At 70.6% G+C, this 56,579-nt stretch carries 53 protein-coding genes (1 of these 53 only partly in view); 27 read left to right on the plus strand and 26 right to left on the minus strand.

Annotated features, from left to right (window positions below):
• Positions 1-92 precede the first annotated feature (92 nt).
• Positions 93-254: a hypothetical protein gene (locus tag OHA88_RS37020; RefSeq protein ID WP_328628704.1), complete on the minus strand. Its 162-nt coding sequence runs from the start codon at positions 252-254 to the stop codon at positions 93-95.
• A 118-nt stretch (positions 255-372) separates the two neighbouring features.
• Here OHA88_RS37020 and OHA88_RS37025 point away from each other — a divergent pair, with 118 nt between their 5' ends.
• Together OHA88_RS37025 and OHA88_RS37030 are read left to right on the plus strand one after the other, a co-directional pair.
• Positions 373-951 carry an IS607 family transposase gene (locus OHA88_RS37025; protein WP_328628705.1) on the plus strand — a complete coding sequence of 193 codons (579 nt, stop codon included), beginning with the start codon at positions 373-375 and terminating at the stop codon, positions 949-951.
• On the plus strand, positions 944-2,587 hold the full coding sequence (locus tag OHA88_RS37030; protein ID WP_328628706.1) for a transposase: 1,644 nt from the start codon (positions 944-946) through the stop codon (positions 2,585-2,587). The genes OHA88_RS37025 and OHA88_RS37030 overlap by 8 nt, the downstream gene beginning before the upstream one ends.
• Here OHA88_RS37030 and OHA88_RS37035 read toward each other — a convergent pair.
• Positions 2,584-4,200, minus strand: a complete 1,617-nt coding sequence (locus OHA88_RS37035) for a pectate lyase (protein WP_328628707.1) — start codon at positions 4,198-4,200, stop codon at positions 2,584-2,586. The two genes, OHA88_RS37030 and OHA88_RS37035, sit on opposite strands and share 4 nt — an antisense overlap.
• A gap of 434 nt (positions 4,201-4,634) precedes the next feature.
• On the opposite strand from OHA88_RS37035, the gene OHA88_RS37040 reads away from it, so the two are divergent.
• The 3 genes from OHA88_RS37040 to OHA88_RS37050 all read left to right on the plus strand — a co-directional run bounded on the left by OHA88_RS37040 (position 4,635) and on the right by OHA88_RS37050 (position 6,820).
• The gene (locus OHA88_RS37040) at positions 4,635-5,459 is read left to right on the plus strand and encodes a hypothetical protein (protein WP_328628708.1); all 825 of its coding nucleotides are present in this window, start codon (positions 4,635-4,637) and stop codon (positions 5,457-5,459) included.
• Positions 5,460-5,616: 157 nt separating this feature from the next.
• Positions 5,617-6,189, plus strand: coding sequence for an RNA ligase 1 family protein (locus tag OHA88_RS37045; RefSeq protein WP_328628709.1), 573 nt, complete (start codon positions 5,617-5,619; stop codon positions 6,187-6,189).
• A gap of 484 nt (positions 6,190-6,673) precedes the next feature.
• On the plus strand, positions 6,674-6,820 hold the full coding sequence (locus OHA88_RS37050) for a hypothetical protein (RefSeq protein WP_328628710.1): 147 nt from the start codon (positions 6,674-6,676) through the stop codon (positions 6,818-6,820).
• 302 nt (positions 6,821-7,122) lie between these two features.
• On the opposite strand, the gene OHA88_RS37055 is transcribed toward OHA88_RS37050, so the two are convergent.
• Complete coding sequence (locus OHA88_RS37055; protein ID WP_328628711.1) at positions 7,123-7,995, minus strand: undecaprenyl-diphosphate phosphatase; 873 nt, start codon at positions 7,993-7,995, stop codon at positions 7,123-7,125.
• 329 nt (positions 7,996-8,324) lie between these two features.
• The gene (locus OHA88_RS37060; RefSeq protein ID WP_328628712.1) at positions 8,325-9,038 is read right to left on the minus strand and encodes a TVP38/TMEM64 family protein; all 714 of its coding nucleotides are present in this window, start codon (positions 9,036-9,038) and stop codon (positions 8,325-8,327) included.
• A gap of 240 nt (positions 9,039-9,278) precedes the next feature.
• Here OHA88_RS37060 and OHA88_RS37065 point away from each other — a divergent pair, with 240 nt between their 5' ends.
• The 4 genes from OHA88_RS37065 (at position 9,279) to OHA88_RS37080 (ending at position 12,516) form a co-directional block, all read left to right on the plus strand.
• Positions 9,279-9,446 carry a hypothetical protein gene (locus OHA88_RS37065; RefSeq protein ID WP_326602380.1) on the plus strand — a complete coding sequence of 56 codons (168 nt, stop codon included), beginning with the start codon at positions 9,279-9,281 and terminating at the stop codon, positions 9,444-9,446.
• A gap of 94 nt (positions 9,447-9,540) precedes the next feature.
• Positions 9,541-10,716 carry an elongation factor Tu gene (gene tuf, locus OHA88_RS37070; protein ID WP_328628713.1) on the plus strand — a complete coding sequence of 392 codons (1,176 nt, stop codon included), beginning with the start codon at positions 9,541-9,543 and terminating at the stop codon, positions 10,714-10,716.
• Between the two features lie 86 nt (positions 10,717-10,802).
• Positions 10,803-11,648, plus strand: a complete 846-nt coding sequence (locus OHA88_RS37075; RefSeq protein WP_328628714.1) for a patatin-like phospholipase family protein — start codon at positions 10,803-10,805, stop codon at positions 11,646-11,648.
• Between the two features lie 22 nt (positions 11,649-11,670).
• The gene (locus tag OHA88_RS37080; RefSeq protein WP_328628715.1) at positions 11,671-12,516 is read left to right on the plus strand and encodes a spermidine synthase; all 846 of its coding nucleotides are present in this window, start codon (positions 11,671-11,673) and stop codon (positions 12,514-12,516) included.
• Here OHA88_RS37080 and OHA88_RS37085 read toward each other — a convergent pair.
• A complete protein-coding gene (locus OHA88_RS37085; protein WP_425899338.1) occupies positions 12,478-13,803 on the minus strand; it encodes an MFS transporter in 1,326 nt (441 codons plus the stop codon). The two genes, OHA88_RS37080 and OHA88_RS37085, sit on opposite strands and share 39 nt — an antisense overlap.
• 94 nt (positions 13,804-13,897) lie before the next feature.
• Positions 13,898-14,971: a hypothetical protein gene (locus OHA88_RS37090; protein WP_328628717.1), complete on the minus strand. Its 1,074-nt coding sequence runs from the start codon at positions 14,969-14,971 to the stop codon at positions 13,898-13,900.
• A 153-nt stretch (positions 14,972-15,124) separates the two neighbouring features.
• On the opposite strand from OHA88_RS37090, the gene OHA88_RS37095 reads away from it, so the two are divergent.
• Together OHA88_RS37095 and OHA88_RS37100 are read left to right on the plus strand one after the other, a co-directional pair.
• Entirely contained in the window at positions 15,125-15,562 is a 438-nt protein-coding gene (locus OHA88_RS37095) for a DUF4442 domain-containing protein (protein WP_030976335.1), read from the plus strand.
• Positions 15,563-15,718: 156 nt separating this feature from the next.
• Entirely contained in the window at positions 15,719-16,378 is a 660-nt protein-coding gene (locus OHA88_RS37100; protein WP_328628718.1) for a DedA family protein, read from the plus strand.
• Between the two features lie 42 nt (positions 16,379-16,420).
• Here the strand turns inward: OHA88_RS37100 and OHA88_RS37105 are convergent, their stop codons facing one another.
• Positions 16,421-16,951, minus strand: a complete 531-nt coding sequence (locus OHA88_RS37105; protein ID WP_328628719.1) for a gamma carbonic anhydrase family protein — start codon at positions 16,949-16,951, stop codon at positions 16,421-16,423.
• Positions 16,952-17,129: 178 nt separating this feature from the next.
• On the opposite strand from OHA88_RS37105, the gene OHA88_RS37110 reads away from it, so the two are divergent.
• Entirely contained in the window at positions 17,130-17,870 is a 741-nt protein-coding gene (locus OHA88_RS37110) for an acyltransferase (RefSeq protein ID WP_328628720.1), read from the plus strand.
• 60 nt (positions 17,871-17,930) lie between these two features.
• Here OHA88_RS37110 and OHA88_RS37115 read toward each other — a convergent pair whose 3' ends face one another.
• Complete coding sequence (locus OHA88_RS37115) at positions 17,931-18,797, minus strand: DMT family transporter (RefSeq protein WP_328629881.1); 867 nt, start codon at positions 18,795-18,797, stop codon at positions 17,931-17,933.
• 94 nt (positions 18,798-18,891) lie between these two features.
• On the opposite strand from OHA88_RS37115, the gene OHA88_RS37120 reads away from it, so the two are divergent.
• Together OHA88_RS37120 and OHA88_RS37125 are read left to right on the plus strand one after the other, a co-directional pair.
• Positions 18,892-19,464 (plus strand): helix-turn-helix domain-containing protein, encoded by a 573-nt coding sequence (locus tag OHA88_RS37120; protein ID WP_328628721.1) that lies wholly within the window; start codon positions 18,892-18,894, stop codon positions 19,462-19,464.
• Positions 19,465-19,508: 44 nt separating this feature from the next.
• Entirely contained in the window at positions 19,509-20,069 is a 561-nt protein-coding gene (locus tag OHA88_RS37125; RefSeq protein WP_328628722.1) for a YbaK/EbsC family protein, read from the plus strand.
• Positions 20,070-20,169: 100 nt separating this feature from the next.
• Here the strand turns inward: OHA88_RS37125 and OHA88_RS37130 are convergent, their stop codons facing one another.
• Together OHA88_RS37130 and OHA88_RS37135 are read right to left on the minus strand one after the other, a co-directional pair.
• Positions 20,170-21,003 (minus strand): aminoglycoside N(3)-acetyltransferase, encoded by an 834-nt coding sequence (locus OHA88_RS37130; protein ID WP_443044321.1) that lies wholly within the window; start codon positions 21,001-21,003, stop codon positions 20,170-20,172.
• Positions 21,004-21,073: 70 nt separating this feature from the next.
• Positions 21,074-21,499 (minus strand): CoA-binding protein, encoded by a 426-nt coding sequence (locus tag OHA88_RS37135; protein WP_328628723.1) that lies wholly within the window; start codon positions 21,497-21,499, stop codon positions 21,074-21,076.
• A 58-nt stretch (positions 21,500-21,557) separates the two neighbouring features.
• Here OHA88_RS37135 and OHA88_RS37140 point away from each other — a divergent pair, with 58 nt between their 5' ends.
• From OHA88_RS37140 to OHA88_RS37150, 3 genes are all read left to right on the plus strand, one after another.
• Positions 21,558-22,184 (plus strand): YigZ family protein, encoded by a 627-nt coding sequence (locus tag OHA88_RS37140; protein WP_328628724.1) that lies wholly within the window; start codon positions 21,558-21,560, stop codon positions 22,182-22,184.
• Positions 22,185-22,472: 288 nt separating this feature from the next.
• The gene (locus OHA88_RS37145) at positions 22,473-23,639 is read left to right on the plus strand and encodes an exonuclease SbcCD subunit D (RefSeq protein WP_328628725.1); all 1,167 of its coding nucleotides are present in this window, start codon (positions 22,473-22,475) and stop codon (positions 23,637-23,639) included.
• Entirely contained in the window at positions 23,636-26,770 is a 3,135-nt protein-coding gene (locus tag OHA88_RS37150; protein ID WP_328628726.1) for an SMC family ATPase, read from the plus strand. The genes OHA88_RS37145 and OHA88_RS37150 overlap by 4 nt, the downstream gene beginning before the upstream one ends.
• On the opposite strand, the gene OHA88_RS37155 is transcribed toward OHA88_RS37150, so the two are convergent.
• Positions 26,760-27,206 (minus strand): Lrp/AsnC family transcriptional regulator, encoded by a 447-nt coding sequence (locus OHA88_RS37155; protein ID WP_326602363.1) that lies wholly within the window; start codon positions 27,204-27,206, stop codon positions 26,760-26,762. The genes OHA88_RS37150 and OHA88_RS37155 overlap by 11 nt on opposite strands.
• A 94-nt stretch (positions 27,207-27,300) precedes the next feature.
• On the opposite strand from OHA88_RS37155, the gene OHA88_RS37160 reads away from it, so the two are divergent.
• The gene (locus tag OHA88_RS37160; RefSeq protein ID WP_328628727.1) at positions 27,301-27,789 is read left to right on the plus strand and encodes a rhodanese-like domain-containing protein; all 489 of its coding nucleotides are present in this window, start codon (positions 27,301-27,303) and stop codon (positions 27,787-27,789) included.
• 172 nt (positions 27,790-27,961) lie between these two features.
• Here the strand turns inward: OHA88_RS37160 and OHA88_RS37165 are convergent, their stop codons facing one another.
• Both OHA88_RS37165 and OHA88_RS37170 read right to left on the minus strand, forming a co-directional pair.
• The gene (locus tag OHA88_RS37165; protein ID WP_328628728.1) at positions 27,962-29,647 is read right to left on the minus strand and encodes a DUF885 domain-containing protein; all 1,686 of its coding nucleotides are present in this window, start codon (positions 29,645-29,647) and stop codon (positions 27,962-27,964) included.
• Between the two features lie 173 nt (positions 29,648-29,820).
• Complete coding sequence (locus OHA88_RS37170) at positions 29,821-30,327, minus strand: Lrp/AsnC family transcriptional regulator (protein ID WP_328628729.1); 507 nt, start codon at positions 30,325-30,327, stop codon at positions 29,821-29,823.
• Positions 30,328-30,386: 59 nt separating this feature from the next.
• Between OHA88_RS37170 and OHA88_RS37175 the strand changes: the two genes are divergently transcribed.
• Positions 30,387-31,598, plus strand: a complete 1,212-nt coding sequence (locus OHA88_RS37175; RefSeq protein WP_328628730.1) for a trans-sulfuration enzyme family protein — start codon at positions 30,387-30,389, stop codon at positions 31,596-31,598.
• On the opposite strand, the gene OHA88_RS37180 is transcribed toward OHA88_RS37175, so the two are convergent.
• The 3 genes from OHA88_RS37180 to OHA88_RS37190 all read right to left on the minus strand — a co-directional run bounded on the left by OHA88_RS37180 (position 31,534) and on the right by OHA88_RS37190 (position 36,057).
• On the minus strand, positions 31,534-32,985 hold the full coding sequence (locus OHA88_RS37180) for a GNAT family N-acetyltransferase (RefSeq protein ID WP_443044389.1): 1,452 nt from the start codon (positions 32,983-32,985) through the stop codon (positions 31,534-31,536). The genes OHA88_RS37175 and OHA88_RS37180 overlap by 65 nt on opposite strands.
• 456 nt (positions 32,986-33,441) lie before the next feature.
• The gene (locus OHA88_RS37185; RefSeq protein ID WP_328628732.1) at positions 33,442-35,022 is read right to left on the minus strand and encodes an alkaline phosphatase D family protein; all 1,581 of its coding nucleotides are present in this window, start codon (positions 35,020-35,022) and stop codon (positions 33,442-33,444) included.
• Positions 35,023-35,226: 204 nt separating this feature from the next.
• Complete coding sequence (locus OHA88_RS37190; RefSeq protein WP_328628733.1) at positions 35,227-36,057, minus strand: alpha/beta fold hydrolase; 831 nt, start codon at positions 36,055-36,057, stop codon at positions 35,227-35,229.
• 190 nt (positions 36,058-36,247) lie between these two features.
• Between OHA88_RS37190 and OHA88_RS37195 the strand changes: the two genes are divergently transcribed.
• Both OHA88_RS37195 and OHA88_RS37200 read left to right on the plus strand, forming a co-directional pair.
• On the plus strand, positions 36,248-37,132 hold the full coding sequence (locus tag OHA88_RS37195; RefSeq protein ID WP_328628734.1) for an RNA polymerase sigma-70 factor: 885 nt from the start codon (positions 36,248-36,250) through the stop codon (positions 37,130-37,132).
• Between the two features lie 264 nt (positions 37,133-37,396).
• Entirely contained in the window at positions 37,397-38,164 is a 768-nt protein-coding gene (locus OHA88_RS37200; protein ID WP_328628735.1) for a GntR family transcriptional regulator, read from the plus strand.
• A gap of 48 nt (positions 38,165-38,212) precedes the next feature.
• Here OHA88_RS37200 and OHA88_RS37205 read toward each other — a convergent pair whose 3' ends face one another.
• The 3 genes from OHA88_RS37205 to OHA88_RS37215 all read right to left on the minus strand — a co-directional run bounded on the left by OHA88_RS37205 (position 38,213) and on the right by OHA88_RS37215 (position 41,297).
• Positions 38,213-39,370 (minus strand): ROK family transcriptional regulator, encoded by a 1,158-nt coding sequence (locus tag OHA88_RS37205; protein ID WP_328628736.1) that lies wholly within the window; start codon positions 39,368-39,370, stop codon positions 38,213-38,215.
• Positions 39,371-39,469: 99 nt separating this feature from the next.
• A complete protein-coding gene (locus OHA88_RS37210) occupies positions 39,470-40,120 on the minus strand; it encodes a response regulator (protein WP_267006357.1) in 651 nt (216 codons plus the stop codon).
• 4 nt (positions 40,121-40,124) lie between these two features.
• On the minus strand, positions 40,125-41,297 hold the full coding sequence (locus tag OHA88_RS37215) for a sensor histidine kinase (protein WP_328628737.1): 1,173 nt from the start codon (positions 41,295-41,297) through the stop codon (positions 40,125-40,127).
• A 107-nt stretch (positions 41,298-41,404) separates the two neighbouring features.
• Here OHA88_RS37215 and OHA88_RS37220 point away from each other — a divergent pair, with 107 nt between their 5' ends.
• The 3 genes from OHA88_RS37220 to OHA88_RS37230 all read left to right on the plus strand — a co-directional run bounded on the left by OHA88_RS37220 (position 41,405) and on the right by OHA88_RS37230 (position 43,643).
• A complete protein-coding gene (locus tag OHA88_RS37220) occupies positions 41,405-42,343 on the plus strand; it encodes an ATP-binding cassette domain-containing protein (protein ID WP_328628738.1) in 939 nt (312 codons plus the stop codon).
• Entirely contained in the window at positions 42,340-43,083 is a 744-nt protein-coding gene (locus OHA88_RS37225; RefSeq protein WP_328629883.1) for an ABC transporter permease, read from the plus strand. Before OHA88_RS37220 ends, OHA88_RS37225 begins: the two co-directional genes overlap by 4 nt.
• 122 nt (positions 43,084-43,205) lie before the next feature.
• The gene (locus tag OHA88_RS37230; protein ID WP_328628739.1) at positions 43,206-43,643 is read left to right on the plus strand and encodes a hypothetical protein; all 438 of its coding nucleotides are present in this window, start codon (positions 43,206-43,208) and stop codon (positions 43,641-43,643) included.
• Positions 43,644-43,709: 66 nt separating this feature from the next.
• Here OHA88_RS37230 and mug read toward each other — a convergent pair whose 3' ends face one another.
• The 4 genes from mug to OHA88_RS37250 all read right to left on the minus strand — a co-directional run bounded on the left by mug (position 43,710) and on the right by OHA88_RS37250 (position 50,070).
• Entirely contained in the window at positions 43,710-44,267 is a 558-nt protein-coding gene (gene mug / locus OHA88_RS37235) for a G/U mismatch-specific DNA glycosylase (RefSeq protein WP_328628740.1), read from the minus strand.
• A 19-nt stretch (positions 44,268-44,286) separates the two neighbouring features.
• Positions 44,287-45,729, minus strand: a complete 1,443-nt coding sequence (purB, locus tag OHA88_RS37240) for an adenylosuccinate lyase (RefSeq protein WP_326602338.1) — start codon at positions 45,727-45,729, stop codon at positions 44,287-44,289.
• A gap of 174 nt (positions 45,730-45,903) precedes the next feature.
• Positions 45,904-47,187: an APC family permease gene (locus OHA88_RS37245; protein WP_328629884.1), complete on the minus strand. Its 1,284-nt coding sequence runs from the start codon at positions 47,185-47,187 to the stop codon at positions 45,904-45,906.
• A 165-nt stretch (positions 47,188-47,352) separates the two neighbouring features.
• Positions 47,353-50,070 (minus strand): FG-GAP-like repeat-containing protein, encoded by a 2,718-nt coding sequence (locus OHA88_RS37250; RefSeq protein ID WP_328628741.1) that lies wholly within the window; start codon positions 50,068-50,070, stop codon positions 47,353-47,355.
• 375 nt (positions 50,071-50,445) lie between these two features.
• On the opposite strand from OHA88_RS37250, the gene OHA88_RS37255 reads away from it, so the two are divergent.
• The 3 genes from OHA88_RS37255 to OHA88_RS37265 all read left to right on the plus strand — a co-directional run bounded on the left by OHA88_RS37255 (position 50,446) and on the right by OHA88_RS37265 (position 53,176).
• On the plus strand, positions 50,446-51,072 hold the full coding sequence (locus OHA88_RS37255) for an RNA polymerase sigma factor (protein ID WP_326602336.1): 627 nt from the start codon (positions 50,446-50,448) through the stop codon (positions 51,070-51,072).
• Positions 51,069-51,818: a hypothetical protein gene (locus OHA88_RS37260; protein ID WP_328628742.1), complete on the plus strand. Its 750-nt coding sequence runs from the start codon at positions 51,069-51,071 to the stop codon at positions 51,816-51,818. Before OHA88_RS37255 ends, OHA88_RS37260 begins: the two co-directional genes overlap by 4 nt.
• A gap of 209 nt (positions 51,819-52,027) precedes the next feature.
• A complete protein-coding gene (locus OHA88_RS37265) occupies positions 52,028-53,176 on the plus strand; it encodes a tetratricopeptide repeat-containing glycosyltransferase (RefSeq protein ID WP_328628743.1) in 1,149 nt (382 codons plus the stop codon).
• A 96-nt stretch (positions 53,177-53,272) separates the two neighbouring features.
• Here the strand turns inward: OHA88_RS37265 and OHA88_RS37270 are convergent, their stop codons facing one another.
• The 3 genes from OHA88_RS37270 to OHA88_RS37280 all read right to left on the minus strand — a co-directional run.
• Positions 53,273-54,115: an SGNH/GDSL hydrolase family protein gene (locus OHA88_RS37270; RefSeq protein WP_267006367.1), complete on the minus strand. Its 843-nt coding sequence runs from the start codon at positions 54,113-54,115 to the stop codon at positions 53,273-53,275.
• Between the two features lie 126 nt (positions 54,116-54,241).
• Entirely contained in the window at positions 54,242-55,261 is a 1,020-nt protein-coding gene (locus OHA88_RS37275; RefSeq protein ID WP_326602332.1) for a hemolysin family protein, read from the minus strand.
• A protein-coding gene (locus tag OHA88_RS37280; RefSeq protein ID WP_328628744.1) for a hemolysin family protein crosses the window boundary here: on the minus strand, positions 55,258-56,579 show its 3' portion. 16 nt of this gene lie beyond the right edge of the window; the window shows 1,322 of its 1,338 coding nt (coding positions 17-1,338); its start codon lies off the right edge, out of view — the gene reads right to left on this strand; its stop codon occupies positions 55,258-55,260. Before OHA88_RS37280 ends, OHA88_RS37275 begins: the two co-directional genes overlap by 4 nt.

Below are 56,579 nucleotides of genomic sequence, written 5' to 3' on the forward strand. Positions count from 1 at the left end.
CTCCGGACTGTCGACTTCGGGGGCTTCTGCGACGCGCTTCAGGATGAGGGCGATCCGGCAACGGTCGCCGTCAGGGCGGAGCGGCGTGCGTATCAGCTGCCGGCGATGTACGCCGTGAGGGTGCCCAGATTCTTGATGAAGTCCGACGTGGTGATTCCCAGCGGACTGGCCTGCGGCGTATAGGGGGATTCCACGGGTGGCTTGAGCGGGTCGTAGGGCGAGGTGTCGTAGAGGTCGCCCACATTGCGGCTCATATAGGCCTTGCCGTCGTACGGTGTCGCGGGTGCCGAACCCCGGTAGGGGCAGGAACTGTTCTCGACTAAGTGTCTATAAGTGTCCTTTAGGTGTCGTGAGTGTCGTATGATCTGGTGTGTGAACCTGACGGAATGGGCACGCGCACAGGGGGTCGCCCCGCGTACTGCGTACCGCTGGTTCCGTGAGGGCACGCTGCCGGTCCCTGCGGAGCGAGTGGGGCCGCGCACGATCCTGGTGAACATCGACGCGAACACCTCACCGTCCGTGACCGGTGGCGTGGGACTGTACGCGCGCGTCTCCTCCCACGATCAGAAGGCCGACCTGGAGCGGCAGACCGCACGCTTGTCGGCATGGGCCGCGAAGGCCGGGCATAAGGTCGTGCGCGTCGAATCCGAGATCGCTTCGGGCATGAACGGCGCCCGTGCCAAGGCCCGTCGCCTGCTGGCCGACCCGGCGGTGACGACCGTAGTGGTGGAGCACAAAGACCGGTTGGGCCGCATGAACGTCGAACTCGTTGAGGCCGCTCTGGCTGCAACCGGCCGTCGACTCGTTGTGCTGGATGACGGCGAGGCCGAAGACGACCTGGTGCGCGACATGGTGGAGGTTCTGACCTCGTTCTGTGCCCGCCTGTACGGCCGCCGCAGTGCGAAGAACCGTGCCAAGAAGGCACTGGAAGCGGCGGCTGCCGATGGCTGACAAGAAGAAGCAGCTCCGCACCATCGCCCCGCCGTTCGTTGCTGTCGGCCCGTCCGGTGTGGCGTTACGCGACCGCCTCAAGCACCTCACACCAAAGGACGAGAAGGTGTTGCGTCTGGTCGGCGAGCACCAGGGCCGCCTGGCCTCTGGCGACCTCAAGGCCCGTTGCGAAGCCGGGCACAAGCACGACAACGACGCGTGGGCATCGCGGAAGCGTGACCTGACCGAGCAGTCGTCGTCGCGTATCGCGGGTGCGATCACGAAGGCCACGCACGACCAGTACGGCCTGGCCCGACGCTGTCTGCTCGCCCATGTCCAGAACCTTGAGGCCGGTATCCGCACGCTGCGGCACCGCCTGTCCCTCCCGATCGGGGAGAAAGGCAGCAAGCGGGTGCCGGGCGGGTACCGGTCCACGGGCGAGTGGTTCCGCAAGTCCCGCCGCCTGGCCACCCTGGAACACCGCCTCTACGTGGCCCGCGGCGACTGGAAGACCGGACATGTCCGTGTCGTTCGCGGCGGCCGGCGGCTGCTCAAGAACCGGCACAACCTTCAGGCCGCGCAGCTCACCGAGCGCGAGTGGCGTCAGCGTTGGGAGGCTGAGCGCTGGTTCCTCGCCGCAGACGGCGAGTCCGGAAAACGCTTCGGGAACGAGACGATCCGCGTCACCCCTGACGGCGAAGTGTCGATCAAGCTGCCCGCCCCGCTCGCCCACCTGGCCAACAGTAAGCATGGCCGGTACGTCCTTACCTCCAAGGTCGCGTTCGCGCACCGTGGGGACGAGTGGCACGACCGCACCGAGGCCAACCGTGCCGTCGCCTACCGCATCCACCTCGACGTGGAGCGAGGCCGCTGGTACCTCACCGCTTCGTGGGCCAGGCCCGCCGTGCAGACCATCCCGTTGGAGACCGCCCGGGCCCGGGGCATGGTCGGCGTCGACACGAATGCCGACCACTTCGCCGCATACCGGCTCGACCGGCACGGCAACCCGGTCGGCGACCCGCGCCGCTTCCCCTACGACCTGTCCGGCACCGCCGAGCACCGCGACGCCCAGATCCGGCACGCCCTGACTCGCCTCCTGCACTGGACCAAGCAGACCGGCGCGCAGGCGATCGGCATCGAAAACCTGGACTTCGCCGCCGAGAAGACCCGCGAGAAGCACGGCCGCAACAAGCGGTTCCGGCAACTCATCTCCGGTATGCCCACCGGCAAGCTCAAGGCCCGCATTGTCTCCATGGCCGCCGAACACGGCATCGCCATCGTCGCCGTCGACCCGGCATACACCTCGATGTGGGGCGACCAGCACTGGCGCAAGCCCCTGATCAGCAGGACTCGCAGCATGACTCGCCATGACGCCGCCTCGGTGGCCATTGGCAGGCGCGCCCTCGGGCACCCGATCCGGCGACGGACGGCACCGCCCCAGCATCACCAGAGAGATGATGCTGGGCATCGGACCGTCCAGGCCGATCCTGGTGACCGAGGGCGTGAGGAAACCCGCCGCCCCGTCGCGGAGCGTGCACACGATGCGCGTTGCCGGACAGGGACAACGAGAACGCGGGGGATCAGCGCATCCAAAACCGTTCGGGATGCGCGCAGTACTGGGACGTGGGCACAAGGCTCCCTCCTGGACACTGTTTAGGAACGGTTGGTGATCGAACCGATGGGCGCCAGCCAGTGATCGCGGCCGCCGAGACCCTCGACGACGGCGTCGGCCTGCGCCTGGGTCACGGTCGGCAGCGACAGATCGGCGTGCCGGAACAGGTCGTCGAGACTGAGGTCGCTCATCGAGAAGTAGTCCGGCAGTCCACGCCTGCCGTGGGCCGAGAGGGGCGAGCGGGCCTTGAGGTCGGCGACCTCGGACCGGCTCATCCCCATGAGTTCCTCGTACGTCGCGCGCAGCGCGGCAGTGTCGACCTTGCGGCCGCCGCCGTAGTGGCTCGGGGTGTCCCGGTGGTCGTGGTCGTTGTAATAGGCGCCGTTGCGGATGTTGGAGCCGAAGCGGTGTACGAAGCGGGCGCGGTTGGTGCCCAGTTCGACGAAGGTCGGGTGCGTGCTGGAGGCCAGCAGCGGGTTCTCCGCCTTCTGCCGGTCCGTGAGCCGGCAGCTCTCCAGCCAGGCTATGGCGTCCGGGACCCGGCGCAGGAACTCGTGGTCACCGGTGAGCCGGAAGTAGGCGAAGAGCTGCGACACGTTGGTCTGAGTGGTGTGGGTGACCAGTGCCCGCGGCTCGTAGGACCGGGCGCCGGCGGGAGCGCCGGCCGGTCGTCCGCCTGCTGCGCGGGCGAGGTGCTGGAGCCCCCAGCCGGCCTGCGGCCCCGGCTGCTGCATGCGATGGAGACAGGCCATGGCCCGCCGGACGTTGGGGATCAGGTCCCGGCGTCCAAGGGCGGTGATGCACATGAGCAGGAACTTGATGTTCTCGCCGAGCACGTTGTCGTTGAAGGTCACATGTCCGGTGTAGTCGCCGTCCTCCATGCCGTGCCTGATGCCGGACGGCAGCCACGACGGCAGCTCGTCCGGCCAGGGCGTCTGCTCGACGGAGCCGGAGAAGGACGGGAAACGCTGTGGCCAGCCGCCGTCGGCGACACCGCCGCGGTACTGCGCCGCGACGACGAAGCGGATCGCACGGTCCAGGGAGGCCTCGAACTTGGGGTGGGGCCGCTCCAGTTGGAGCCGGAGGATCAGCTGGGCGGCGGTCGAGGTCGCCGCGTCGTCGAACGTCGCGTTGCCGTAGAAGTGCTGGAACTCCTCCAGGCGCCACCCGTTGGCGCCGATGGTCTCGTACCACTTCCGCAGCGAACCCTGGCCCGCCGTGTCGTGGATGTAGTTCCAGCCGCCGCACGCCAGTTGGGCGTCGGCAAGGGCCAGCCCGGTGCGCTTGGCCGCCCGGTAGCAGGCCTCCGATCCGGTGGCGTGGTAGGCGTCGAGCAGGCTGTGGCCGACGGACGGGGTGCCGGGCGGCTGGATCCAGCACATGGTGCGCCGGGCTTCCATCTCGCCCCAGGTGGTCGAGAGGTCCGGAAGGTAGCTCCAGACGTAGCCGCCGCCGTAGGAGACGTGCTCGTCCATGAACGTGGTGACGCGGTCAACCGCCGCCGCGATCTCGCCGCGCGTCCGTGCGGAGGCGGAAGCGGAAGCGGGTGCGGGTGCGGTGCGGGGCGTATCACCGGCGGCCGAGGCGCGCCCGGCCGATCCGATCACAAGTGCCGCTGCCGGTGCGACAGCGAGGCGGGAGAAGGTGCGACGGCTCACTGGCAATTGCATCGAACGACTGCCTCCACTCTGGTGGCGAAACGCGAATGAGGGGCCGCGGGGAGGCGGTCCTGGGCATGACGCAGCGTGATCCGAGGATCTCGCTCGCCATGCGAAAGGAGTTCTAGCACCATGCGATGGCGGAGCCAAGAGGTCATACACAACAATGGAGTTCATGTATGTGGAGCCTTGGAGGAGTTAATCGGTCATATCCGACGCAGGAGTTCGGGTATCTGGACTTCAGGAGTCGAGTTCAGCGTCCGAGCGGAACCCGCCGGTCGTCACGCAGAGATATGCGCAGCCCTCGTGAGCGACTCGGTGGCCACGGCCTGAGGTCATCCGGAGACGGGTGATCGCGGTACTCCGGAGGGCGTACGGCGACTGCCTCCGGACGTACGACGACGGCCGCACACCCTCCGAGGGATGCTCCGGACATGGAGAACCAGCCCGCAGCATCCACCAGGACGGAACCGGCCCACAGCAGTACGCCCGACTCACCGCCGACCGCGCCCACAGGGCGGAAGCCGAGCCCGGTGGAGCGGCTCTGTTACGCGACCGGCGCGGTGCTCGTCGTCTCCGGGCTGCTGCACCTGATCGTCTTCGCCGTCGACGGCGGTCCCTGGGACGGCCCGGTCTCCTGGCGCAAGCCCGTCACTTTCGGGCTCTCCTTCGGCCTGACGCTCATCGCGATCTGCTGGGTGGCCTCGTACGTACGCCTACCCGCCCGCACCCGTACCGTGCTGCTCGCGGTGTTCGCCGCCGACTGCGTGCTGGAGGTCGCCGGCATCACACTCCAGGCCTGGCGCGGCGTACCGTCCCACTTCAACATGGAGACGCCCTTCAACACGGCGGTCTCGATGTCGCTGGCCGTCGGCGGGGGAGCGTTGGTCGTCATCCTCACCGCCCTGGCGGCGGCCTCGTTCGTCCGGCGCCCCGAAGGGCCGGCCGGGATGGCGCTCGCACTGCGGGCCGGCTTTGCGATCCTTGTCGTCGGGCTGCTGGCGGGCGCTGCGATGATCGCCCGCGGCGTCTATCTGACGCGCACCGGGCACCAGTTGGCCGGTTACGCCTCCACGGCATCACTCAAACCGCTGCACGGAGTCAGCCTGCACGCGATCCTTGTGCTGCCCGTGCTGGCCAGGGTACTGGCCGGCACGCCGTGGAGCGTCTCCACCCGACGCACCCTCGTCCGCGCCGCCGTGGGGTGCTACGCGGCGGCCGTCGTCGGGGCGCTGATATGGGCGGTCGTCGCGTACTGAGTCGACGCGTACCGAGAGCCGGCCTGACCTCTGACCTGTGCGGTAGCCGTCCGCCGGTCCGTGGTGGTGGACCGATGAGGCCGGCCACCGAAGCCGGACAGCCGCCCGTGGGCGGAATCCGCGTGCAGGCCGGCCGGTCAGCCGGGAGACTTCCGGCATGAACAAGATTCCCACCATGTTCGTCCGCGACTTCACTGCTCGCCCCGCGCGCGTGCTGCCGGAGGTGACGCCCGGCTGCGAGTGGGTGCTCGCCGGGGAAGGGCGCGCGACCCGCAAGTACGACGGCACGTGCGTGATGCTCGACGAAGCAGGCGACTGGTGGGCGCGGCGCGAGGTGAAACCCGGCAAGGCATCGCCGCCGGACTACGTGGTCATTTCCACCGACGACGCAACCGGCAGGACGGTCGGCTGGGAGCCGATCGGCCAGTCGTCATTCGCGAAGTTCCACGCAGAGGCGGTCCGGAACATCGGACCCTGCGAGGGAATCACCGGGACCTTCGAACTGGTCGGCCCGAAGATCAACGGAAACCCGGAGCGCAGCGACGTCCATCTCCTTGTCGAGCACGCCCTCGCGCGGGACGTCGCCGTGCCGGAGCTGACCTTCGAGGGCATCCGGAGCGCCGCGCTGGCCCTGGCCACGGCCGACGGGTGCGAGGGCATCGTCTGGCACCACCCCGACGGGCGGATGGCGAAGATCAAGGCGCGCGACTTCCCCCCGGACCGGTCATGAGACCGGTGCTGCCCCGGCCCACTCCAGGCGAAGGGGCGGGCCCTCTTCACGATGCGCCAACTTCCCTCCGTCGGCCTGTGCTTCGACATCGACGGTCAACGGTGGCAGGTCCAACGCGTCACCCTGAAGATCGAGAACTCTGGAGACTCGAACTCCGTCATGTGCGATGCCGTCCAGGTCGTCCTCCGGCGCGACAGCGCACCCTGTCCGGTGACTGAGGAGCTGCCGAGAACGTGCGCCGAAGGGGGATACGGGCCTGGCCGGCCGCCCCGCCCGGAGGGCAGGAACGGTACGGAAGAGCGGGGTGGCAGGCCCGGTGCTGACGGCACGACGTGTCCTGGTGGATACTCCCTGCAGGCCCCGCCGGATGATCCGGATGCCCTGGTGTGCCGCCGGAGTGGTGCAGAGGCGCCGTCGCCGGACACCAGCCGCAGCCTTCTCGGGCTCGGAGCCCTCACAACGACCGCTATGCACAGGAGACTTGATGGCTGACGCTTCACCGCGCCGCGCGGACGACAGCGCCGAGGACATGGGCGCCACGGTTGCCCTCGACCGTGTCGAGCCGCCGCGGCCGCAGTACGCGGGCCTGTTCGTCGCGCCCCCCGACCTGCCGGCAGTCGACACTGACTGACGCAGCCCTCTCCCGCTTCGGCGTCACCCAGTAGGCCGGGTCGCTTCGTCTCGCACGAGGCGACCCGGCTCGAGGTGTTCTGGATCGGGCAGGGGATTCATCCGTCGCAGCGACAGCTCGCAGACCGGATCCCGTACTCCTGCGGCACGCGACATCAGCGTGGAGCGGGCTACTACGACCTGTCAGCGGTCGCCCTCGACCGCGTGGACTCGCCCGCACAGAGGGCCCCTACCCGCCTCGAACCGGCGGTCGAACCACCGTTCCGGGTGGATCGCCCCGCCCTGATCAGGCCCGACGCCGTACTAGCCCGCCGACTCACCCGCGTGCGGGCTCAGCACACCGGCCCCCACCAGGGCGAACAGCAGCACGCCCAGCAGCACGCGGTAGATGACGAACGGCATGAAGCTCTTGGTCGTGATGAACTTCATGAACCATGCGATCACGGCGTACCCCACGCCGAAGGCGATGAACGTCGCGAAGATCGTCGGAGCCCACGACACGTGCCCCTCGCTCGCGTCCTTCAGCTCGAAGACGCCCGAGGCGAGCACCGCCGGGATCGCGAGCAGGAACGAGTAGCGGGCCGCCGCCTCGCGGGTGTAGCCCATCAGCAGACCACCGCTGATCGTGGCGCCCGAGCGGGAGACACCCGGGATCAGGGCCATCGCCTGGCAGAAGCCGAAGATCAGACCGTCCTTGACGCCCAGCTCCTTGAGGGACTTCCGCTCCTTGATGGCTCGGTGCTTGCCGCCGGTCTCGTCCCGGGCCGCGAGTCGGTCGGCGATGCCGAGGACGATGCCCATGACGATCAGGGTGGTGGCGATGAGCCGCAGGTCGCGGAAGGGACCTTCGATCTGGTCCTTGAAGGTCACGCCGAGGACGCCGATCGGGATGGAGCCGACGATGACCAGCCAGCCCATCTGGGCGTCGTGGTTGCTGCGCATCGACCGGTTGGTCAGCGAGCGGAACCAGGCCGAGACGATCCGCGCGATGTCCTTGCGGAAGTAGATGAGGACGGCCGCCTCGGTGCCGATCTGGGTGATGGCGGTGAACGCCGCACCCGGATCGTGCCAGCCGGCGAACGCAGCGGTCAGCCGCAGGTGCGCGCTGGAGGAGATCGGCAGGAACTCGGTCAGTCCCTGAACGAGGCCCAGGACGAACGATTCGAACCAGCTCATGGGGCTTTGGCCATCCCGGAAGTCATCGTGCATCGGCCGACGGACAGCAGGGCCGTCGGCAACGTGCGGAGTGCGGTCATGTGAGGGAAGGGCCACGGCGGGCCCGATGATCGTCTGTCGTGCGCGGGCAGCGTATCGCCCTTGGGTGAACGGGGTGACGGCTGCCCCCGGCCATCGACCGGAGCCGGCGCTGTGCCTGCTCCCGTTCAGCGGGCGCACGGGCGGCTCGCCGACGCCGCCCGCCAGGTCGTTCGGCGTCGAGACGGTTGCGCCGGCGCCGCCCGCCGATCATTCCGTGGCGGAACTGTGCCTCTTGCCCTGCACGCCGGTCATTTCGCACCGAGGCGGTGCCGCTTGCGCCAGGCCACGGCGGCCGCGCCGATCCCCGTCAGCACGATGAAGCCCATCGCGGCCAGGAACGCGGGCGAAGTCGGCGACGAGGCCTCGCTGCCCGCGACGACGTATGCGGCGGTGTTCGGGACGGAACCGATGCCGGTGGCCATCAGGAACGGCGGATACCCCATCCGCGACACCGCGGCGCAGTAGTTGGCGGCCGCGAACGGCACGCCCGGGAAGAGCCGCAGGGCCAGCATCGAACGGAAGCCGTGCCGGCTCAGCTGCCCGTCCGCCGCCTTCAGCCAGCGCCCGCGCAGCAGCGTACGGAGCGCGTCCTGCCCCAGCACCCTGCCCAGGCCGAACGAGATGCCCGCGCCCAGCACCGTGCCCGCCAGCGCGGCGGCCAGACCGGCCTGCGCACCGAAGAGCGCCCCCGCGGCCAGGTTGAGGAGCGGCCGCGGTACGAACGCCACGGTGCACACCCCGTACACGACGCCGAACAGCGCAACCGCAGCGCCGCCGCTGCTCAGCCGGGCCGGCCAGCCGGTGGCCAGCAACCGCTGCGGTTCGAGGAGCAGCATGGTCGCCGCGGCGGCCAGCAGCAGCACCACGAGCAGCGAGAACCGGGACCAGGGCGAGCGCAGCGCCCTCGAACAGCGCACGGCCAGGCCGGTGGCGGACCGGGTGTCGGGGGCGGGGTCGAGCATTCGGGGAGACTAACCGACACCCTTGTGTGATCGCCGTAATGTGCCCCGTACGGGCCGCCCCGTCGGCAGGACGGGACTTCGCCGACAGCGTCCGGGACCGGCCCTCGCTGCTGCAGGGGCGCGGACACGAAGCAGCTCCGAAGCCGGTCGGCCCGGGACGAACTCCCGTGCCGGGGCTGCCGGAACGCACGGAGAGAAAACCATTCGACGGGTCCGCGGCCGTCGGCCATGATCGGACCCATGTTCCGGTACGCCTTCCTCGCAGCGCAGTCCGCAGTCGCGGACGCGCCGAAGGCTGCCGTCGTCCCCGCTTTCGATGCTGCCGCCGCGTTCGCCGCTGCCGCAGCAGCAGTTGACGCAGCAGCGTTCGTCGCTGCCGCAGCGCCCTTCGGCGGCGCCCGAAGCTGACCCTCCCCCGACAGTCCGGCGGACCCCGTAAGGGGAGGGTCGGCAGGGCCCTGGGGTCTTCTCTCTCAGCTTCGTATCCAGAAGGAATCGAGCCATGCCCAAGACGGCATACGTGCGCACCAAGCCGCACCTCAACATCGGCACCATGGGCCACGTCGACCACGGCAAGACCACCCTGACCGCGGCCATCACCAAGGTCCTCAGCGACCGTGCCGGCAGCAGCACCTCGTACGTCTCGTTCGACCGGATCGACCGGGCGCCCGAGGAGGCGCAGCGCGGCATCACCATCAACATCGCGCACGTCGAGTACGAGACCGACACCCGCCACTACGCGCACGTCGACATGCCCGGCCATGCCGACTACGTCAAGAACATGGTCACCGGCGCCGCGCAGCTCGACGGGGCGATCCTCGTCGTGTCCGCGGTCGACGGGATCATGCCGCAGACCGCCGAGCACGTCCTGCTCGCCCGTCAGGTCGGCGTCGACCACATCGTCGTCGCCCTCAACAAGGCCGACGCGGGCGACCCCGAGCTGACCGACCTGGTCGAGCTGGAGGTCCGCGAGCTGCTCTCCGCGCACGGCTACGGCGGCGACGGTGTCCCCGTCGTCCGGGTGTCGGGTCTGAAGGCGCTGGCCGGCGACCCGCGCTGGACCGGGTCCGTCGAGGCGCTGCTGGACGCCGTCGACACGTACGTACCGATGCCGGTGCGCTACACCGACGCGCCGTTCCTGCTGCCCGTGGAGAACGTCCTGACCATCACCGGCCGGGGCACGGTCGTCACCGGGGCCGTCGAGCGCGGCACCGTCCGTGTCGGCGACCGGGTGTCCGTGCTCGGGGCGGACATCGAGACGGTCGTCACCGGTCTGGAGACCTTCGGGAAGCCGATGGAGTCCGCGCAGGCCGGCGACAACGTGGCGCTGCTCGTGCGTGGGGTGGAGCGCGACCGGGTCCGCCGCGGCCATGTGGTGGCGGCGCCGGGCAGCGTGACGCCCAGCCGTCGCTTCACCGCGCAGGTGTACATCCTGTCGGCGCGGGAGGGCGGCCGGACCACACCGGTGGCCACCGGCTACCGGCCGCAGTTCTTCATCCGTACCGCGGACGTGGTCGGCGACATCGACCTCGGCGAAGCGGCAGTGGCGCGCCCCGGCGACACGGTCACCATGACCGTCGAGCTGGGCCGTGACACCCCGCTGGAGTCCGGCCTCGGCTTCGCGATCCGGGAGGGCGGCCGCACGGTCGGCGCGGGCACCGTGACCGCTCTGCTCTGATCCGCATCCGCTCACGCAACGGACCTGCCCCCCGCGCCCCACGGGAGGCGGGGGACAGGTCCGTTGCCATGCGCAAGACTGACGGCATGGCAGACATTGCACTGGTGCTCGGAGCCGGCGGCGTCACCGGAAGCGCCTGGGAGACCGGGATCCTGTACGGACTCGCCGAGGCGGGTGTGGACCTGTCCACCGCCGGCCTCATCATCGGCAGCTCCGCCGGGGCCGTCGTCGGTGCCCAGCTCGCCTCCGGACTGCTCGGCCTCCCGGAACTGTACGCCCGCCAGATCGCCGATCCGCAGGGCGAGACCGGCGGCAGGCTCGGCACGGCCACGCTCATGCGTTACGCCCGGGCCGTGCTGACCGCGGGCAGCCCCGAGGCCTACGGGCAGAAGCTGGCCCGGATGGCGCGGGAGGCCCGGACCGGAATCACCGCGGCCGATCGGCGGGCTCTGATCGCGAGCCGGCTCCTGACGCCCGAGTGGCCCGAGCGGCAGCTGCGCATCACCGCCGTCCACGCGGCCACCGGGGAACTCCACACGTTCGACAGGGACAGCGGCGTCCCGCTCGCGGACGCCGTCACCGCCAGCTGCGCCGTTCCCGCGGTCTGGCCGGTTGCCACCATCGACGGTCAGGACTGGATCGACGGCGGGGTGTACTCCCCGGCCAACGCCCATCTCGCCGCCGGATGCGAGCGCGTCGTCGTCATCGCACCGACGGCCAGTGGCAACAAGGTGATCGTCTCGCCCCGGTCCCAGGCCACCGACCTCGAAGCGAGGGGCGCCCGGGTCGCCGTCATCACCCCGGACGCGGCCGCCAGGAAGGCATTCGGCCGCAACCCCCTCGACCCGAGCCGCCGGGCGGCCGCCGCACGAGCCGGACTCGCCCAGTCCGCGGCGCACACCGAGAAGGTCGCCGCGGTTCTGAACGACTGAACCCGCACCCCACAATGGAAGGGTGAACGAGCCGATACCTGTGATCCGGGACGTGGATCAGGGCACCGCCAGACTGCTTCCCGATGTGGACCGGGACCGGGCCTGGCTGCTCACCGTCGACGGTGCACCCCAGTCGTACGTCGACCTCGACGATCCGGCCCATGTGGAGTTCGAGTACGCGCGACGGCTCGCCCATGTCCTGGACTGCGCCGGGGAGCCGGACGCGCCCCTCGACGTACTCCACCTCGGCGGCGGCGCACTCACCCTGCCCCGCTATGTCGCCGCGACCCGGCCGGGCTCCCGGCAGATCGTGGCCGAGGCCGACCGCGGCCTCCTCGCCCTGGTCACCGAGCAGCTGCCGGTCCCCGACGGCAGCGGGGTCACCGTGCACGCCACGGACGCCCGCGGTCTGCTGGAGGAGACACCGGCCGGGTCCGTGGACGTGCTGATCGCGGATGTCTTCGGCGGCTCCCGTGTGCCCGCGCACCTCACCTCGGTCGAGTACGCGAGGGCGGCCGGGCGGGCGCTGCGGGACGACGGCGTCTATGCCGCCAACCTCGCCGACAGCGCGCCCTTCGGCTTCCTCCGCTCGCAGCTCGCCAACTTCGCGGCCGTCTTCGACGAGCTCGCTGTGATCGCCGAACCGGCGGTGCTGCGCGGCAGGCGCTTCGGGAACGTCGTCCTGGTCGCCTCCCGCAGCCCCTTCGACATCGCGACCCTGGCCCGCCGCTGCGCGGCCGACGCCTTTCCGGCCCGGGTCGAGCACGGCGCCGCGCTGGACCGGCTCATCGGGGCGGCCAGGCCGGTCGGGGACGCCGACGCAGTGCCGTCACCCGAGCCGCCCGACGGCGCCTTCAGCGTCGGCTGACGACGCCTTCCCGGCTGCGGCGGACGGCCCTGCGGCCACCGGCACCGTGGCGGCCGTCCGGCGGGTGAGGTTGCGTACGTCGGGTACGAACAGCACGGCCCCCGTGACCAGCACGACCAGCACCGCGCAGCCCCAGAGCGCCTGACCTCGCCCGACCAGGCCTTCCACCGGACCGGCGACCGCGGTGGCCAGGGGCAGCATCGCCACCGATCCGAACCAGTCGTACGCCGAGACACGCGACAGCTTCTCCTCCGGGATCTCCTGGTGCATGGCCGTCATCCAGGAGACCCCGAACACCTCGATGGCGACGCCGCTGACGAACATCACCGCGCTGAGCCCGGCCACCGGCAGCGGTACCGCCAGCGCCGCCGAGGGCAGGGCGAGCGGGAAGACGCAGAGCGTCCCGGCGAGCAGCAGCCGCCGGGGCCTCCAGCGCATCATCAGCAGCGCCCCGCACAGCGTGCCGACCCCGAATGTCGCGAGCGCGAAACCCCAGGGGCGGGCGCCGCCGAGCTCGTCCCTGGCGACCAGCGGCCCGTACACCGACTCTGCGGCCCCGACCACCGCCACCACCACCGAGAACTGCGCCACGATGGACCACAGCCAGGGGCGGCCGATGAACTCCTGCCAGCCTTCGCGCAGATCCGAGAGCAGCCCGCCGCCCGGTGCGCGCGACGGGATGTGAGCGACATCGAGGAAGGCGCGCAGCGCCCCGGCCACCGCGAACGCCGCGGCGTCGACGGCCAGAACCCAGCCCGGGTTCATCGCCGCGATCATGGCGCCGCCGAGCGCCGCACCACCGATGGCGGCGCCGTGCATCGACATCCGGAAGAGAGCGAAGGCGCGGCTGGCCTGTTCGCCGCTGACGCTGGACATCAGCATGCCCTCGGCCGCCGGGTTGAAGAAGGCCTGCCCGGTGCCGCACGCCGCGGTGAGCACCATCATCTGCCACAGCTTCGGATCGCCGGCCAGGACCAGCCAGGCGAAGGCGGCCTGTGAGACGCAGTTGAGGGCGTTCGCCGCGACCATCACGCGGTGGCGCGGCAGCCGGTCGGCGATGGCACCGCCGATGAGCAGGAAGACGACCAGAGGTGCGGTACGGGCAGCGGCGACCAGGCCGACGTCGCCGCCGTCACCGCCGGACTCCAGAACGGCGAAAGCCGCCGCGATCAACGCGCCATGGGTCCCCAGGCCCGTGATGATCGCGGCGGCGGTCAGCAGACTGTAGTTGCGCCCGGCCCAGGCAGGGCGGCGCATGCGGGACGGGGGAACGGAAGCGGGAGTCACCAAGGGACTATCCCTGTCCGGACCCCGACCTGCCAAATGCACTGCCCGGGCGGTACGCGGAGCGGATGTGGATCAGGAGCCGATCAGACGTGCGTCAGGACTTGGTGACGTCCGTGAGCCGCAAGGTGCTGAGGATCTTCTGGATCGTGGTGTCCGGCAGTTCGCCCTCCACGTCCGCTCCGGCGTAGAGGATCCACGAGGAGTACTCACCGTTCTTGTTCTTGAAGGAGAACGCGATCGACTTGCCGTCGCTGTCGCACTTCTTCTTCTTGGTGACGCCGGGCGCGGTGGCCGTGACGACACTGCCGGTGACACCGGACTTGGTGGTGTACGGCTTGGGCTTGCCGATCTTGATAGTGCCCTTCGGCATGTGCTGCGCGTAGGCGGCCCACACCCAGTTCGCGGCCTCGTTCGTTGCGGCCTCGTCGGTGCTCTTCGCACCCTGGGCGCCCTTGGTGCCGACCCCGGCCAGGCTCATGTCCTCCTTGGTGCCGTCCTTGTCGGCATCGTCGACGCACCACTTGCTCTTGTAGTACGCCGGTGCGGAGAAGCCGACCGCGGGCGACCCGTCCCCCTTCTTGTCGTCCTCGAAGAAGGAGAATATTCCGGGTGCGGCGACCTCCCAGTCACCGGGCACGTCGAACTGGGTGCCCCACTTGGGGTTGGTGACGACCTTCCAGCCGGCGATGAGGGGCTTGGCGTCCCCGTCGGTGCCGCGCGGGTTCGCCTCGGGCGAGGACGCGCCGTCGGACGGCTTCGGGGAGGACGACGACTTCCCGCCACCGGCGACGTCCGTGCCGCCCTTGTCGTCCTTCTTGTTCATCACCACGACACCGGTGACCACGGCGGCCACGACCACGGCGGTGGCCGCGACGATCGCGACGACGGTCGTCGACTTCTTCTTGTTGTCGCCCGGCTGCGGCGCACCGGGCACCGCGTACTGCGGCACGGTCGGCTGCTGGTACGGGTTCGGCTGCGGATATCCCGGCTGCCCCTGCTGCGGATAACCCGGCTGCTGCCCCTGCTGCGGGTAACCGGGCTGGCCCTGCTGCTGATATCCCGGCTGCTGATAGGGATTCGGCTGCTGGTACCCCGGCTGCTGATACGGGTTCTGACTCTGGTCCTGCGGGTTCTGCTCGCCCCCGGGCGGCTGCTGTCCTGGCCACATGGCGAGTAACGATAGAGGGGTGGCGGCCGGTCGGCTACGGCCGCCCCCGTGAGGGCACGGTCAAGGTGGCCGCCACGTGGTCGCCCTGAGGCGAGTGGGGGTGGTCAAACAGTTCTACTCGTGAGTAACATTCGGCGCATGAGCGCTGAACAGATGACAGTCGGAGACATGCTCGTCGCCACCGTTCCGATGGCCAGGACCCTCAATCTGGAGTTCCTCGAGACGACCGCGGAGCGTGCGGTCGTCCGCATGCCCGACCAGGCCGACTACCACAACCACGTCGGCGGACCGCATGCCGGAGCGATGTTCACGCTCGCCGAGTCGGCGAGCGGCGCGATCGTCATCGCCGCCTTCGGCGACCAGATGTCGCGCGCCGTACCGCTCGCCGTGAAGGCGGAGATCGGCTACAAGAAGCTGGCGATGGGTGTCGTCACCGCGACCGCGACCCTGGGCCGGCCGGTGGCGGACGTCGTCGCCGAACTCGACGAGGGCAAGCGGCCCGAATTCCCCGTCACCATCGAGATCCAGCGCGCGGACGGTGCGGTGACCGGTGAGATGACCGTCGTCTGGACGCTCCGCCCGAACGCCTGAGGACCGCATCGCCCGACCTGGGCCGTCCCACCCCTGACGAGGGCGTGGGGCGGCCCTTCGCGCTGTCCGGGCAGGTGGTGCGACGGGTAGGCTGCCCGGCGTGCGCCGAGGAGTTGCCCGGCGGGCGACAGCACATCAGTACGGGAGGAATCGGCGTTGCACATCCAGGAGTGGCTGGAGACGGTCCCCGCGGTCAGCGTGTACGTCCTGGTGGGCGTCGTCATCGGTCTGGAGAGCCTGGGCATTCCGCTGCCCGGTGAGATCGTCCTCGTCAGCGCGGCACTGCTGGCCGCCGGGCACAGCGGCATCAACCCGGTGATCCTCGGCGCCTGCGCCTCCGCCGGAGCGATCATCGGGGACTCGATCGGGTACGCGATCGGGCGCAGGGGCGGCCGGCCGCTGCTCGCGTGGCTCGGCGGCAAGTTCCCCAAACACTTCGGTGCGGACCAGATCGCCATGGCGGAACGGTCGTTCCAGAAGTGGGGCATGTGGGCGGTGTTCTTCGGCCGCTTCGTCGCACTGCTGCGTATCTTCGCCGGACCGCTGGCCGGCGTCCTGCGGATGCCGTACTGGAAGTTCCTGATCGCCAATGTGCTCGGCGGCATCGTCTGGGCGGGCGGCACCACGGCCGTCATCTACTCGGTGGGGGTCGTCGCCGAGGCCTGGCTGAAGCGCTTCTCCTGGCTCGGACTGGTGGTCGCGCTGCTGATCGGGCTGACCTCGATGCTGGTCCTCAAGAGCCGCGCCAAGAAGGCGGCGGCGCAGTCCGGGGAGCGCACCGCAGCCGAGCCGGAAACGGTGCCGGCGGCGGACTGAGTCGCCGGCCCGGCTGCCTCGGGCCGACGGCTCGTACGGCGCTCAGCCCTGATGCGCCCGGCGGTGCGCCTTGGCCAGCTCGACGTAGCCCACCGCGTTGAACTTGATGCCCTCGAGCTCCTCCTCGGTCAGCTCGCGCTTGACCTTGGCCGGCACGCCCGCGACGAGCGAACCGGGCGGCACCTGCATCCCCTGCGGTACCAGCGCCTGAGCGGCGATCAGCGAACCGGCGCCGATGTGCGCCCCATTGAGAACCGTGGCCCCCATGCCGACCAGGACGTCGTCCTCGACGGTGCAGCCGTGCAGTACCGCGTTGTGGCCGACCGAGACGCGCTCGCCGACCGTGACGGGGAAGCCGGGGTCGGCATGGACGCTGCAGTTGTCCTGGATGTTGCTGTCGGCACCGATGGTGATGGGAGCGCAGTCGGCCCGCAGCACCGCCTGGTACCACGCGCTGGAGCCCGCGGCCATGGTGACCTCGCCGATCACGACGGACGTCGGTGCGGCGAAGGCCGCCACGTCGATGTCCGGTTCGTGGCCGCCCATGCCCGTGATCAACGCCTGCTCTGCCATCGCCCGTTCCTCCGTGCTCCGGTTCGTTCGGCCGCGTGGTCCGGCCGCCGTTGTTCGTTCCCCTGGCTCGGTCGAGCCAGGGGAACGGTATGCGAAGGCCGTTCCCGCGCCGCGGAGTGGGGTGAACATCACAGGACACCGCGGTGATCGTTCCGGCCGTGCCGACTACCGTGAGCGAGTGCCGAAGAACAGCAACACGTTCTCATCCCTCACCGCCTGGCGGCGCCGTGTCCTGTCCCGCGCCGTCCATCGCGGTTGGCGTGCGATCCAGGAAGCAGGCGCGATCACCGCGCAGCACCCGGGCGGGCTCCGCTTCGGCCGCATCGGTGAAGGGACCCGACTGGCCTTCCCGCAGGGCACCGTCTTCGGTGAGCCGTGGATCGAGCTCGGCGGCCACTGCATCATCGGTGAGCAGGTCACCCTGACTGCCGGACTGATGCCGGACCTGGACCTCGGCTCCGAGCCGATCCTGACCCTGGGGGACGGCGTGGTGCTCGGCCGCGGCAGTCATGTCGTCGCCGACACCACGGTGACCATCGGCTCGAACACGTACTGCGGGCCGTACGTGTACATCACGTCCACCAACCACAGCTACGACGATCCGCACGAGCCGGTCGGCAGACAGTGGCCACGCATGGAGCCGGTCGCCATCGGGCCGGGCTGCTGGATCGGCACGGGTGCGGTGATCCTGCCGGGGGCCCGGCTCGGCCGCAACGTCGTGGTCGCGGCAGGCGCGGTGGTACGCGGAGAGGTGCCCGACCACGCGGTGGTGGCCGGGGCGCCGGCACGTGTCGTACGCAGCTGGGACCCGGTGAAGGGCTGGCAGCCGCCCCTGCGTACCCCTGCTCCGGTGCCGATCCCGGCCGATGTCACGCCCGAACAGCTGCTGGCCGTCGCGGAACTCGAGGAAAGGTCCTGAGGGCTGCCCCGTAATCCCCGGCCCGCCAGGGATTACGGGGCAGCCCCTGCGGCCGGCTTCCTACCCGGTGGCGAGCAGTACGGTCCCCACCAGGGCCAGACCGGCCCCCGCCGCCTGCACCGCGCGCAGCCGTTCGCCCAGGACGCCGCGGGCGGCCAGGGCCGTGACCACCGGATAGAGCGAGGCCAGGACGGCGGCCACGGTGACCGGGCCGTGCTGCGCGGCGATCGAGTAGGTGCCGTTGGCCGCGACATCGGCGAGGCCGACGAAGGCCAGGGCGGGCAGCGTGGCCAGCAGTACGGCCGCCCCGCCCTCCTCGGGCAGCGCGCGCGCCCCGCGCCGTACCGATACGTACAGTGCAGCGCCGCCGACCGCGATGTTGGTGAGGCGCTGCACGAAGAGCGCCAGGAACAGCCCGGTGACCGTCGTGGACGCCTCCGCGATGAGCGACATCACCGCCCCGAAGCCGAATGCGGCCACCAGCGTCAGCAGCACCGCCTGCCGCTGCACCGGTGCTCCGCGCAGCTCCGGTCCACCGGCCAGCACGATGCCCGCGATCGCGACGCCGACCCCGGCGAACTGCAGCAGCCCGGGCCGCTCGCCGATGACCAGTCCGACACTCACCGGCACCGCGACGCCCAGCGAGCCGAGTGGCGAGACGACCCCCATGGGGCCGAGCGCCAGCGCCTTGTAGAAGCTCAGCATGGCCACCGGGCCGACGGCACCGGCGGCCACGGCGAACCAGAGCTGACCGCCGGCCTCGTTCCAGCCGCCGGTGGCGACCACGATGATGCCCAGTACGACCGCCGCGACGGCCTGCGAGGCGACGACCACGGTGAGCGCGGGCGTACGCCGGGTGAGCAGCCCGCCGCCGAAGTCGGCCAGCCCCCACAGCAGGCTGGTGGCCAGGGCGAACAGTGCTGTCATCGGCATGCCTCGCAGTACAGTGCGGTGAACGGTTGGGTGCACCACACCGTAGTGCAGTATTTTTGACTCTGTCATCCAGAATATTGGACGGAATGTGTCTGACCTCGACCAGCTCACCCAGTCGCTCGCGCGCAACCTCAAGCGCTGGCGCGGTGAACGTGGCTTCACCCTGGATGCCCTCGCCGCGCGCGCGGGGGTCAGCCGCGGCATGATCATCCAGATCGAGCAGGCGCGCACCAATCCGAGTGTCGGCACCACGGTCAAGCTCGCCGACGCCCTGGGCATCAGCATCACCACCCTGCTCGACTACGAACAGGGATCGCATGTCCGGCTGGTTCCCGAGAACCAGGCGGTGCGCATGTGGTCCACCGAATCGGGCAGTTCCACCACCCTGCTCGTCGGTACGGAGGCCAGAGGCCCGATCGAACTCTGGTCCTGGCGCCTGATGCCCGGCGACGGCAGCACCTCCGACCCGCACCCCGAAGGCACCGTCGAACTGCTCCACGTCACGGCGGGAGTGCTCACCCTGGAAGTCGACGGCGAGGCCCATTCCGTACCCGCGGGCACCTCCGCCACCTTCGAGGCGCACCACCCGCACGCCTACCGCAACGAAGGCTCCGAACCGGCCGAGTTCACGATGGCGGTGTCCATCCCGCCCGTACGCTGAGACGCCCGATCGGCCGCCGTACGGTCGCTGTTAGCGTGGCGGGTATGCGCGCACCCATCGGCACCTTCGAGAATGCCGCCCCCGCCGTCGACCGCATCGACCTCCTCACCCCTACGGTCGCCGAGGCCGTGCGCGAGGGGTGGGGCGGTGTTCCCGCCGACCGGATCCTGCATGTCGACACGGACCCGGAGATCGCGGACACGACGCTCTTCGTCGCCCACCACGGCGCCGATCTGCTCGACCGGTCGGCCAACTGCGTCGTGGTGGCCGGCAAGCGCGGCGGCGAGGCCACCCTGGCAGCCTGCGTCGTCCTCTCCCGTACGCGCGTCGATGTGAACGGGGCGGCCCGCAAGCACCTCGGCGCCCGCAAGGCGTCGTTCGCCTCCATGGACACGGCGGTCGGCGAGACCGGCATGGAGTACGGGGGCATCACCCCGATCGGACTCCCGGCCGGCTGGCCGCTGCTGCTCGACCCCGCAGTGGTGGACGAGGAGTGGGTACTGATCGGCAGCGGCAGCCGCCGGGGCAAGCTGATCGTCCCGGGGAAGGCGCTCGCAGCACTGCCGAACGCGGTACTCGTCGAGGGGCTCGGCGTCACGGTGTGAGGCGCCGACGCTGCTGTTCGAAGTCGTCGCGGTGCCGAGGTCCGCGCAACTCGACGGAGGCGGCGGCAAGCACCGGGAACCGAGGGGGCGTTCGGCCCCGTTACGGCCGCGCCGCCCGGTAGGACGGAAGCCGGCGGGTCGCGAAGTCCACCGCGTCGGTGAAGCGGAAGAGCCGTGCGGTCGCCGAGCCCACCGTGCCGGTGCGTACCGCAGTGCCGTCGGCCGTGCGCTCGAACTCCGCCCCCAGCGCGGCGAAGTCGCTGTCGTCCAGCGCGACGTCCTCGTACTCCCACCAGTGGCGCCTGCCTCCGGTGGTCACCACACAGCGGTAGCTGCGGCGGGGCGGGTCGGGGACGCGGTACTCGCCGAGGTGGAACGCGGTGCAGGAGTCGAAGCCGGTGCCCAGCAGCAGCACTTGAGCCCGTACGTCATAGAGGCAGGCCAGCGGCGAGTCCTCGCCGAGATGGCAGTCGGGGCGGTGGTGCGCGACGAGCTCCTCGGCCAGGGGGCCCAGCGCGGTGAACGACGTCTGGGGGTGGCCGCTGCGCGCGGCCCCCGGCGTCTGTCGTACGGCCTCCGAGAGGCGGCCCATCGACGGGGCGGCCGACGTCGCCCGGTCGAAGGGCGGCATGCTCGCCCGCACAGCCTCCCGGGCCGGGGCGCCGAGGCCGCGCACCCGCTCGCGGTAGTGCGGGGACGTATCGGAGTTCTCCGGTGTGAACGACGGGACGACCAGGGTGCCGTCCGCGCCGATCGCGTCCCGAAGTGCGCCTGTCACCGCTCGTACCCCGCCGCTCACGGCTCCCGTCGCGCGCATCGACGCATGCACCATGAGGACACCGCCCCGCGCCACACCGAGTTCGGACAGCTCATCGGCCAGCCGGCTTCGTCGGTGGGGAACGGTCAGGACGGCGGACGCACCGGTAACACTCACAGCGGGACATTCTCCCAGCCGTTCGGCATGTGTGACACCCCGCACATTCGGCCGAGGCGTGGCACCCCGCTCATCCGTCCAGGCGGGGGATCTCGATCGCGGGGCAGTGGTCCATCACCATGGCGACCCCGGCCGCCCGCGTGCGTTCGTACGCAGCTTCGTCGATCACGCCGAGCTGGAACCAGACCGCCTTCGCGCCGAGCGTGACCGCCTCGTCCGCGACGGCGCCCGCCAGTTCGCTGTTGACGAAGACGTCCACCACATCGACCGGGAACGGGATGTCGGCCAGCGACGCATAGCCCTCCTCGCCGTGCACCCGTTCCGCCTTGGGGTGCACCGGGACCACGCGCTTACCGAAGCGCTGGAGGACCGCGGCGACGCGGTAGGCCGCGCGGGACTCGTTGTTGGACAGTCCCACCACGGCCCAGGTGTCGCCCGTGTCCCGGAGAATCCTGCGGATCGTCTCCGTCTCGGTCCCCGCTGCGTCTGCATACATGATTCGCTCAACGGACAGCGGTCGTGGGCCATTCCCGCCTTGCGCATAGGGTGGCCGGATGCAGGAGCAGTACCGGACGGTCGCCCGAGCGGGCGTGCACGAGACCGAGATCAACCGATCGCGCTTCATCTGCGCGCTCGCCCCCGCCGCCACCGAGCAGGAGGCGCAGGACTTCGTCGCACGCATCCGCAGGGAACACCCGACCGCCAGCCACAACTGCTTCGCGTACGTGATCGGCGCCGACGCCTCCGTGCAGAAGGCCAGTGACGACGGCGAGCCCGGCGGCACCGCGGGTGCCCCGATGCTGCAGATGCTGATGCGCCGCGAGATGCGGTACGTCGTCGCCGTCGTCACCCGCTACTACGGCGGTGTGAAACTCGGCGCCGGGGGACTGATCCGGGCTTACGGAGGGGTGGTGGGCGAGGCTCTGGACGAGCTCGGCACGATCACCCGACAGCGGTTCCGGCTCGCCACGATCACCGTCGGCCACCAGCGGGCCGGCAGGTTGGAGAACGATCTGCGCGCCACGGGACTGGCCGTGCGGGAGGTCCGGTACGGGGAAGCGGTGATCATCGAGATCGGACTGCCGGACTCCGATGTCGAGAGCTTCCGGAGCTGGCTGGCCGATGCGACCGCCGGTGAGGCGCTGCTGGAGCTGGGCGGTGAGGCGTACGGGGACGCCTGATCGCGCCTGGCGGGGTGGGTCGGCCGCGCTGCGGGACCTCTGGCAGGCGGAACGCCCGGGCGTCGGAACCCAACTCGATCTCATTCGCCGAACATGCCGGAGGTGGTGCGCGGCGATGGGAGACTGTGGGCTGTGAGGAAGCAGGTTCGTGAGGGATCAGGGGAACAGCGGCGTTAGCGTGGTCGGTGGCGTCCGTGCAGTCCCGCGCCGGTCCGGTGCGGCTCCCGGGCACGGCAGGCGCGGACGCTGGGTGCGAAGGAAGCAAAACATGCAGGTCGGAGCCAGGTCTTGAGGATTTTGCACACATCGGACTGGCACCTGGGGCGGTCGTTCCACCGGGCCCCCCTGCTCGAGGCGCAGGCCGACTGTCTCGATCATCTGGTGGCGACTGTGCGCGAACGCGAGGTCGACGCCGTCGTGGTGGCAGGTGATGTGTACGACAGGGCCGTGCCGCCGTTGTCCGCCGTCGAGCTCTTCGACCGGGCGCTGCACCGGCTCGCCGCCGTCGGCGTACCCACGGTGATGATCTCCGGAAACCATGACTCGGCCCGCAGGCTCGGCGTGGGCGCCGGTCTGATGGGCCGGGCCGGCATCCATCTGCGGACCGACCCCGCGCAGTGCGCCACCCCGGTCGTCCTGCGGGACGACCACGGCGACGTCGCGTTCTACGGACTTCCCTACCTCGAACCGGCACTCGTCAAGGACGTGTTCAAAGCGGAGCGGGCCGGACACGAGGCCGTGCTGACCGCCGCCATGGACCGGGTCCGCGCCGACCTCGCGACACGGCCGGACTCCACCCGGTCCGTGGTGCTCGCCCATGCCTTCGTCGCGGGCGGCGCACCCAGCGACAGCGAGCGCGACATCACCGTCGGCGGAGTGGCCGCCGTCCCCGCCGGAGTCTTCGACGGCGTCGACTACACGGCGCTCGGCCACCTGCACGGCAGTCAGGTCGTCACCGATCGGGTGCGCTACTCCGGCTCGCCCCTCGCCTACTCCTTCTCCGAGGTGGACCACCGCAAGACCATGTGGCTGATCGACCTCGACGCCACGGGAGCCATCGCCGCCGAACGGATCGACTTCCCGGTGCCCCGGCCGCTCGCCCGGCTCCGCGGCCGCCTCGACATGCTTCTCGACGACCCCGCGCTGGCTCGGCACGAGGAGGCGTGGGTGGAGGCCACCCTCACCGACCCCGTCCGTCCGGACGAGCCGATGGCCCGTCTCATGGCGCGGTTCCCGCACACCCTCAGCCTCGTCCTCGAACCCGAGCGGGCCCCCGAGGACCCGCTCGCCTCGTACGCACAGCGCCTCAAGGGGCGCGACGACCAGCAGATCGCGGAGGACTTCGTGGCGCATGTCCGGGGCGGGAACGGGGCGGACGACCGGGAGCGTACGGTGCTGCGCGGCGCCTTCGACCACGTACGGGTGGACGACGGCGTACGCGAGGTGAACCGTTGAGACTCCACGGACTCGCCCTCACCGCCTTCGGCCCGTTCGGCGCCACCCAGGAAGTCGACTTCGACGCGCTCTCGTCTGCGGGACTCTTTCTGCTGCACGGTCCCACCGGGGCCGGGAAGACCTCCGTCCTCGACGCCGTCTGCTACGGGCTGTACGGCGCGGTGCCCGGTGCCCGGCAGAGCCCCGGCACCTCGCTGCGCAGCGACCACGCCCCGGCCGGCCTCCCCACCGAAGTGCGGCTGGAACTGACCGTCGGCGGACGGCGCCTGGAGATCACCCGGCGCCCCGCCCAGCCCCGCCCCAAGAAGAAGGGCGACGGCTTCACCACCGAGAAGGCCCAGAGCTGGCTGCGCGAGTACGACCCCGAGAACGGCTGGCAGGCGCTCAGCCGGTCGCATCAGGAGATCGGTGAGGAGATCACCCAGCTCATCGGGATGAGCCGGGACCAGTTCTGCCAGGTGGTCCTTCTGCCGCAGGGCGACTTCGCACGGTTTCTGCGCGCCGACGCCGAAGCACGCGGCAAGCTGCTCGGCAGACTCTTCGACACCCGCCGCTTCGCGGCCGTCGAGGAACGCCTCACCGAACTGCGCCGTACCGCAGAAACCCAGGTCAAGGCCGGCGACGAACAGATTCTCGCGATCGCCCAGCGGATCGCCCAGGCCGCGGGGCCGGCGGCCGGCGAGCTGCCCCTGCCGGACGCCCAGCCCGGCGAACCGGGACTGTCGGACGGTGTACTGGAATGGTCCGCCGTCGCCCGCAGCGGCGCCCGGGAACGACTCGACATCGCTGAGTCCGTCCTGGCCGCGGCCGAGAGCCGACAGGCGGCAGCCCGCCGCGAACTCGACACCGCGCGCGAACTCGCCAGGCTTCAGCAGCGGTACGAGGAGACGCGGCGCCGTGCCACCGAACTCGAAGCCCGTCGCCCCGACCGCGACGGGCACCACGACCGGCTCGAACGTGCCCGCAAAGCAGATCTCGTCGCCCCCGCACTGGAGGTGCGTGACGAAGCGGAGCGGGTCTACCGCGCGGCGAGCGCGGCCCGTGAGCGCGCCCGCGCCCAGCTGCCGGACACCCTTGTCGACGCCGGCGCGGAACAGCTGGCGGCTCTGGAACGCAGGCTACGGCAGGAGCTCGGCGGCCTCGACGCCGCGCGTCGGGCCGAGCGGCGCAGCGCGGAGATCGACACCGAGCGGGCCGAACTGGAGCGGCAGGCCCGGGCCGACGACGAACTGATCCTGGAAGCGGAAGGCTGGCTCACGGGCTGGGAATCCACCCGCCGTGGCCTTCAGGAACGCATCGAAGCTGCGCAGGAGTCCGCGACCCGCGCCGAACAGCTGGCGGGCCGGCTGGAACCGGCTCGCCGACAGCTGGAAGCGGCACGGCGCCGTGATGCGCTCGCGACGCAGACGGCGGCCGCCGCGGACCGGCTGGCCGCGGCCCGGGAGCGCGCGCTCGGTGCCCATGAGAAGTGGCTGGAGCTGCGCGAGCGGCGGCTGCGCGACATCGCCGCCGAGCTCGCGGCGCAGCTGGTCGACGGCGAGGCCTGCAAGGTGTGCGGGTCGGGCGACCACCCGAAGCCGGCCCGGGCCGGTGACGGGCATGTCGACAAGGCGACCGAAGAGGCCGCTCTCGATACACACCGACGGGCCGAGCAGGTCCGTACGGAGGCGGACCGGGAGCTCGGAGTCGTACGCGAGAAGCACGCTGCGGCGCGGGCTGAGGCCCGGCCTGCGCGGGGCGCAGGTGCGGCAGATGGCAGCGAGGGCCGCATCACCGGACCGGGCGCCGACGACCTGTCCGGTGACAATGCCGCCGTTGCCGACGCGGCCCACGTCGTCACGTCACCGGACCCTGACCCCACCGTCGCCGAACTCGACACCCTGGTCACCCGGTTGGCGACCGAGCACGCCCGGGCGCACCGCACCGCGGCCGGCACGCACGCCGCACGCGAGGCTCTCGCAGCTGCCGAACGGGAGCAGACCGAGCGGCTCGAAGGGCGCCAGTCGGCCGAGCGGCGCGCCGCTGCCCGGACCTCCCGGCGGGAAGGGCTCGACCGCGAACAGTCCGCCCTGGAAGCCGAGTTGGTGACCGCCCGCGGGGAGGCCGGCAGCGTCGCCGCGCACGCCGCCCTGCTGGAGCGCCGGGTCGCCCTGCTCGCCGACGCCGCGGAGGCGGTGCGCGCCGAGGAAGCGGCGGCGCAGCGCAGCAAGGAGGCCGACGGCCGGCTCGCGGACGCCGCGTTCCGGGCCGGTTTCGACACGCCGCAGGCCGCCGCGGCGACCCTGCTCCCGGCCTTCGAGCAGCGCGAACTCCAGCACCTGATCGACGCCTGGCAGGCCGAGGCCGCCGCCGTCGCCGACCGGCTCGCCGAGGTGGAGACCCGCGCCGCCGCCGAACGCCCGCGGGCCGACCCGGACGCAGCGCAGGCCGCGTACGACGCGGCCGAGCGGCAGGTGAGGGACGCCGCCGCCACGCTCGCCGCCACCCGGGAGCGCTGCACCGAACTCGACCGGCTGTCGCGCCGTGCGGCGGACGAGGTGCGCAGGCTGGGCCCGCTGCGCGAGGAGTACGAGCGGGTCGCACGGCTCGCCGGCCTCGCCGCCGGAACCTCGGCCGACAACGAACGCAAGATGCGACTGGAGTCGTACGTGCTCGCCGCCCGGCTCGAACAGGTCGCGGCCGCAGCCACGGCGCGGCTGCAGCGCATGTCGTCGGGCCGCTACACACTGGTCCACTCCGACGCGCGCACCGGAGGCCGCCGGGCCGGCCTCGGGCTGCATGTCGTCGACGCCTGGACCGGCCGAGAGCGCGACACAGCCACGCTCTCCGGCGGTGAGACGTTCTTCGCCTCGCTCGCCCTGGCGCTCGGCCTCGCCGATGTCGTCACCGACGAGGCGGGCGGGGTCCGGCTGGACACCCTCTTCATCGACGAGGGGTTCGGCAGTCTGGACGACCAGACCCTGGACGAGGTGCTCGACGTACTCGACTCGCTGCGTGAGCGGGACCGCAGCGTCGGCATCGTCAGCCATGTCGCCGATCTGCGCCGCCGTATCCCCGCCCAGCTCGAAGTGGTCAAGGAGCGGCACGGATCGGCGGTGCGGCACCGGTCCGGCGGTGCGGTCAGCGGCTGATGGCCCGCCGGGGGAGGGGTGAGGAGTAGACGACGCTGGTGGTGACGGAGCCGAGCGCGCCGATCTTCCCCGAGACCCCTTCCAGATGACTCATCGAGCGGGCGGTGACCTTGAGCACGAAGCAGTCGTCGCCGGTGACATGGTGGGCCTCCACGATCTCGGGCGTGGTGTCGAGGAGATCGTGGAACGGCTTGTAGTTGCCGTTCGGATAGCGCAGCCGTACGAGGGCGAGAATCGGCAGCCCGAGCCGCTCCGGGTCCACCACGGCGGCGTAACCACGGATGATGCCCGCCTCCTCCAGCCGACGCACCCGCTCCGTCACCGCGCTGGGGGACATGGCGACCTCGCGCGCCAGTTCGGCGAAGGTGGCCCGTCCGTCGCGTTGCAGGACATCGAGGATGCGCCAGTCGGTTGCGTCCGTGGAATAGTCGGTCATGCCGGTGAGACAACAGGGAATTCCCCGGAGAATCAAGTGTTGTACCGGGGATCTCTTCTTCTCGCAAAGGATCACCGGTCGTAGATTTTTGGTCATGACTTCGCAGCTCACGGCCTCCGCCGGTAACCCCGTCCTCCGAGTCCCGCCGGCCTCCCCGGCCGCGGCCGCCGCCTACTTCGGCGGCTCGCTCGCCTTCCACGCCGATGTCTCCGACGTCGCCGCCGCGCTCGCGGCCGGCTCGGACCCCGGCTTCGTCGTCCTCGACTCCCGGTCCACCGCCTCGTGGGACCAGGGGCACATCCCCGGCGCCGTCCACCTGCCCACCGCGCTCATCGCCGAGCAGGCCCGGGAGCTCCTCGACCCGGCCGTGCCCGTGGTCACGTACTGCTGGGGCCCCGGCTGCAACGGCGCCGCCCGCGCCGCGCTGGCCCTCGCCGAACTCGGCTACCAGGTCAAGGAGATGCTCGGCGGATTCGAGTACTGGGCGCGCGAGGGCTTCGAGTTCGAGACCTGGGAAGGGCGCCGGCGGCGCACCGCCGACCCGCTCACCGCACCGGTCGACTCCGACGAGTGCGGCTGCTGAACGGCGCAAGCCATGCGTACCGAGGGGACCGACGACCATCGCCGGTCCGACCGCCCCGGCGGAAACTCACCTGGGCGCCGGGAGGAATCGGGCGCAAGCGGGTGGCCGACGGCGGCCGGGCCCATGGCACTGGACCGGGTCCGGCCGCCGTCTCACTGAGCGTGGTCCGGGGTCAGAGCTTCGACAGCTCGTCGACCAGATCGTCGAGACCCAGCGACCCCTGCGACAAGGCAGCCATGTGCCAGGCCTTGGCGTCGAACGCGTCGCCGTGCGCCTTGCGGGCGTTCTCCCGGCCCAGCAGCCAGGCACGCTCGCCCAGCTTGTAGCCGATGGCCTGCCCCGGCATGGACAGGTAGCGAGTCAGTTCGCTCTCCACGAACTCCGCAGGCCGGCCGCTGTGGTTGCCGAAGAACTCCTGGGCCAGCTCGGGCGTCCACCGCTCGCCGGGACGGAAGGGGGAGTCCGCCGGGATCTCCAGCTCCGCGTGCATGCCGATGTCCACGATCACCCGGCAGGCGCGCATCATCTGCGCATCCAGGTAGCCGAGGCGGCGCTCGGCGTCCGGCAGGAAGCCCAGCTCGTCCATGAGCCGCTCCGCGTACAGGGCCCAGCCCTCGGCGTTGGCGCTGACCATGCCGATCGACGCCTGGTAGCGGGAGAGGCTGTCGGCGACGTGCGTCCACTGCGCGATCTGCAGGTGGTGACCGGGCACGCCCTCGTGGTACCAGGTGGAGACCAGGTCGTAGACCGGGAAGCGGGTCTCGCCCATGGTGGGCAGCCAGGTGCGGCCGGGACGCGAGAAGTCCTCGGAAGGGCCCGTGTAGTAGGGAGCCGCGGCGCCGCCGGGCGGTGCGATCCGGGACTCCACCTTCCGTACCCGCTCGGCGAGTTCGAAGTGCGTGCCGTCGAGTGCTTCTATGGCCTCGTCCATCAGGCCCTGCAACCAGGCCTGGACCTCGTCGACACCCTCGATGTGCTTGCCGTGCACGTCGAGGTGGGCCAGCGCCTCCCAGGGACCCGCGCCCGGCAGTACCTTCTCGGCCTCGGTCTTCATCTCGGCGAGCAGCCGGTGGTACTCGGACCAGCCGTACGCGTACGCCTCGTCGAGATCCAGATCGGTGCCGTTGAAATAGCGCGACCAGCGGGCGTACCGCTCGCGGCCCACCGTGTCGGGCGCACCCTCGATCTCGGGGGCGTACACATCGCGCATCCAGTCGCGCAGCGCCACCAAGGACGTCGTGGCCTGCCGGGCGGCGTCGTCCAGATCGGCGCGCAGCGCGTCCGGGCCCGGAGCGACGAAGCTCTGGAAGAACCCCGTCCCGTTGTCGCCGATCCACTCCGTCAGCTGGCCGACAAAGGTGGTGGTGGCCCGCGGGCCGCCGTACAGCTTCCGTTCCAGACCCAGCGCGAGGGAGGTGCGGTACCCCTCCAGGGCCGCGGGAACCGCGCGCAGCCGCTCCACGATCGCGGCCCAGTCCTCGTCGGTCTCGGTCGGCGTCACCGTCAGCACCTCACGGACGCTGTGCGCCGGGGAATGCAGATTGGAGACGGCGCGCAAGCTCTCATCGGCCTCATGGACGGCGAGTTCCGCCGTCAGCCGCTCGCGCAGCAGGCGGCCGCAGCGGCGCTCGGCATCGCTGTCCGCGCCCGGCAGCTGCTCGGCCGCGTCGAGCTTCACCAGCGTGGTGCGGGCCAGCTCGGCAAGAGCTTCCTGTCCGGCGGGGGAGAAGTCGGGCAGGCGGCTGGAGCTTGCCTCGACGCCGAGGTAGGTGCCTGCGATCGGGTCGAGTTCGATGAATGCGTCGACGTAGTCGTCGGCGACCTGGCGGGGCAGTGCGCTGTGCGTAGTGTCTGACATGCGAACATCCTCGTACGGCCAGGGGGCCCGCGTCACTAGCAATCGGGCTCGACGGGCTGTCGCATTTGTGACAGTCCCGGTGACCGCACCGGGTCATGCGGACGCGGTGGCCGGACTTGATCGTTGGGCCGCGATGGCCGGTCCCGGCCGTTCGACGAGGTGGCCGGGACCGGTCATTCGGTCTCCGCGGTCCGTCCGGGCGTTGCGGCCGACGGAGGCAGCAGCGGCCCGCACTCCCACTGCTGGAATATCAGCCGGGTCTCCACCCGGGCCACCTCGCGCCGCGAGGTGAACTCGTCCAGCACCAGCCGCTGCAGATCCGCGGTGTCCGCGACTGCCACATGGACCAGGTAGTCGTCGGGGCCGGTCAGATGGAAAAGTGCACGGGACTCCGGCAACGCCCTGATCCGGTCGACGAACGGGCCGATGAGCTCCCGCCGGTGCGGGCGGACCTGCACCAGGAGCAGCGCCTCCAGGCCGCGGCCGAGCCGGGCCGGGTCGAGCCGCAGCTGGTGGCCGAGAATGACTCCCGAGCGGCGCAGCCTGGTCACCCGGTCCAGGCACGTCGACGGTGCGACGCCGACTTCGGCGGCCAGTTCGCGGTAGGTGGTCCGGGCATCGTTCTGCAGCAGCCGCAGAATGTGCAGGTCCACCGGGTCCAGAACGACAGATTCGGTCATTCATCGAACGTAGCACGGCACTTCAGCGCACAGGTCCGGCGACTGTTCAGAGTGGTGTCATGGACACCGAAGCCTCGATGCGGCCCTTGACGACACCCCGGTCCAGGGCCCTGGCCACCGAAGCAGTGCACGCCGGACGCGACGACCTCGCTGCACTCGGCCTGCACGCCCCGCCGATCGATCTGTCCACCACCTACCCCTCGTACGACTCCAGGGGAGAGGCGGAACGGATCGACACCTTCGCCACCACCGGCGCCAGGCTCGACGGGCCGCCCGTCTACGCCCGGCTCGACAACCCGACCACGGCCCGATTCGAGACGGCACTCGCCCGACTCGAAGGGACCGCGAGCGCCGTGTCGTTCGCCAGCGGAATGGCGGCGCTCACCGCCGTCCTGCTGGCCCGCGCGAGCATGGGGCTGCGCCATGTGGTCGCCGTCCGTCCGCTCTACGGCTGCAGCGACCATCTCCTCGGCGCCGGACTGCTGGGCACCGAAGTCACCTGGACCGATCCGGCGGGCATCGCGGGAGCCATCCGTCCGGACACAGGTCTGGTGATGGTCGAGACGCCGGCGAACCCGACGCTCGCCGAGGTCGACATCCGGGCGATCGCGCACTCCTGCGGCTCGGTGCCGCTGCTCGTCGACAACACCTTCGCCACCCCCGTCCTGCAACGGCCCGTCGAGCACGGGGCCAGGATCGTCCTGCACAGCGCCACCAAATACCTGGGCGGGCACGGCGATGTGATGGGCGGGGTCGTCGCCTGCGACGAGGAGTTCGCGGCCCGGCTGCGTCAGGTCCGCTTCGCCACCGGCGGGGTGCTGCATCCCATGGCCGGGTATCTGCTGCTGCGCGGGCTCTCCACCCTGCCGGTGCGGGTCCGCGCCGCTTCCGCGAGCGCCGCCGAACTGTCCCGTCGGCTGACCGCCGACCCACGCATTGCCCGGGTCCACTACCCGAAGGTGGGCGGAGCGATGGTCTCGTTCGAGGTGTACGGGGATCCGCACCGGGTGATCTCCGCGGTGCGGCTCATCACGCCGGCGGTCAGCCTCGGCAGTGTCGACAGCCTGATCCAGCATCCGGCCTCCATCAGCCACCGCATTGTGGATGAGGGAGACCGGCAGGCCGCGGGTGTCGGCGACCGGCTGCTGCGCATGTCGGTCGGTCTGGAGGACGTCGAGGACCTGTGGGCCGACCTGTGTCAGGCGCTCAGCGACCCGCCTGCTCGTACGGCGGTAGGGACCGTACCGGAGTCGCTTCCAGCCGGGCGGTGATCACGAGCGTGCCTTCCTCGATCTGGTAGTCGAGAGGCAGCGCGAGGGCCCGCATCGCGGCAACCATGCCGGTGTTCGACGCCTGGGTGACCGCGTAGACGCTCTCGCAGCCGGCCTCGATGGCGAGCGTCACCAGGCGGCCCAGCAGCTCGGAGCCGATGCCGCGGCGCTGCCAGTCGTCCTCGACGAGGAGGGCGACCTCGGTCTCGTCGCCGTCCCAGAGGAGGTGGCCGAGGGCGACGAGCCGGCCGGAGGCCGTCTGAACAGCCAGGGTGCGGCCGAACCGGGGGCTCAGCAGGTGGTCCAGATAGCGGTCCGCGTCATGGACCGGACCGTGGTACCGCAGCCGCAGTGTCTGATCGGAGCAACGGTCGTGCATGGCGCGGGCGGCTGCCAGGTCGCTCTGGTCCGCGCGGCGCACGGTGATCTCGTTGCCCTCGGGGAGCGTGAGTACATGCTCGCTGCCCGGGACGCGGGGGCCGAGCCGCGCGTCGAGCTCGACCAGGGCACGGGCCCGGGCGAACTCGGTCGGCGTGAACGGCAGATAGGGCCGTTCGATCGTGATCGCACCGCCGGACGGGTCGCGCAGTCGCATCACGGTCTCTTCCAGCACCCCCTCGACCGGCGCGGTCTCGCCGGTGGCGCGGCCACTGATCGACACGGCAGGGAGCGAGTGGATGGTGCAGCGGCCGAGCAGCTGACGCAGGGCGAGGGGGAGTTCGGCCGCATCCAGGGCCGTGCGCGTGGCGAGGCCCAGAATGCGCGTCGGGGCATCCACCAGATCGTGTGCGTCGGCACGCTCGATCCAGGTGGAGCTGCCGCCCGCGGCGGAAATGGCCCGGCTCAGCTGCTGCGCCTGGAGCGTGGCCGGGGCACGCAGCAGGAACTCGTCGACCGTGCCCTGGGCCAGTGGGTGCGTCTGCAGGGTGAGGATGTCGACCCGGTGCCGGGCGAGCGCGATGCACAGCGCGGCCAGGCTGCCGGGGGTGTCCCGGACAGTGGTCCGCATTCGCCACAGCACCGTTTCCCCGGCGGAGAGGGCAGGGCCCGCGGCAGCGGGCGCAGTCACCGGAGCGGCGGCGCCGGTACGTGTGGCGGCGGTGAGGCGGTCGGTGGAACGGTCCGGGGCCGAGCTGTCGTGGTCGGCACCCGGGCCGTCGGCGGTCGGCGGGGGCGCGTGACTGTGCCGCCGTGCCCACCATGTGTGGAACGTGGCCGTTGCAGTCAGCGCCACGGCCGAGGCGACCAGCAGGTACGGCCCGTCCGGCTGGTGCCCGATCAGGTTGGCGATCGCGTCGGCCACCGCGACCGCGGTGAACAGGGCGGCCAGTTCGATCAGGTCCCGCCGCCAGTGGTGGGGGCGGCGGGCACTCTTCGCAGATGTCACATCAGTCATGGCTCCACTGTGACGGAGCGGTGTTGCCTGATCACGAACGCCTTGTGACTGATGGGTTAAGTGTGGATCTAGTCCCCTATCGCCGGTTTTTGGCGGGTTAATGTCTTGAGTGATTGCGGTTGTGGCGGTGCGTGCGCGGGTTGCGGCAGCTTGTGAACGGTCCGCAGCGGGTGCGGGCAGCGAGTGGCGTGGTGGGGCGGGCCGATCCGGGACCCGCCCGGTTACAGCGAGGCGCATCCGGTTACGGGACGATGTCCACGGCCGTCGCCCCCGCACCCTGCTCCCAGGCAGCCTGCAGCCGCACCGCGTGTCGCACCAACTGCGACGATCCGCCGCGCGCGGCCACTGCGGCGAGCCCGGTTGTCGGCCCGGCCCCGTCACCACCACAGCCAATCGGCCCCGGACAGCCGCCAGGGACCTCCGCCCACGTCGGTCAGCGGCGCAGGCTCACTGTCCGACGCGTCCCGGCTGCAGAACCTTGCTGAACAGCACCGAACCGCCCTGAGCCCGCAGCCGCACCGTCAACTCGCCACTGTCGCCGTCGATGTCGACCTCGCCGAAGAACTGCGGCGACTCCATCGGCGACACATTCGCCCGGTCGGGCGCCCGCACGAAGACCCGGTCGGGACCGAACGTGCTGTCCAGCGCATTGGCGGGGAAACCACCGGCGGCCAGCGGCCCCGACACGAACTCCCAGAACGGTGCGAAGTCCTTGAACGCCGCGCGCTCGGGGGCGTAATGCTGCGCCGATGTGTAGTGCACATCGGCCGTCAGCCAGAGTGTGCCGGTGATCCGGCGGTGCTTGATGAACCGCAGCAGCTCCGCGATCTGCAGCTCACGGCCGAGCGGGGCACCGGGATCGCCCTGGGCCACCGCCTCGAAGTCCGTCGCACCGTCCGTGACGACAAGTCCCAGCGGCATGTCCGCGGCGATCACCTTCCACACCGCGCGGGACCGCGACAGCTCGCGCTTGAGCCATTCGAGCTGCTCGGCGCCGAGGATGCCCGTGGTGTCGTCGGGCTGCCGGCCGGGGGAGTTCGCGTTGCGGAACGACCGCATGTCGAGGACGAACACGTCGAGCAGCGGGCCGTGCCGCACCACCCGGTGCACGCGGCCGTCGCCGGACGATTCGTGCAGCGTGGACACCGGGAAGTACTCGCGGAACGCCCGCATCGAACGCGCGGCCAGGACGTCGACGTTCTTCTCGGTGTACCGGACGTCGTCCAGGATCTGCCCCGGATACCAGTTGTTGCGTACCTCGTGGTCGTCCCACTGGATGATCGACGGCACCTGTGCGTTGAACTTCCTCAGGTTGTCGTCAAGGAGGTTGTAGCGGAAGTTTCCGCGGTACTCGGCGAGCGTCTCGGCGACCTTCGCCTTCTCCTCGGTGGTGACGTTGCGCCAGACCCGGCCGTCGGGCAGCGTCACGCTCGGCTCGATCACCCCGTCCGCGTAGATGTTGTCACCGCTGCAGAGAAAGAAATCCGGGTCGAGACGGCGCATCTCGTCGTACACCCGGTAGCCGCCGATGTCCGGGTTGATGCCCCAGCCCTGTCCCGCGATGTCGCCGGACCACAGGAAGCGGACCCCGTCGCGGCGCCGGGCGGGCGCGGTACGGAACGTCCCGTACACCGGCTCACCGGTCCGGCGCGGATCGTCCGGGTCCGCGAGCGTCACCCGGTAGTGCACCTGCTCGCCGGCGGGCAGCCCGTACAGCGGCGTCGTGCCGGTGAAGTCGGTACCGGAGCCGACCAGAGGCCCGTGCCAGGTGCGCGCCCGCCGGAACGACTCCGTTGCCGACGTCTCCACGATCATCCGCGCCGGACGGTCCGAACGCACCCAGACCAGGGCGGACGATGCGGTGACATCACCCACCTGAACGCCCCAGGCCGCGCGCGGTCGGCCGGACAGAGCGAAGGCGGGGGCTGCCGCCGCTGCCACCGGGAGCGTGAGCGCGGCCGAAGCGGCCAGTGAACCGCGCAGCACAGTGCGGCGGTCGGGCGAAGGGATGCGCGGACGGTACGACATGGAGGTGCCTCCGGGGGCAGCGGGACAGAGGTACGGGTGGCCGGTCGACGGGCCCCACCTTTGTGCCCGTCGGCGGCGAGCACACCAACCTCAGATGAACAGCGGGCCGCGCCAGGCGTCGATGTCCCGTCCGTGCGCCTCCCGTTGGGCGTTCCGCGGCCCGCCGTGCCGCTCGGTGAAGCCGGTCCGGAGGCCTCTGCCTGGTCAGCGACTGGTGTCGAGGATGACGCGTGCCACGAGCGCCGGATCGTCGTTCATCGGTACGTGCCCGCAGCCGGGCAGCCGCACCAGCCGGGCACCGGGGATGGTGTGCTTGGCTCTGATCCCCTGCCGGCGCAGCAGCAGACGGTCGCGACTGCCCCAGGCGACAGTCACCGGCAGCCCCGGCACATCGTCGGTGAACGCGACACTCCGTCCGACGGCGAGCGTCTCGTGGAATCCGGACGCCTCGCGCAGGGCGACGGTCTCCGAGACGACCGCCTCGGGTGAACGGCGGCCGGGGCGCGCGTAGATGGTGCTCGTCAGCGCGGCACGCCCGGCCGCGCTCCGCGAGAGCCCTTCGATCAAGGGCATCGGCAAGGCCAGTGCGCCCTGCCGCATGGCCCGCAGCGTTGCGAACGCGTAGCGCCGCTCGCTCTGCGTCCAGAATCCGGCGGGCGACAGCGCCGTCACCGATCTGACGAGCTTCTCGCGGCCCAGCTCCAGTGCCAGCAGTCCACCGAGCGAGTTCCCTGCGACATGCGGCCGGTCCACGCCGAGCGCCTCACAGAACGCGCCGAGCACCGGCACCACGCTCCCCAGGTCGTACGGAACACCGTCCGGGAGCGCCGGGGAGACGCCGAAGCCGGGCAGATCCACGGCTATGACATCTCGCTCCGGTGCCAGCACGGGCAGCACCGGATCCCAGGCCTGATGGTGGTGTCCGATGCCGTGGAGCAGCAACAGCGGCTCTCCGGAACCGGTCCGTTCGTACGCCACGGACACGGTCCGCGGACCTCGGGGTGAGTCGACGCTGAACGAGACCGTGCTGGCCATGCGGCTGCTCCCAGGGTTGGGCCGGGCGTGAGTGCTGGAGTGTCGAGTTCCGTGTAGTGCCGTGCAAGAGACGGTGCCTGAACAGATTTAGACGTCCCGTCAACAACAATTACCGTCCAGTAGCCTCCAGTTCAAGGGGGCCGGGTAATTCGTGCTGGACACGGCGCGGCGCGTCGGCTGGGATGGAGCGGTGACCACCGACACCGTGACCGACGTATTCGAAGAACACCGCCCCGTCCTCACCGGGGTCGCCTACCGCATGCTCGGCCGGATCGCCGATGCCGAGGACGTGGTGCAGGAGGCGTGGCTGCGCTGGTCGTCCGCGTCGCGCGAGGACGTACGGGAGCCGCGCGCGTTCCTCGTACGGATCACCACCCGCCTCGCTGTCGACCGGCTGCGGCAGTTGCAGTCGCGGCGCGAGGCGTACGTCGGACCCTGGCTGCCCGAACCGCTCGTCACCGACTTCGGTCCCGCTGTTCCCGACACCGCCGAGCAGGCTGTTCTCGCCGACTCCGTATCGGTCGCCGTGCTCGTCGTCCTCGAATCGCTCTCCCCGCTGGAGCGCGCCGTCTTCGTCCTGCGCGAGGCCTTCGGCTTCCCGTACGGGGAGATCGCCACGACCCTCGACCGGACGGAGGCTGCGGTACGTCAGCTCGCCGGGCGTGCCCGGCGGCATGTGGAGGAGCGCAAGCCGCGTTACGACGTCGACCCGGCCCAGCGCCGTGACCTCACGGAACGGTTTCTCGCCGCGGCGGCGGGCGGCGACATCGAGGAGCTGTTGGTGCTGCTCGCCCCCGATGTGCGGCTGGTCGGCGACAGTGGCGGAAAGTCGAAGGCGCCGCTGCGGATCATCGAGAGCCAGGACAAGGTCGGCCGCTTCCTCATGGCCGTCGCCCACGATCAGGCTCCGGACATGGAGATCCGATTCCTGGAGCTGAACGGCGGTCCGGCCCTGCTGGTGCTTTTCGGTGGAAAGCTCGATACCGTCCTCCAGGTCGACATCAGGGACGGCGTCATCCAGTGCGTATATATCGTTCGCAATCCTGACAAACTCATCGGCCTGGCTGCCGAATAGCCCGCCCGATCCGACGCCCGCCCCGACACCTGCCTCGACCGAAGCCCCACGGACCCGCCGGCCGTGGGGCTTTGTGCTGCGCGGGCCTCACGGGACCGCGAACGTCCTGTGAACGCTCTGCGGCAGAGGCCCGTTTCGCTGCGTGACGGAATAAGGATTGGTCTTGACCAAGGGGGTGTGCCGTCCTATGGTCTCAACGTTAAGACAGGAACCTTTAATAAATAACGTCGCGGAAAAAGACGCTGGGTGATTGCGGAGGACAGGGTGGGGACCACGCAGCTGGAATCGGTACAGGAGCCGAAGTACTGGCACCTCAAGACCGTGCTCAGTGAGGCACTCGACTCGGACTTTGCGGTGGGAGAGATCCTGCCCAACGAGCGTGAGCTCGCTGCCCGGTTCGGCGTCGCACGGGCCACGCTCCGGCAGGCTCTGGAGCAGCTCGAACTCGAAGGCAGGCTGCAGCGCCGCCGTGGCGTCGGGACCACGGTCGCACCGCCGCGCCTGGGCGTAGCCGTCTCGACCGCGCAGCACGACTGGGCGGACGGCGGTGCCGGCGAGGCCTGGCAGGCCGTCGACTGCACGACCGCCGTCGCACCCGCCCCGGTGCTCGCCATGCTCGACGTGGAGAGCGACGAGTCCGTGCACATCGTCCGCCGGATCCGGGTCACCCAGGGACAGCCCGTCGCGGCGGAGCTCCTGTACGTGCCGTCGTCGTCCGTGCCCGAACTGTCGGCGATCGAGAGCCCGTCCGGTCCCACCCGCGCCCGCAGCGTCGTGCGTGAACTGCACCGTCTCGGCCTTGACGGCCAGGACCGTTCGGTGGAGCTCGGTTCGGCCCGTGCGGACGACGCCAAGGAGCTCGACCGCCTCCCCGGCGCACCCGTCCTCGTCGTCACCACCCGCTACCTCGCCGCAGGAGGCACGGCCGCTGTCTCCGTCGCCACCTACCGGGCCGACACCTGCCGGCTCACCTTCGGCGCCTCGGGTGACCTGGAAATCAGTCACCCCGGCCAGGAGCGCAAGGCTTCCTGAGACCGGCCGGCCCCACCGGCTTGTACATGAACGCGCGGCCCGTCGCACTCAGCGGCGGGCCGTCACCGTGCCCTCCACCGCGAACAGCTGCTCCTCGACATGGTCGAGTGCCAGCCGCAGCGCGCCGGTGGCCACGGCCGCCTCGCCGAGCAGCGACAGCGCGACCCGCGGCGGCCGGAGACAGTAGCGGGCCAGCTCGCCGCGGAGCGGATCAAGGACGCCGTCCAGTCCCGCGGCCCACCCGCCGACGACCACCAGCTCCGGGTCGAGCGCCAGCACCAGCGCCGCCACATCGTGCACCAGGCGCTGGATGAACCGCTCGACCGCCGCCATCGCCCGCACGTCACCGTGGCGAGCCTGTGCGAACACCGCGGCGACAGCCTGCTCGTCCAACGGGTCCAGCGGCGTGTCCGTCGTCGACAGCAGCTTCTCCGGAGTGACTTCGCGGCCCAGCAGATGGAGCGCGCCGATCTCGCCCGCTGCCCCACCGAAACCACGGTGCAGCCGACCGCCGATCAGTGAACCGGCTCCCGGACTCAGCCCCGCAAGGACGAACACGATGTCGTCGGACTCGGTGGCCGCGCCCTTCCAGTGCTCCGCCACGGCTGCTGCATTGGCGTCGTTCTCCACCAGGACCGGACATCGGAAGGAGCGCCGCAGCCGCTCACCGAGCGCGAGACCGGTCCAGTCCGGCAGCGCGGTGCCCAGCCGTACCGTCCCGTCGGCCTCCACGATGCCCGGGCTGCCCACCCCGACCGCACGCAGACTGCTCCGGGCCACCCCGGTACGCCGCAGGAGATCGGCGACCACGGCCCTGACCCGGTCGAGCCGGTCATCCGCGCAGGCGGTCTCCGACACCTCGCGCGAACCGGCACCGATGATCCGGCCGTCCAGCCCGGACAGCAGCGCGGAGACGCGGTGCGGACCGATCTCGATGCCGAGCAGATGCCCTGCCTCCGCGCGGAACCGGAACCGGCGGGCCGGCCTGCCCTGACGCCTGGCTTCACCCTCGTCGGGCGTCGCCTCGACGACCAGCCCGGCCTCGAAAAGCCCCTCGACGACCCCTTCCACCGTGGGCCGGGACAGACCTGTGATCCGGGTCAGGTCCGTGAGCGTGGGGGAGTGGGCACCCCTGAGAGCATGAAGCACCACCGCGGAATTGATCCGTCGCAGCAGCGACGGGTCCCCACCGGTCAGCCGGCCCACGGTGATTCCTTCCAGCTCGTGCGCATGTCAGGCGGATCGTACTCGCTGCCCGGAAGCAGGGCGACCGTGGGCCGCTACGGGTTCCGGGCGGGACCGGCGTCAGCTCGGAGCCACGAAGCCGGACTCGTACGCGGCGATCACCGCCTGGGTCCGATCCCTGGCCCCCAACTTTGCCAGCACCGCGCTGACATGGGTCTTCACCGTCTCGACGCCGACCACGAGCTTGGCGGCGATCTCCGCATTCGAGAGTCCCCGGGCCATCAACCGGAGCACCGCAGCCTCGCGCTCGGTGAGCGAGGCCCGCTTCATGACCGCCTTCGCCTTGCTCGTCCCGTACTCGGCGGCGAGCTGCCGGACCGCGGCCGGGAACAGCAGAGACTCACCCTCGGCAACCAGGCGCACCGCATGCACGATCTCCGCGGGCCGGGCACGCTTGAGCAGAAAGCCGTCCGCCCCGGCGCGCAGCGCCTCGTACACGTACTCGTCGTTCTCGAATGTCGTCACCACCAGGATCTTCGGCGGCTCAGGCACCGTGCGCAGCACCACCCGGGTCGCCTCGATGCCGTCCATCAAGGGCATCCGCACATCCATCGCCACCACATCGGGGCGCAACTTGTGCACCAGCGGGATCACTGCGGCGCCGTCGCCCGCCTCGCCCACCACCTCGATATCGGGCTGAGCCTCAAGGACCGCGCGCAGCCCCGCGCGTACGAGGGGTTCGTCGTCGACCAGAAGAACGGTAACCGGCATCCGGTCAGCCTAGGCGGTCCAGCGGGAGGCTTGCGTGCACCCGCCACTCACCGTCGTACGGACCGGTCTTGGCCTTTCCGCCCAGGAGCGCGGCCCGTTCACGTATGCCCCGCAGCCCGCTTCCGCCCCTGGGCGGGCCTGCCGATTCGGTGAGTGGATTCGTCACTTCCAGCTCGAGCCGGCCGTCCGTCACCGTGATGCGTACTCGTACGGGGACGGTCCCGGAGTGGCGCAACACATTGGTGAGAGCTTCCTGCAGGATCCGATAGCCCTCTCGTGACACCGGCCCCGGCACCAGCTCCACCGGACCGGACATCTCGGCATCGACCTTCGCCCCCGAACCGCGCGCCGACTCCAGCAGCCTGTCCGCCTCGGCAAGCGTCGGCCGCTGACTCACCGGTGCGTCCGATTCGCGCAGCACCCGCAGCACCCGCTCCAGATCGTCCAGCGCATCCCGGCCCGTCTCCTCGATCGCGGCCAGCGCCCGTTCGGTGAATTCAGGGTCCTTCGCCGCCCGCGCCGCGCCCGCCTGGACGACCGCGACGGTCAAGGCATGCCCGATCGAGTCGTGGAGCTCGCGCGCGATGCGATTGCGCTCCAGCAGCTGCTCGGTGCGTTCCTCCAGTGCGGTCAGCCGCTCCACCGGCGACTGGCTGAGCAGCCACCGTGCAGCGGCAGTGACCAGCTTGCCGCACACCACAATGACGGCCAGCAGCACCAGCAGCGGCAACGGCACGAACAGGACGTACCACGAGTGCGGCTCCACCCAGCGGAGGAGCCAATCGCCGCTGGGGCCCTCATCGGTCACGGTGAGCCCGAGATCGACCGCCGTCGCGGGCAGCCACACCGTCGCGAACGTCGCCACACCGGAGAGCAACAACCGCACTTCCAACCAGGCCACGGTCCGCCAGCGATCCGCCCAAGTCACCGCGGACGCGGCAGAGATCGATGCGTCCGGACTGCCCCGCTCGTCAGGTGTGAGCAACAACTGCGCCTGGACGCCCTCGGCGAGCCGCATGGCGGGCAGCAGTCCCACGGGTACGGCGAAGACCATCGGCGCCCAGGGTGTATCGGGGGAAATGAACAGCCACACGCTGACGATCGCGGTCGGAATGAGCAGATGCAGCCAGCGGGTGTAGGTGACGGAGTCGGTCAGCGGACGGAGGAAACGGCGCATGCTGCCATCGTGTCAGTGACCCCGAGCGCGGCGGCTCCCCCGAGCGAGGGAGATGATCCCCTCCGGCGGGGGAGGTCAGAGGTGGGCGCAGTCGCCAGGCTGAGGACATGACCAGCATCGACGTTCATGAGCTCACCAAGGAATACGGGGCCACCCGCGCGGTGGACCGCCTCACGTTCAGCGTGCTACCCGGCCGGGTCACCGGCTTCCTCGGCCCCAACGGCGCGGGTAAGTCCACCACCATGAGACTTGTCCTCGGCCTGGACCGGCCGACGGGCGGTACGGCCACCATCGGTGGCCGGGCCTACACCACGCTCGACGATCCCCTGCGCCGGGTGGGCGCGCTGCTCGACGCGCAGGCCGCCCACGGCTCGCGGGCAGCGCGGAACCATCTGCTGGCTCTCGCCACCAGTAACCGCATAGCTCCCACCAGGGTCGAAGAGGTACTGGAGGAGGCGGGGCTCGGCCGGGTCGGCGGTCATCGGATCAAAACGTTCTCGCTCGGCATGCGACAGCGTCTGGGTATCGCGGCCGCATTGCTCGGCGACCCGGAAGTCGTGATGCTGGACGAGCCGTCGAACGGCCTGGACCCGGAAGGCATCGTCTGGATCCGTGAATTGATGAAGCGGCTGGCCCGCGAGGGCCGCACGGTTCTGGTCTCCAGCCACCTGATGAACGAGACGTCGTCGTTCGCCGACCACCTCGTGGTCCTGGGCCGGGGCAGACTCCTTGTCGACCTGCCGATGCAGGAGTTCCTCGACTCCCGCAGCCGCCCGCGCGTGCGCGTACGCACGACCGAGTCCAGCCGACTCCGTGACGTGCTGACCCGCAAGGGGTACGCCTTGTCGCAGGGCAACGACGGGCGCTGGACCGTCGAAGGGGCCAAGGCGGTGGAGATCGGTCCCATAGCCGCCTTCGAAGGCATCCCCATTCTTGAACTCGCCGACGAACAGGCGACCTTGGAGCAGGCGTATCTCGACCTCACCGCCGACGCGACGGAATTCGCGTCCGCGGCCACCTCACCCACCACTCGTCAGGAGGCCTGACCGTGTCGACCATCGCAGTGCTCCGATCCGAGTGGATCAAGATCAGATCGGTACGGTCCGTGGCCGGTTCGCTGATAGCGGTCTTTCTGGCGACACTCGCCGTCACTGTGCTCGCGTTCGCCACGGTCGGCCAGGCCGAGGCGGACAACCCGGACGCAGATCCGGTCTTCGGCGCCTTCTACGCGCTGAACTTCGGCCAGATCGCGGCCATCAGCTTCGGCGCGACCGCGCTCTCCTCGGAGTACCTGAACGGTGCCCTGCGGATTTCGCTCGCCGCAGTGCCGCATCGTGACCTCTTCTACGCAGCCAAAATGACCCTCGTCGGTACACTCGCCCTGGTCATCGGGCTCGTCACCAGCTTCACCGCATTCCTGGTGGGGCAGTTGTTCATGGGGGAGTACGCGATCGGCCTGGGGGAACCCGGAGCCCTGCGAGCTGCTCTCGGCGGAGGTATATATCTGGCCCTGATGGCCCTGCTCGCGGCCGGCCTGACGGCTTTGCTGCGCAGCGCCGTCGCCGTCCTCAGTCTGCTCATCCCGTTCATCCTGATCGTCTCCTTCGTGGTCGGAGACATCGCTGGCGGCGTCGCGCGATATCTGCCCGACCGGGCAGGGCAGTTGGTGCTGCACCAGAATCCGGAGGGGAGCCTCGGGCCGTGGACGGGGCTTGCAGTCACAGCGGTCTGGGCGGGCGCCGCGCTGGTGACGGGCTGGTGGGCGATGCGGCGCAGGGACGCCTGAGGGCCGGACTGCCCACTGTCAGAGTCCTGGTGGGGTGCCGTCCGGCGCGGCGAGGCGACTGAAAAGCCCTCAAGGCTCAGGCCAGGGAAGTGATTGTCAGTGCCGGGCGGTTTACTGGCGATATGACGACCGCACATCACCTCCGCCTCATCGACGGGATGCGCGCCCGGGACTTCCCCGCGGAGCGTATCCAGTCGGGCTCAGGAGTCAGCGGGCCCGGTTACCACATGGTGTCCTTGCACGTGGACGACGACCATGGGGACGGCGACGAGGCAGGGCGTCTGGAGCACCGGGCACAGTGTCTTGCCGAGCACGACGCGCTGCTGACGCTGCTCACGGGGCGCTGGGGCGAGCCGCAGATGATCAGTCTGTGGAGTGCGCAGGAGCGGATGATGGCAGGCGAGGAGATACCGGAGGCCTGGACCGATCCGGTCGCCGGATGCGAATTCCTGCAACTCTGGCGCATCGAGGACCGGTGGATCGCGATGGGACTCCATCTGGAGGAGGAGGGCCCCGGCTGCGAACTGAGCGTCCTGGTCACGGAGATCGACCCGCCCTGACTGGCGACGGTGCCCATCCCGGTCCGAGCGGTCCCAGAGGTCTGAAGGGTCTGAGCGGTCCGAGTCTCAGCCCGAATGACCGGGACTGGCCGAGTCGACGGCCGCACGGAGGCGCCCGTACTCCTCGGCCATGGTCTGAGCGGTCCAATGGGCGTTCAGGCCGCTGGGGTTGGGCAGGGCCCAGACCCGAGCACCACCGATCGTCCTGTCCTGCGGGCCGATCTGCGCGCGTCGGTCACCGAAGGCGGTCCGGTAGGCCGTGACGCCCACGACGGCCAGCCACTGCGGTCGCAGCCGCTCGACCTTGGCCGCCAGGACGACACCGCCCTCACGGAACTCCTCGGCCGCCAGTTCGTCGGCGCGCGCCGTGGCGCGGGCCACCACATTGGTGATGCCCAGGCCGTGGTCGAGCAGCTCGTTCTGTTCCGATGGCTTCAACTGGCGGGGGGTGAGGCCCGACAGGTGGAGCACCGGCCAGAAGCGGTTGCCGGGGCGGGCGAAATGATGTCCCGTGGCGCCGGTCATCAGACTCGGGTTGATTCCGCAGAACAACACACGCAGGCCGCCCGCGACCACATCGGGAACGGTGCGGTCGCGGGCGGCCTGGAGCTCTTCGGGTGTCATCCGGTCGTGGTTTCGGCCGTCAGAGGATGGAGCCCGGCGTGTATCCGGCGGCTTCCGGGTGCTGCTTGGTGATCTCCTCGATCCGGGCGACGAGCGCGGTGACCTGGTCGGCCGCCGCTCCCGTGAAGGAGAGCTTGTCGGCCATCAGGGCGTCGAGCTGGGCGCGGTCGAGCGGGATGCGGTCGTCGGCAGCCAGCTTGTCCAGCAGCTCGTTGCGCTCCGTGCCCTGCTCGCGCATGGCCAGGGCGGAGGCGACCGCGTTCTCCTTGATCGCCTCGTGCGCGACCTCGCGGCCGACACCGGCGCGGACGGCACCCATCAGCACCTTGGTGGTGGCGAGGAACGGCAGGTACCGGTCCAGTTCGCGGGCCACGACCGCGGGGAACGCCCCGAACTCGTCGAGCACCGTGAGGAAGGTTTCCAGCAGACCGTCGAAGGCGAAGAAGGCGTCCGGGAGTGCCACCCGGCGGACCACGGAGCAGGACACATCGCCCTCGTTCCACTGGTCGCCCGCCAGCTCACCGGTCATCGAGGCGTAGCCGCGGAGGATCACCATCAGGCCGTTGACACGCTCGCAGGAGCGGGTGTTCATCTTGTGCGGCATCGCGGACGAGCCGACCTGACCCGGCTTGAAGCCCTCGGTGACCAGCTCGTGCCCGGCCATCAGCCGGATCGTCTTCGCGACGGACGAAGGTGCGGCGGCCAGCTGCACCAGCGCGGTCACCACGTCGTAGTCGAGCGAGCGGGGGTAGACCTGGCCGACGGAGGTGAAGGCCTGACCGAAACCGAGGTGGCCGGCGATGCGCTGTTCCAGCTCGCCGAGCTTCGCGGCGTCGCCGCCCAGCAGGTCGAGCATGTCCTGCGCCGTGCCGACCGGGCCCTTGATACCGCGCAGCGGGTAGCGGCCCAGCAGGTCCTCGAGCCGTCCGTACGCCACGAGCAGCTCGTCCGCGGCGGTGGCGAAGCGCTTTCCGAGGGTGGTCGCCTGGGCGGCGACATTGTGGGAACGACCGGCGATGACCAGCTCGCTGTACTCGCCGGCCAGCCTGCCGAGCCGGGCCAGGACGGCCACGGTGCGGTCACGCATCAGCTCGAGCGAGAGCCGGATCTGCAGCTGCTCGACGTTCTCGGTGAGGTCCCGGGACGTCATGCCCTTGTGGACGTGCTCGTGCCCGGCGAGAGCGTTGAACTCTTCGATCCGTGCCTTCACGTCGTGCCGGGTGACCTTCTCACGCTCGGCGATGGACGCCAGGTCGACCTGGTCGAGGACCCGCTCGTAGTCGGCGAGGGCGGCGTCGGGCACCTCGATCCCGAGGTCCTTCTGAGCGCGCAGCACCGCCAGCCACAGCTGGCGCTCCAGCTTCACCTTCTGCTCGGGGGACCAGAGGACGGCCAGCTCGGTGGAGGCATAGCGGCCGGCCAGGACATTGGGGATGCGAGGCTTCGCAGACACAGCAGTCACGTGTCTAGATTCTACTGGCGGTTTCTGCAGGCCAGCGCCGCGGCCCGGTTTGTGGCTTACTACGAACGCCGTCCCCCGTGCGAGGGAAGCCGCCCGGACCGCGGCTTCGGGTCATTCGGTATGGCTCAGCATGCTCCGCAGCCCGCGTCCACCCGGGCTGCCGGTCCGCCGGCTTCAGGAATGCGCGGTACGGCCCCTGCGGAGGCCGTAGGCAGCCGCACCGAGCAGCGCCACCGCTGCGCCCGACATGACCGACGGCACGGGAAGGGTGACAGCGAGGACCAGGCAGCCGGCCAGACCGAGGACCGGAACCGCGCGCAAGGGGCGGCCCTCGGCCGGTGTGAGGGTGAGGGCGGCCGCGTTGGCGATGGCGTAGTACAGCAGCACGCCGAAGGAGGAGAACCCGATCGCGCCGCGGACATCGCCGGTGGCTGCGACCAGGGCGGCGACCGCGCCCACGGCGACTTCGGCGCGGTGGGGGACGGCGAAACGGGGATGGACGGCGGCCAGGACGTGTGGCAGGTGGCGATCGCGGGCCATCGCCAGCGTCGTGCGGGAGACCCCGAGCAGCAGTGCGAGCAGCGAACCGAGCGCGGCGACCGCCGCCCCTGCACGGACCACCGGCACCAGTCCGGGGGCGCCGGCGGCACGGACCGCCTCCGCCAGTGGTGCTGTGGCATCGGCCAGCCGGGCGGGCCCGAGGACCGACAGCACCGCCACGCCGACGGCCGCGTACACGATCAGGGTGATCCCGAGAGCCACGGGGATGGCTCGTGGGATCGTGCGAGCCGGTTCCCGGACCTCCTCGCCCAGCGTGGCGATGCGGGCGTATCCGGCGAAGGCGAAGAACAGCAGCCCAGCGGCCTGCAGCACTCCGCTCACCGTGGCGTCGGAACCCGGCGCCAGACGGGACGCCTGGACGACGCCGCCGGTGAGGCACGCGGTGACGACGGCGGCGAGGACGGCCAGGACCACGGCCACGATCGCCCTGGTCAGCCATGCGGACTTCTGGACCCCCAGACAGTTCACGGCAGTGAGCGCCACCACCGCGCCGACCGCCACCGCATGGGCCTGTCCCGGCCAGGCGTAGGCGCCGACGGTCAGGGCCATGGCCGCACAGGAGGCCGTCTTCCCGACGACGAAACTCCAGCCTGCCAGGTAGCCCCAGAACTCGCCCAGTCGCTCACGCCCGTAGACGTACGTGCCGCCGGAGGCCGGATAGCGGGCCGCGAGCCGCGCCGACGACGTGGCATTGCAGTACGCCACGACTGCGGCCACCGCCAGGCCGATCAGGAGCCCCGACCCTGCCGCGTGGGCGGCCGGAGCGAGCGCGGCGAAGACACCTGCTCCGATCATCGAGCCCAGGCCGATGACCACCGCGTCGAAGACCCCCAGGCGGCGCCTCAATCCATTGCCGCCCGTACCGCTGTTCGCACCACCGTCCGCCGCACCGGCCATCGCATCCACCTCGCGCTTGTCCTCCGCCTCACCTGCACCGCTGTACCGGCGCACCGTACAGACCGAAGGTGACGAGACGGTGGCCGTCTGCCGCACCGCATGGCCGGAGCCCCTCGGGTCAGGCCGAGGGGCTCCGGTGTCTGTGTCCGGTGCGGGACCGGGGAGTTACGGGGCCAGAGTCAGTCCGATCCGGATCCCGGTGGACGAACCGAGCGCCGACACCCCGTAGTACAGGCCGGTGTCCGCCTTGATCCCCGAGGTGCTGGTGTTGTCGATCTGCAGGATCGTGCCGTTGTTGGCGTCCTCACCGTCTGCGCCGATCGCGATGTCCGCCCGGCTGTAGCCGGAGAGGTCGGTGAGGGACACGGACGAGCCGAGGCGGTCGTTGGGTTCGGTGGAGCCGGGGATGCCCGTGGTGTCCTGGCTGTATCCGACGGCCCCGGTGCCGGTGGGGCCGGTGGCGGAGCCGCGGATGAGGAAGGCCTGGCCGGCGTTGCTCTCGTTCACGCCGCTGCGGGTGATGTCCTCGCCCGGCGCGCCGGCGAGAATGTCGCCGTACCCGTCGAGGTCGACATCGCCGACGGAGACGGACGCTCCCATGTCGTCGCCGGTCTCGCCGCCGCCCGGTACACCGGTGGTGTCCTGGTGGATCGTCTTGCGGCCGGTCGAGGTCAGTCCGGTGGCCGAACCGAACACGGCCGTGACCGCGCCGCCCTTGGCGGTGTGTCCGGACTCGGTGGCGGACGGCTGGCCGACCGCCAGGTCGGTGGCGCCGTCGCCGTTGATGTCACCGGCGGCCAGCGAGCGTCCGCCGCGGGCGTCGAGGATGCCGACGCGCTGGAGTCCGGTGGTGGATCCCTTCAGCCACAGCAGGCGTCCGATGCCGCTCGGGTCGCGGTAGCTGACGGCGGCGTCCGCGTAGCCGTCCTTGTTGAAGTCGCCGGTGACCGCGGCCGCGTAGCCCACGGCAGCGGTGTACGCGGCGGTGTTGAGGTAACCGGACTTGGCCGTACCGGTCTTGCCGTCCCAGGCCCACCAGCGGCCGGGCTTGCCCGGCGCGACGGAGAAGATGTCGGCCTTGCCGTCGGCGTTGAAGTCGCCCGAGGTGACGGTCGTACCGAGCTTCTCGCCGCCGATCCGGCCCGAGGCGGTGACCGAATAGCTCTTGCCGGTGGTGAGGGCGGGGCCGTACATCACGACGACGGTGCCGTTGTCGGCCTGCGTGATGTCCTCGCCGGGCCCACCGATGACCAGGTCGGCGTACCCGTCGCCGTTCACGTCGCCCCAGGCGTCGGACGAGCCGAACAGGTCGCCCGCCTCGGAGCTGCCGGGCACCCCCGCACTGCTCTGGTTCAGCGTCCGCTTCGCAGTCGAGCTCGGGCCGTCCTCGGTGCCGGGCAGCACGGTGACGCTTCCGCTGCTGCTCGCCGCCTTCGGGAGGCCGGCGACCAGGTCGGTGATGCCGTCCCGGTTGAAGTCGGTGGTCGGGATCGCGGCGTTGCGGGTGCCGTTGGTCGCGTACGTCCGGATGGCACCGAGCTTGGCGTACAGGTTCGCACCGGGGCATGCGGTGGCGAAGCCGTCGCGGTGTCCGGCGATGGTGTTGAACGTGACGTCACCGTCGGGCCGGGTGTTGCCGTCGGCGTCGGTGACGAGGCGGGTCAGCGTCACCTTGGCGGTGGGGCCCACGCCGTACTGACCGAGCTTCCATGCGGCGATGCGCGCCGCGGACTGGAGCGCGGCCGGCGTCGGCTTGCCCGTCTCGAAGTTGCCGAGCAGGGAGATGCCCGTCGAGTACGAGTTGAAGCCGTATGTGTGCGCGCCCTTGACCGGGAGATCGGTGCCGCCGGCGCGGCCCTCGAAGATCTGGCCGCACTTGTCGACCAGGAAGTTGTAGCCGAGGTCGTTCCAGCCTTCGGTCTTCACGTGGTACGTCATGATCGCGCGGACCATCGCGGCCGAGTCGCCACAGCTGTAGTTGTTCGTGTCGACGGTGTGGTGGATGAAGACCGCCTGCACCTTGTCGATGTACTCGGGCGGATCCTCGACCAGCGACTCGTCGGCGCCCCACTGGGCGCGGCTGATGATCGGCGGCCGGTTGACGGTCGACGGCGGCGCGGTGGGTACGGGGGAGGGGGTGGCCGTGTCCGTGGGGGTGGCCGTCGCGGTATCCGTCGGGGTGGCCGTGGCCGTCTCCGTCGGGGTGCCGGTGGCGGTCTCCGTGGGTGCGACGGTCTCCGTGGCCGACGGCGTCGCGGGATCGGTCGGCGAGGCGGTGTCCGTGGGAGCGCCGACGGTGTCCGACGCGGTGGGAGTCGGGGTCCCCTCCAGTGCGAACGCCGCGTTCTCCGGACCGCTGGGTGCGAGGGTCGCCTCCGCCGGGTTCCTGGACTCGGCCTTGCTGACACCGGGGTCGACCATGTGCAGCTTCAGGTTCTTCGGCAGCGACTTGCCCGGCCGGCCCGACCCCACCTTCACCTGCACGGCGTCCGACGCCCCGACCCACATCGGCTCGGTGGCCCGGTTGGCTGCTGCCTGCTCCCGCCCGTCCGGCCCGTCGGCCGACACCTCCAGCTCGCGCCACGGCGACCACTTGCCGGTCCCGGCAGCCCGCGTACGCACTTCGGCGGTGCCGTCGACCTTTGCCGCGCCGTCCCAGCCGATACCGACCATCGAGAACGCTGCGGTGTTCGTGGCCGGCAACTGCCGCTCCGTGGCCGTGCCGCCGTCAATCGCCACCGACCGCAGCTTCGCCGGTCGAACCTCGGGCCCCTTGGGTCCGGCCGGCCCGTCGGACGGGTTGGCTATCGCCACCGTCACCACTCCGGCCCCACCGAGAACGACAGCGCCGACAGTCAGCCAGGCGCGGCGTTTCAGGCTCATCGGTCTGTACGCATGCGACGTGCGCGGGCTCAAATGCCCCACCCCTCCGAGAAGTTTGCTCAAGACACACCCGTCACATGGGCGGCCTGGTGTACCCAGCGCACTCCGGGTTTGAAACGTCACATGGGTCGGCGAAGTGTGCTGTGAGTCACCTGACTTGTCGGGCTCTTGAGGCTTCCGGGCATCGGGTGCGCCCTCCTGGCTGTGGTTCACGTATGCGGTCAGTCCATCCGGCGTTGCGAAACCCCTTGCTGTGACACTTCTGTGCGCCGTCACGCAGAAGTAGTCGAGAGGCTCGCGAGCCCGGGGGACATGGGCACCGTGAGCGGTGTCGGGGCGGTGCGCGTCTGACGCAGTCGGTACGAAGAGGAAAGTGTGACCAAGGGCGGGGAACAGCACCGCGGGCAAGTGGACGACGCCGAACTCGGCGCTGCAGTGGAGCGAGCCCAGCAGGGGGACGAGGAAGCCTTCGCGGTGGCGTACCGGATGGTCCATCCCGGGCTGCTCGGCTACGTACGAGGTCTGGTCGGCGAGGACGGTGAGGACGTGGCCTCCGACGCCTGGCTGGAGATCTCCCGCGATCTCGGGCGGTTCCGCGGAGACGGGGCCGGGTTCCGCGGCTGGACCGCGACGATCGCCCGGCACCGGGCGCTGGACCATCTGCGCAGACAGAAGCGGCGGCCGCGCACCGCATTCCTGGAGCAGGACGTCCTCGAACTGCCCAGTGGTCACGACACGGCCGCGGCCGCCCTGGAGACGCTCTCCACCGAGCAGGCGCTCACGCTCATCGGGCAGTTGCCGCGAGAGCAGGCGGAAGCGGTTCTGCTGCGCGTCGTCGTCGGCCTCGACGGCCCTGCGACGGCGCGTGTGCTCGGCAAGCGAGCCGGGGCCGTACGCACCTCCGCCTACCGTGGACTGAAGCGACTGGCCGAGCGCATGACCTCGGCGGGAACGGGCACTGTGACGTCTGCGGCGCGGCGCACGCTGAGAGATGAGACATGAGAGATGAAACGCAGCGGGCGACCGGAATGCCGGTAACCCCCGAAGTGGCCGCCCTGCTGGCAGCTGCGCAGCGCGCCGGGGAAGCAGGCCCCGTTGCCGAGAAGCGGGCGCTCGATGCGTTCCGGGTGGCGCGCGACGAGGGCGCACACGCACCGGTGTCGCCGCTGCGGCGCCGTCGGCGCGACGACTGGCGTCCGGTCGAGCGGTGGCGCGGAGTGCGCTCCGTCCGGGCCGTGCTCGCCGGCCTCACGGCGGCGGTGGCTCTGGGTGGGGTCGCGGTGGCCGCCGGTTCGGGGGCGATGCCGGGACCGTTCGGTGCGGGCGGCCACGACCGGCCGCACCCCGCACCCCCCGCGAACAGTGAGCCCGCCACGCCCGGCGGCAGTCATGGGAGCACGCCGACGCCGCGTGCGGACCCTACGCAGCAAGGGCCCACGGACACTCCGGCCACCGGGCCTGCTTCCGGCCACCCCGGCCAGGCACAGGACGATACGGCGCTCTGCCGTGCGTACCGGCGGGTGCAGGACAGCGGGAAGGCCGCGGACGCGACGGCCTTCGACCGGCTGGCGTCGGCGGCCGGTGGCGCGTCGGCCGTGCCGGACTACTGCGACGGCCTCCTCGCTGCTCAGCCATCGAAGGGGAACGGGGGGAACGGGACCGGCAAGAGGGAGAAGGCGGAACCGACCCAGGCGGCCCCGGAAGCGGGAACGGGGAACAACACCCGGGGCAACTCCGACGCGCGCTGAGCCCGGAACCGTCGGCGTGGACGCAGGACACCGCGGAGTCCTGCGTGCCCCGGGCCCAACAGCGGGACAGCGCACGCCCTGTGGCACTCCGCCCCGACGGGTACGTACGCGGCAACTGATCCGGGACGCGGCACCGGCGAGCCGCCACCGTTCCCGGACGCCCCGTCAATAGGGTCGCCCGGACTCGTACGTCCGGGATTGGTGTTGCCGTGAAGCCGTCCATCTGCCTGTGCATGATCGTCAAGAACGAGGCCCACGTCATCGAGCGCTGCCTCACCTCCGTTCGCGACCTGATCGACACCTGGGTGATCTCCGATACCGGTTCGAGCGACGGAACACAGCAGCGGATCCGTACCGCACTCGACGGCGTCCCGGGCGAGCTCCACGAGGAGCCGTGGGTGGACTTCGGCCACAATCGGACCCTGAACATCAGGCACGCCCACGCCAAGGCCGACTATCTGCTCCTCCTCGACGCCGATCTGGTGATCCACAGACAGGGGCCGCTGCCCCCGCTGACCGCCGACTCGTACCTGCTGAGGCACGAAGGCGCGACCGAGTGCCGCATCAAGCGTCTGGTGCGCGGCGACATCGCCTGGCGCTACGAGGGCGTCACCCATGAGTACCTCACCTCCGACCAGCGCGACGACCAGCAGACTCTCGACGCGCTCGTCATCGAGGACCACGCCGACGGGGGAACGCGACACGAAAAGTTCGAGCGGGATGTACGCCTGCTCGGTGCCGAACTCGAGCGCGACCCCGCCAACACCCGGACTGTCTTCCATCTGGCGCAGACCATGCGGGATCTCGGCGAGAGGGACAAGGCGATCGCCCTGTACGAGCACCGCGCGCGGATGGGCGGCTGGGGCGAGGAGGTGTACTACTCGCTGCTGCAGGCCGGGATCCTCAAGGCCGATGCCGACGACTGGCCGGCTGCCATGGACGCGCTCTCGCGTGCCTGGGAGTCGCGGCCGCAACGGCTCGAGGCCTGCTACGAACTCTCCTCCCGGCTGCGCGGCCTCGGCCGCCACCGCGCCGCGCACGCGTTCGTCTGCGCCGGGCTCGACCGGGAACCGCCGGACGACCTGCTGTTCATCCAGCCGTGGGTGTACCGATGGGGGCTGCTCTTCGAGTACTCGATCACCGCCTGCCGGGTCGGCGACATCGACGGTTCGCTCAGGGCATGCGACCGGCTCCTGTCGATGCCGGACCTGCCTGATGCCCATCGCAGGCAGACACTCACCAACCGCGAGTTCGCCGAACAGCGTCAGGCCACCCGCAACGCGTCATGGGCGTCACCCCCGGACTGGCGGCGGGGCCCACGCCTCAGTGACAACAGCTGCAGCACCTGCCACGCCTGACACATCGGCAGTCCGTGGCGACGGATGTCGGGTCCGAGGCGGGTGACCGGTTCGAGAGCTACGGCGGCTGCGCCCAGCAGCCCCCACACGCCATTCCTAGCGGGTGCCGTCCACCCGGCGCCACGTGGCCACCGGCCCCGGGTCCCGGTCGTCCTCGGGGGTGACCCAGAAGGCCTTCCCGAGCTCGGCGCTGAACTGGGCGCCCGTCCGTCCGTCGCCGGACGACCGGCCGGTCAGACGCCGACCGATCCATGGAGCCAGATGACGGCGTGCGAAGCGGAGGTCGTCGACGCGCCGTGTCGTCCACCGCGGAGGTACGGCGGCGGGGAGCGGCGTCTGCCAGTCGTTCTCGGCCGGAAGCCCCAGCGTCTGCCAGACCGCCTCGGCAACTCTGCGGTGTCCTTCGTCGGTCAGATGCAGCCGGTCGACGTCCCACAGCCGGGGATCTCCCAGCGCCGGAGTTCCGTACAGATCGACGACCAGCGCACCGTGGCGGTTCGCCAACTCGTCGACCAGGGTGAACAGCTCCTCCATCCGCGGACGGAACCGTTCCATCACTGGGCCGTTGCGACCGGGGCTGCGCATCAGCACCAGCTTCTTGCACGCCGGCGCGAGGCGCTCCACGGCCTCCTCCAGCTGCCCGCGCACCATGCCCATGTCGCACTTCGGTCGCAGTGTGTCGTTGAGACCGCCGACGAGCGTGACGACATCCGCCTGCATGGCGGCCGCCGCTTCGACCTGCTCGTCGACTATCTGGCGGATCAGCTTTCCGCGTACGGCGAGGTTCGCGTACCGGAACCCGGGGGAGCGGGTGGCGAGCCGGCCGGCGAGGACATCGGCCCAGCCGCGGTACGAACCGTCCGGCAGCAGGTCCGACATGCCCTCGGTGAACGAGTCGCCGACCGCGACAAGACTGGTGTAGGAGGCATTCATTTCCATGGCGATGCGATCGTATCGCGGTGGGGTCCGGCGCCTTTCACGGAGACCGGACCGAGCCCGCCGGGGGGTGCGGGCCGTGGGGGCCAGGGCATACGCCTGCCTGCCACACGGCCCGCGTCGGCCCCGTCAGCGTCCTTGCGGCCGTCCCACGAGCTCGCGCAGGACATCCTCCATCGTGACCAGTCCGGCCAGCTTGTCGTCCTCGTCGAGCACCGCCGCGAGGTGTGTGCGACTCCTTCGCAGCGCCGTCAGCACATCGTCGAGCGGTGTCGCGGCCCGTACCCGGGCGATCGGCCGCATAGCCGTCACCGGGAACGGCACATCGCGCGGTGTGGCGTCCAGGGCGTCCTTCACATGCAGGTAGCCCAGGATCCGCTGCTCGCTGTCCATCACCGGGAAACGCGAGAAACCCGACTCGTACGAGAGTCGTTCCAGCTCCTCGGGCGTCGTCCCCACCCGGGTGTACACCACCTGGTCGACCGGCAGCACCACATCCCGTACCGGGCGACGACCCAGCTCGAGGGCGTGCCGCAGACGCTCGGCCGCGCGGTCGTCGACGAGGCCGGCATCCCCGGCGTCCTTGACGAGACGGGCAAGTTCGTCGTCGGAGAACGTGGCGGACACCTCGTCCTTCGTCTCCACCCGCAGAAGTTTCAGCAGGGCGTTGGCGAAGGCGTTGACTGTGAAGATCACCGGGCGCAGTGCCCTGGCGAGGGTGACCAGTGGCGGTCCGAGCAGCAGCGCGGTCCGTACCGGCTCCGCCAGCGCGATGTTCTTCGGCACCATCTCGCCGAGCAGCATGTGCAGGTACGTCGCCACGGCCAGCGCGATCACGAACGAGATCGGATGGACCAGTCCGTGCGGCACACCCACCACGTCGAAGACGGGCTCCAGCAGGTGCGCGATGGCCGGTTCGGCGACGATACCGAGGACCAGCGTGCACAGCGTGATGCCCAGCTGCGCCGCCGCGAGCAGCGCCGACACGTGCTCCAGACCCCAGATGACGCTCCGCGCCCGCCGGTTCCCGGCCTCGGCCTCCGGCTCGATCTGGCTGCGGCGTACGGAGATCAGCGCGAACTCGGCGCCGACGAAGAACGCGTTGGCGACCAGGGTCAGCAGGCCGATGAAGAGCTGGACAGCAGTCATCGTCCGTCCTCCGCCCCGTCGTCGGAGCCGGGCAGCGGTGCGTGCAGCAGTACCCGCGCCGCGCGGCGCCCCGAAGCGTCCGCCACATCCAGCCGCCAGCCCGCCAGCTCGATGGAGTCGCCCACGGCCGGGATCCGGCCCACCTCCGTGGCGATCAGTCCGGCGAGCGTCTCGTACGGTCCTTCCGGCACCCGGAGTCCGATGGTCCGCAGCTGGTCGGTGCGGGCAGCACCGTCGGCCGACCAGAGGGTGCGCCCGTAGGCGTCCTCACCGGCCGGTGCGAGGTCCGGCGTCTCGTGTGGGTCGTGCTCGTCGCGTACCTCGCCGACCACCTCCTCGACGATGTCCTCCAGCGTGACGACTCCGGCCGTGCCGCCGTACTCGTCGATGACCACGGCCATTGCGAGCTTGCCGGAGAGCCGGTCGAGCAGCCGGTCCACGGTGAGGGTCTCCGGTACGAGCAGGGGCTCGCGCAACATCTCCGACACGCGCGTACGCGGCCTCTCCTCGGCCGGGATCGCCAGCACGTCCTTGATGTGTGCGACGCCGACGACGGAGTCGAGGCTGCCCCGGTAGACGGGGAAGCGGGACAGTCCGGTCGCCCGGGTGGCGTTCGCGACGTCCTCGGCGGTCGCCTGCACCTCCAGCGCGGTGACCTGCACCCGTGGGGTCATCACATTCTCCGCGGTCAGATCTGCGAGATTGAGGGTGCGGACGAAGAGTTCCGCGGTGTCCGCCTCCAGCGCGCCCGCCTTCGCCGAGTGACGGGCCAGCGCCACCAGCTCCTGCGGGCTGCGGGCGGAGGCCAGCTCCTCGGTCGGTTCGAGACCGATGCGACGCACGATCCGGTTGGCCGTGTTGTTGAGGTGGCTGATGAAGGGCCGGAAGACTGCCGTGAAGGCCCGCTGCGGGGTGGCCACGGCCTTCGCCATGGCGAGCGGCGAGGAGATCGCCCAGTTCTTCGGGACGAGTTCGCCGACGACCATCAGGAACACCGTGGACAGTGCCGTTCCGAGCACCAGCGCCACCGAGGACGCCACACTCGGGGACAGTCCGGTCGCCTCGACCGGACCGCGGATCAGTTTCGCGATCGACGGCTCGGAGATCATGCCGACTACCAGATTGGTGACGGTGATGCCGAGCTGCGCGCCGGAGAGCTGGAAGGTGAGGCTGCGCACCGCCTTCATGGCGCTTGCCGCGCCCCGCTCGCCCCGCGTCACCGCCCTTTCGAGCTGACCGCGCTCGACGGTGGTCAGGGAGAATTCGGCCGCGACGAAGGCACCGCAGGCGAGCGACAGCAGTACTGCCACGAGCAGCA

It is taken from the genome of Streptomyces sp. NBC_00353 (genome assembly GCF_036108815.1).
Classification (GTDB): domain Bacteria; phylum Actinomycetota; class Actinomycetes; order Streptomycetales; family Streptomycetaceae; genus Streptomyces.

Excerpts from the sequence above, each read along its gene's own strand:
- OHA88_RS37245 (WP_328629884.1), bottom strand. The coding sequence starts at position 47,187 with ATGGCCGGTGCGGCGGACGGTGGTGCGAACAGCGGTACGGGCGGCAAT.
- OHA88_RS37090 (WP_328628717.1), bottom strand. The coding sequence starts at position 14,971 with ATGTGGCCAGGACAGCAGCCGCCCGGGGGCGAGCAGAACCCGCAGGAC.
- OHA88_RS37060 (WP_328628712.1), bottom strand. The coding sequence starts at position 9,038 with ATGCTCGACCCCGCCCCCGACACCCGGTCCGCCACCGGCCTGGCCGTG.
- OHA88_RS37040 (WP_328628708.1), top strand. The coding sequence starts at position 4,635 with ATGGAGAACCAGCCCGCAGCATCCACCAGGACGGAACCGGCCCACAGC.
- OHA88_RS37275 (WP_326602332.1), bottom strand. The coding sequence starts at position 55,261 with ATGACTGCTGTCCAGCTCTTCATCGGCCTGCTGACCCTGGTCGCCAAC.
- OHA88_RS37065 (WP_326602380.1), top strand. The coding sequence starts at position 9,279 with ATGTTCCGGTACGCCTTCCTCGCAGCGCAGTCCGCAGTCGCGGACGCG.
- OHA88_RS37055 (WP_328628711.1), bottom strand. The coding sequence starts at position 7,995 with ATGAGCTGGTTCGAATCGTTCGTCCTGGGCCTCGTTCAGGGACTGACC.
- OHA88_RS37270 (WP_267006367.1), bottom strand. The coding sequence starts at position 54,115 with ATGGAAATGAATGCCTCCTACACCAGTCTTGTCGCGGTCGGCGACTCG.
- OHA88_RS37230 (WP_328628739.1), top strand. The coding sequence starts at position 43,206 with ATGACGACCGCACATCACCTCCGCCTCATCGACGGGATGCGCGCCCGG.
- OHA88_RS37250 (WP_328628741.1), bottom strand. The coding sequence starts at position 50,070 with ATGAGCCTGAAACGCCGCGCCTGGCTGACTGTCGGCGCTGTCGTTCTC.
- OHA88_RS37175 (WP_328628730.1), top strand. The coding sequence starts at position 30,387 with ATGGACACCGAAGCCTCGATGCGGCCCTTGACGACACCCCGGTCCAGG.
- OHA88_RS37075 (WP_328628714.1), top strand. The coding sequence starts at position 10,803 with ATGGCAGACATTGCACTGGTGCTCGGAGCCGGCGGCGTCACCGGAAGC.
- OHA88_RS37220 (WP_328628738.1), top strand. The coding sequence starts at position 41,405 with ATGACCAGCATCGACGTTCATGAGCTCACCAAGGAATACGGGGCCACC.
- OHA88_RS37050 (WP_328628710.1), top strand. The coding sequence starts at position 6,674 with ATGGCTGACGCTTCACCGCGCCGCGCGGACGACAGCGCCGAGGACATG.
- OHA88_RS37045 (WP_328628709.1), top strand. The coding sequence starts at position 5,617 with ATGAACAAGATTCCCACCATGTTCGTCCGCGACTTCACTGCTCGCCCC.
- OHA88_RS37190 (WP_328628733.1), bottom strand. The coding sequence starts at position 36,057 with ATGGCCAGCACGGTCTCGTTCAGCGTCGACTCACCCCGAGGTCCGCGG.
- OHA88_RS37140 (WP_328628724.1), top strand. The coding sequence starts at position 21,558 with ATGCAGGAGCAGTACCGGACGGTCGCCCGAGCGGGCGTGCACGAGACC.
- OHA88_RS37210 (WP_267006357.1), bottom strand. The coding sequence starts at position 40,120 with ATGCCGGTTACCGTTCTTCTGGTCGACGACGAACCCCTCGTACGCGCG.
- mug (WP_328628740.1), bottom strand. The coding sequence starts at position 44,267 with ATGACACCCGAAGAGCTCCAGGCCGCCCGCGACCGCACCGTTCCCGAT.
- OHA88_RS37135 (WP_328628723.1), bottom strand. The coding sequence starts at position 21,499 with ATGTATGCAGACGCAGCGGGGACCGAGACGGAGACGATCCGCAGGATT.
- OHA88_RS37160 (WP_328628727.1), top strand. The coding sequence starts at position 27,301 with ATGACTTCGCAGCTCACGGCCTCCGCCGGTAACCCCGTCCTCCGAGTC.
- OHA88_RS37115 (WP_328629881.1), bottom strand. The coding sequence starts at position 18,797 with ATGACAGCACTGTTCGCCCTGGCCACCAGCCTGCTGTGGGGGCTGGCC.
- tuf (WP_328628713.1), top strand. The coding sequence starts at position 9,541 with ATGCCCAAGACGGCATACGTGCGCACCAAGCCGCACCTCAACATCGGC.
- OHA88_RS37095 (WP_030976335.1), top strand. The coding sequence starts at position 15,125 with ATGACAGTCGGAGACATGCTCGTCGCCACCGTTCCGATGGCCAGGACC.
- OHA88_RS37260 (WP_328628742.1), top strand. The coding sequence starts at position 51,069 with ATGAGAGATGAAACGCAGCGGGCGACCGGAATGCCGGTAACCCCCGAA.
- OHA88_RS37170 (WP_328628729.1), bottom strand. The coding sequence starts at position 30,327 with ATGACCGAATCTGTCGTTCTGGACCCGGTGGACCTGCACATTCTGCGG.
- OHA88_RS37155 (WP_326602363.1), bottom strand. The coding sequence starts at position 27,206 with ATGACCGACTATTCCACGGACGCAACCGACTGGCGCATCCTCGATGTC.
- OHA88_RS37215 (WP_328628737.1), bottom strand. The coding sequence starts at position 41,297 with ATGCGCCGTTTCCTCCGTCCGCTGACCGACTCCGTCACCTACACCCGC.
- OHA88_RS37030 (WP_328628706.1), top strand. The coding sequence starts at position 944 with ATGGCTGACAAGAAGAAGCAGCTCCGCACCATCGCCCCGCCGTTCGTT.
- OHA88_RS37020 (WP_328628704.1), bottom strand. The coding sequence starts at position 254 with ATGAGCCGCAATGTGGGCGACCTCTACGACACCTCGCCCTACGACCCG.
- OHA88_RS37165 (WP_328628728.1), bottom strand. The coding sequence starts at position 29,647 with ATGTCAGACACTACGCACAGCGCACTGCCCCGCCAGGTCGCCGACGAC.
- OHA88_RS37185 (WP_328628732.1), bottom strand. The coding sequence starts at position 35,022 with ATGTCGTACCGTCCGCGCATCCCTTCGCCCGACCGCCGCACTGTGCTG.
- OHA88_RS37105 (WP_328628719.1), bottom strand. The coding sequence starts at position 16,951 with ATGGCAGAGCAGGCGTTGATCACGGGCATGGGCGGCCACGAACCGGAC.
- OHA88_RS37125 (WP_328628722.1), top strand. The coding sequence starts at position 19,509 with ATGCGCGCACCCATCGGCACCTTCGAGAATGCCGCCCCCGCCGTCGAC.